Genomic DNA, 56,339 nt, shown 5'->3' with positions numbered 1-56,339 from the left:
CATCTCCGGCGACAGCACGGTGGCGCACAGCCTCGCCTTCGCCATGGCGGTCGAAGCGGCGCTCGGCCTCGTGGTGCCGCCGCGCGCGGTCTGGATGCGCGCGCTGATGGCGGAGCTGGAGCGCGTCGCCAACCACCTGGGCGACATCGGCGCGGTGTGCAACGACGCCGCCTTCGCCTTCATGCTGGCGGAGATGAGCCGGCTTCGCGAAAGCGTGCTGCGCGCCGCCGACGCCTGCTTCGGGCACCGGCTGATGATGGACCGCGTGGTGCCGGGCGGCGTGGCGGTGGATTTGCCGGAGCGCGGGGCGGCGCTGCTGCTGGACCTTACGGCCGAGCTGCGCCGGCGCTTCGGGCCGCTGGTCACCATCTACGACGGCAAGGCGTCGCTGCAGGACCGCACCGTTTCCACGGGCGTCGTGTCGACCGGGCTGGTCGGCCGTTTCGGGACGGGCGGCTATGTCGGCCGTGCCTCCGGCCGAGGGCTGGACGCGCGCCGCAATCCCGGCTACGCCCCCTACGGCGACCTGGAATTCGACGTGCCGGTCCTCACCGACGGCGACGTCAACGCCCGCGTCTGGATCCGCATCCGGGAGGTGGAGCAGTCGCTCGGCCTGATCGAGCAGATCGTGAAGCGCCTTCCCGGCGTGCCGCGCGGCCTGGACGGCCGCACGCCGCTGCCGTTGGTGCCCGTGGAAGCGGGGCAGGGCGAAGCCGGGGAGGGCATGGCGCTGGTCGAGTCCTTCCGCGGCGAGATCCTGACCTGGGTCCGGGTGAACGGCGACGGCACCATCGACCGCTGCCACCCGCGCGACCCGTCCTGGTTCCAGTGGCCTCTGCTGGAAGCGGCCATCGAGGGCAACATCGTGGCCGACTTCCCCCTGTGCAACAAGTCGTTCAACTGTTCCTACTCGGGCCACGACCTGTAGGGAGCCGCCCCCCCCTGGGAGTTTGTCGGTGTTCAAGCACATACTCAAATCGCTGACCGGCGGCCCCGTCACCGAACCGGCGCCTGCGCCTGCGCCCGCCGACTTGGCGCTGGCCGAACTCGCCGACAAGGTGGAAAAGGCCGCCAAGGCGCGGCTCGGCCGCAGCCTGTCGATCCGCGAGGTGGACGCCGGCTCCTGCAACGGCTGCGAGCTGGAAATCCATGCTCTGAACAACCCAATCTACGATCTTGAGCGCTTCGGTATCCGCTTCGTCGCTTCGCCGCGCCACGCCGACGTGCTGCTGGTCACCGGCCCGGTCACCAAGAACATGCGCGAGGCCTTGTTCCGCAGCTGGGACGCGACCCCGGACCCGAAATGGGTGGTGGCCTGCGGAGACTGCGCCATCAGTGGAGGCGTCTTCAAGGACAGCTACGCCTGCGTCGGACCGGTCGATGCGGTCGTGCCCGTGGACCTGCACATTCCCGGCTGCCCGCCGCGCCCGGCGGAACTGCTGGCCGGTCTGCTGGCGCTGTTGGAGACGAGCGCCGCCCGCTGATTAGCCGGGACGGCGAACGGGCTACCGCCGACGTCCCGCGGCGGAGTCCGCTTGCCGCCGGAACAGCGCAGGCTCCACCGCCGTATAGTTCCACGGTGCAAAGGCGACCGCCTGAACGCTTTCGGAGCTTCGGAGCATGGGCAAGAACGCGCTGAAGCACGCGCTGCTGATGATGGCGCTCCTGGTGCCATCGGCCTGCGCGGTGAAGACGGTGGATTGCTGGCAGCTCGACGACCCGGCGCTTGCCGAGGCGCAAAAGCACGGCCAGTGCGGAGACGCCTTTGCGCGCAATCGGCAGGAAATCGTCCCGGTCGGCAGCGTGGTCCCACCGCAACGGCGCAAGGCGCGCCCGCCCAGCGTCCTGTATGCCGACGATCCGGCGCCGGCCATCGTCACGGTGGACACGAAGCGGAAGCGCAAACCGGGAACCAGCCCTGCCCTGACGCAATCCGCACAGGATTTTCCATAATATGGATTATACGAACTTTCACCCCGTTTCCAGGCCCGGTCAGTTGATCGGTACGGCAATGGACGGGTCATAGCGGCCGGGGCTCGGCCCCTCCACCACGATTCCGACATGCTCCAGCCGGTTGCCTTTGCTGTCGTAGTCGTGCCAGCGGAACGGCATGACGTCGCGGCGGATGGCCCCGATGCCGAAGATCGCCGGATCCTCAAAGTAGAAGGCCATGTCGTCGTAACCGAGCGCGACGAGCCAGTGGCCGTTGTCTTTGCGCCGCGCCCAGTCGGTGATGGACCGCGAGTTGCCGCCCTCGACCCAGGCCTGCACCGCGACGATGACGGGCAGGCCCTTGTCGATCTGCTCGCGCAGCTGCTGTTCGGTCATCTTGTTCATGACCGTGGCCTTCAGCCCGTATTCGTTGGTCACGCGCAGGATCTGGCGGTAGTCGTTGGGCGTCCCGCCGCGCTCGGTCAGACGCTGGCGCAGCACGTCCTGCCGGGCGTCGAGCCCGTAATAGGCGAACACCGCCTGCAACACCGCGGCCCCGGCGCCGTCGTCGCCAGTCTGGCGCACGTCGGGCATGCGCAGGAACTTCTGTGCCGCGGCGTCCGCGGGTCCCGCGGTACCAATAAGGGCGAACGCCACGGTTATCGCCGGGAGGACGCTGCGCAAATGCGTGCGGATCGAGCCCATAACCCTACATCTGGTACGGTACGGCGCGAGCAATGCCATAGGCCTTGGGCTTTCGCAAGAGCGGCCTATTTATGGACTCTTGACCGGGGAACTCTCGACCGCAGACCTGCCGGTCGTGGCCGCCTTCCCTCCGCCGGTCCGCTCGGCTAAGGTCCCCTGCCCGCCTTTCCTTTTTCCCGCCACAGAAGACCGACCATGGCCCGCAACATCGACCGACTTCTCGACGTCATGGCCCGCCTGCGCGATCCCAACGGCGGCTGCCCCTGGGACATCGAACAGACCTACGCGAGCATCGCTCCCCACACGATCGAGGAGGCCTACGAGGTCGCCGACGCCATCGAAAAGGGCGACAAGGCGGCCCTGCGGGAGGAGTTGGGCGACCTGCTCTTCCAGGTCGTCTACTACAGCCAGATGGCTCGCGAGGAAGGGCTGTTCGACTTTGAGGAAGTCGCGGGCGTCATCGCCGACAAGATGATCCGCCGCCACCCGCACGTCTTTGGTGCCGACGAGGTGAACACCGCCGACCAGCAGACCTCCCGCTGGGAGGAGCACAAGGCCGCCGAGCGCGCCGCCAAGGCCGCGGAAGAGGGGCGCGCGCCCTCCGCCCTGGAGGGCGTCATCGCCGGCCTGCCCGCCCTGACCCGCGCGCTGAAGCTCCAGAACCGCGCCGCCCGCGTCGGCTTCGATTGGACCGACGCCCGTGACATCCTCGACAAGATTGAGGAGGAGGTCCAGGAACTCCGCGCCGAGATGGACGGCGGCGGCGCGCAGGAGCGTGTGGCAGACGAGTTGGGAGACCTGCTGTTCGCCCTGGTCAACCTCGCCCGCCGCTTGAAGGTGGAGCCGGAATCGGCGCTGCGCGGCACCAATGCCAAGTTCGAGCGCCGCTTCCACCGCATTGAAGCGCTGCTGGCCGAGCAGGGCCGCAAGCCCGAGGACGCGACCCTCGACGAGATGGAGGCCTTCTGGCAGCAGGCCAAGCGCGAGGAGCGAAGCTAGGCCGATAGCCGCACCGGATGAAATGCGGCAAGCGCTCGAAGTGCCTCGAAGTGCAGGGCGACTGACGACGCCGCACGTCCAACGACGGCACTCACTGATTTTAGGTTGCAGTCCGGTGGTCCTGGAAGGAGATAGGCAGGCCAGGATCGAGAAAAATTAACCTTACAATCTTTACAAGCGCTCGACCTTTACAAGCTTTACCGATGGCTGGATTGTTGCGTCGGAAGAGACAGTCCGGTGGTCCGGAAGTCTCGCTGAGCGGATGTCGTCGCGTCTGCACCGGCGATAGGAAAAACAGCACAGGCCGATCGGGATGTGACTGGGCAGGATTTTACGCAACTTAGAGGAAAATCTTCTCTCAATGAGAAAGGAATATATTCCAGGAGCGAGGTGGGGATATATTCACTTGGGTGGCGTCAGCTCCGCCGTCGTGATATAAAAAAAGGCGCCACGGAACGTGGCGCCTCGGAAGTGTTTCGGGCCTGCCGTCAAACCGACCCGAAACTCCTCTGGCAGGTTCGGCTGTTTAGGTGACGAGCCAAGATCAGCCGATACGGGCCGTTTCGGAGAGGAATTCGGCCACGCGACGCGTGAACGGGTTCCTCTTCGAACGACCTTTCGGTTGGCAGGAACGCTTTCCACGTTGAAATCCGACCAACCATGCGGACGCGGCCACCATGGCCACGGCTGCGATGGCGATCATCATCATCCAGGCAAGCGCCCTCTCTCCGCTGGGCAAAGGTGCGAACGGAATTTGCATCGGTTTCTCCCGTGCTGTTGCCTCCTACGGAACGGTAGGGGCTGTCGGATAGTGCCCGCAATTGCCGTAAGGCGTCAAGACTGCCTCGCTTGGAATCTTGAGCAATCGTTCAGACTCTCGTAAGCGCGCGAACAGAATAAATTAGGGGTACAGATCTCTCTTTCTGACCATGATCACTGATAAGATATGTTGGTTAAAGTGCCTTTTGCGTGTTTAATGACTTAAGAAGCCATGATGTTAGACATAGAAATGCTTGTCAGTGGATAGGGCTGCCAAGTAGTGACTTCGTTATTCGGTCGGCTCTCAGATGGATTGGTGTGCCCAAGGCCAAGCTTCAGCCGAGCGGTTCGCGTTTAGAATCAGTTTGGCGGGCTGGCCTTGCACTCGGCAAAAAGTGCCCACTTGACCAGCCACATTAGCGGCGGTCTGAATATCCCAATACGTTCTAGGGCGATGCAGCCTGGCCGAGCAGGCTGTCGGTTCGTAACTTGGCTGGATCAAAAGCCTTCTAAATGGGGAACGGGCTTCTTCAGTGCGATATTCGCCTCCCCAGTTTGAGGCTAATCGCAAAGGTGGATCCGCCCTGCCCTTCTTGCGTGTCGCCCGTCCATGCAGGTGGTGTGAGCGAGGGCTCCCCCTCCCCTACCCCATCAAATGCCGGTGCAGCGCCTGCCAGCTCTCGCGGTCGGACGCCAGCATCACGCCGCCGCCGAGCGCGGTCGGCCGGTACGGCGTGCCGTCGAACAGGGCGCTGTAGCCGCCGGCTTCCGCGTGCAGAAGCACGCCGGCCGCGTGGTCCCAGGGCATCAGGCGGTGGTAGAGCGAGTAATGCGCCCTGCCCTCCAGCAGGCGCAGATACTCCTGCGCGGCGCTCGACAGGCAGACGCGCGGGCCGAGCGTCTTGCCGCGTTCGTCCAGTTGGCGGCCGAGCGACTCGTCGCAGAAGCGCGTGGACAGGGCGCCGGTCATCTCGGGCAGCGGGACCGCTTTCGCGACCTGCGCCCGCCGGCCGTTCAGGAAGGCGCCCTGCCCCTTCACGGCCGTGGCCATGCGCCCGTCGCAGGGATCGTGGATCCAGCCGGCCAGCGTCTCGCCACGGCAGGCCAGGGCGACGATCACCGCGAACAGCGGCCGGCCATTGGCGAAGTTGATGGTGCCGTCCACCGGGTCGATGATCCACACCGGCGCGTCGCCGTGCAGGCGATCCAGGAGCGTCTTGTCGGCCGAGACGGCCTCCTCGCCCACCACCACGCTGCCGGGCAGCAGGTCCATCAGGCGCGGCGTCAGGGCGCGCTCGCCGGCCTCGTCGGCCAGGGTCACGAGGTCGGTGGGGCCGGTCTTCTGCCGAATCCCGGCGTTCGCGAGGTCGCGGAAATAGGGGAGGATTTCGCTCTCCACCACCTCGCGGATGATGGCGGAGACGCGATCGACATCGGGGATTGGAAAGTTCGTCACTTCTTCGGTGCCGTCTTGTTGGATTTCGGGTCGAGCTGCATGGTGGTGGTGCCGTCCTTGGGCGGCTCCGTCATCAACACCTTACCCTCCAATCCCGTTTCCTGCAGCGCCTTCACCAGCGAGTCGTAGGTGGCGCGGTCCGCCGCCGGGTTCGGCGGAGTCGGCGGGCCGGTCAGCGGGCCACCCTCGGCCGGCTTGCGCGGAAGCTTCGGGTCGAGCGGAAGCGGCGGCGTCTGCTTGGCCTGCTTCTTCTCTTCCTTGGGCGGCGGCGGGGGTGGGCGCCACAGGCGGAAGCAGTCGGTGAAGGATGTGTCCTTCTTGCATTCGGCCAGCAGGCTGCGCGCGTCCGGTGCGGTGAAGACGGGGGTGGTGGGGGCCGGCGGGAATTCCTCCGGCATCGGCGGCAGCTTGTCCTCCGGCGGGACCTCCGGTTCCTCGACATAGCCGGGGGGGAGCGCGTTGGGCTCGGCCACGGCGGCGGCGACGGTCGAAGCGTCGAGGGCCAGCAGCCCCAGGGGCAATAAGGCGATCAGAAGGCGCACGGGGGCCGGCAGTCGTGGCGGAAACGAACGGACGCGGCATTATGGCGCCCCGCCTCATCGACCGCCATGGACAAATCCGCCCAGGCCGGAGTTGTCCCGGCCTTTTTCCGAATGGTTACGAGTACGGACGCTCGGTGCCCCCCGACGGCGCGTGCAACGCCCAGGCCGCAACCTCGCTGCGCAGGGCCGCGATCTTGTTGCTTTCGGCCGGGTTGGTTTCCTTCCGCCAGGCGTCGCTGATGATTTCCAGCAAGCGGGCGCGGCCGGCCGGATCGCGCGAGAGTTCCTCGATGCGCAGCACCGCGGCCCCCGGTGACAGCTTCTCCTGCCGGGCGACCAGGGTCACCTGATCGGCCAGGAAGGCGGTAATCGAAAAGCGCGACGGATCGGTTTGCAAACGCATTGGCAGTCCTCCTCCCGGGAACGCCATCGCCCCCATCCGTAAGTCGGGAGCGATCCGGGAAAAGGCTACTCTACTTGCGCTCTATTACAGGTCTGCAATCAGGCGCGGCCTATCGTCACCCATTCGGATGATCCCAGACCGCGCCTTGCCATGCCCCAACGGTTGGTCGCCGTCAACCCTGGACGAACCGCTTTTCGAACCGGGCCAGATCCGCCGGATCGATGGCGACGTGCAGGTGGGCCTGCGCCTCGTCGTCGCGGCGGTCCAGCACCTCGCCCTTGGCGTAGAGCCAGGCGAGCGCCGCCCCGTCGCCGAGGTCGATCGACAAATCAACCACTTGCCGGTGCGCGTTCATGCGCTGGTCGAGCAGCTGGTCGAGTGCGTCGATGCCCTCCCCCGACAGGGCCGATACTGCCACGGCGCGCGGGTTGCGCCGGGTCTGGGCCAGGACGGCGTCGCGGGACTCCGCGTCCAGCGCGTCGATCTTGTTCAGCACCTCGACGACGCGGTCGTCCTCATCCGGGTCGATGCCCATGTCCCGCATCACCTCGTGCACGTCGGCCTTCTGGGCGTCGGTGTCGATGTGCGCGATGTCGCGGACGTGCAGGATGATGTCGGCGGCGTCCACCTCCTCCAGCGTGGCGCGGAAGGCGGCGACGAGGCCGTGCGGCAGGTCGGAGATGAATCCCACCGTGTCCGACAGGATCACCTTGCGGCCCGACGGCAGGGTCACCTGCCGCATGGTCGGATCCAGCGTCGCGAACAGCAGGTCCTTGGCGAACACGTCGGCGTTGGCCAGCCGGTTGAACAGCGTGGACTTGCCGGCGTTGGTGTAGCCGACCAGTGCCACGACCGGGTACGGCACCTTGGCGCGCGCCTTGCGGTGCAGGCCACGGGTGCGCCGGACCTCGTCCAACTCCTTCTTGATCTTGACGATGCGGTCGCCGATCAACCGGCGGTCGATCTCAAGCTGCGATTCGCCGGGACCGCCGAGGAAGCCGAAGCCGCCGCGCTGGCGTTCCAGGTGGGTCCAGGACCGGACCAGACGCGACTTCTGGTAGGTCAGCGCCGCCAGTTCGACCTGCAGCATGCCTTCCCGCGTGCGGGCGCGGGCGCCGAAGATCTCCAGGATCAGGCCGGTGCGGTCGATGACCTTCGCCTTCAGCGCCCTTTCCAGGTTGCGCTGCTGCACGGGGGACAGGGCGTGGTCGACGATGACGAGGGAGGCCTCCGTCTCCTCCACGACCGACGCGAAATGCTCCACCGTCCCCGACCCGAGCAGGATCGAGGGTTGCGGGCGGTTGACCCGCGCGCATTCGGCGTGCACGACGTCCAGGTCGATGGCAAGGGCAAGGCCCACCGCCTCGTCCAGGCAGGAATCGGGATTGCGCAAGGCCCCGTCCGTCTCGGTGCGGAGGACGGGGTGGACCACGATGGCCCGGCCGGAGGCGTTGGGCGCCCGGCCGTTGCCATTGGTCGGAAGATCAGACGCTTTCACCTTCCTTCGGCGGCTCGAAAAGTTGAATCGGATGCGCGGGCATCACGGTGGAAATGGCGTGCTTGTAGACCAGCTGCGAATGCGCATCGCGCCGCAGCAGGACCGAGAAGTTGTCGAACCAGGTGATGATCCCCTGAAGTTTAACGCCGTTCACGAGAAAGACGGTCACGGGAGTCTTGTTCTTGCGGACGTGATTGAGGAACACGTCCTGCACGTTTTGGCTTTTTTCAGACATTTATGTCGCCCCCTTCTTCAGTGTTTTTGGGGCTCCTTGTTAGAGAGCCCGCTCCCCGCAACGTTAAGGACTGGTGTGCGTTGCAACCGTCTCGACTACTGGTCAACCGATATGGTGTCACCACCGCGTCCCACCAAGCCGCACAGCGCATGACAAGTGTCATAGCGGTGGGTCGGCGGGAAGCGGCCGAATCCGCTGCCCTCACCGGTCCCTATTAGCACCGGAACGATGCCCGCGCCATGGGCGCATTCCATATCGATGTCCGCGTCGCCGATAAACCAGACGTCCGACCCCGGCTCGATGCCCGCCGGTTCCAGCGCCATGCGCACCGGCGCGCCGTGCGGCTTGTCGAATTCCGCGTCGTGGGCGCCGACCAGTCGGCCGAAGAAGCCGGTCCAGCCCAGCGCCTCGGCCTCCGCCCGCAGGAAGCGGCCGGTCTTGTTCGACACCACCGCCTGGTAGATCCCGCGCTCCGCGAAACCGCGCAGCAGCGATTCGGCGCCGGGCAGCGGGCGCAGATGCTCCAGGTGGTGCGCCTCGAAATAAGCGTAGAAGAGGTCGCGCGCGTCGGTCCAGCGCTCGCCGAAGATGCGGGGGAAGCTGTCGCGCATCGACTGCTTGATGCGCTCGCGCGCCTCCGCCTCGCTCCAGGCGGGAAGCCCGAAGGAGACGAGCGCGTGGTTCAGCGCGGCGCGGACCGTGCCCCAGTTGTCCACCAGCGTGTTGTCCCAGTCGTACAGGACCGCGCGCGGCAGGGTCGGCCGGGACGGCGTGGGCTGTATGGGCGCGATGTCGGCCAGATCGGTCACGCGGCTCTCCCCGCAACATGGTCGAGATAGGCTTGGCGCAGCGCCAGGGTGACGGGGCCGGGATTGCCGGTGCCGATCGGACGGCCGTCGATGCGCGTGACCGGCAGGGCGAAGCTGCCGGCCGAAGAGATGAACGCCTCGCGGGCGGCCAAGGCCTCCTCCACTGTGAAGGGGCGTTCCTCCACGGCGAGGCCGCGCGCGGCAGCCAGCCGCAGCAGCGACATCCGCGTCACGCCGTTCAGGATCCGCGCCGACGGCGGACGGGTCACCAGCACGCCCTCGCCCGTCACGATCCAGGCGTTGGAGGAACTGCCCTCCGTCACTGTGCCGTCCGGATCGACCAGCCACGCTTCGTAGGCGCCCGACTCGGCCGCCTGCTGCTTGGCGAGCACCGGGGCGAGCAGCCCCACCGTCTTGATGTCGCGGCGGCCCCAGCGGATGTCCGGTACGGTGATGATCGAAACGCCCTGTTCCAGCGCCTCCGGCTTGGCGAAGGTGGTCACGCGCCGGGTGGTCATCACCAGGGTGGGACGGGTGTTCGCCGGAAACTTGAAGTCGCGCGAGGCAACGCCGCGCGTGATCTGCATGTAGACGGAGCCGTTCACCAGCCCGTTCCGGCGCACCAGCTCCCGCGCGATCCGCTCCACCACGCGCGGGGCGGCCGGCCAGGCGATGCGCAGCTCGTCCAGGCTGCGCCCAAGCCGCTCCATGTGGCCGTCCAGATCGGCGAAGCGCCCGTCGAGGATGGTGACCACCTCGTAGACGCTGTCGGCGAACTGAAAGCCGCGGTCTTCCACATGCACCGTTGCCTGCCCGTGCGGCAGGTAGCGGCCGTTGACGTATGCCCATCGAGCCATGATTGGATATTTAGTTCGTAGTCAAAACGATACGGCAGGCAATCAATAAAAGGCAAGCCAGACGAAGGGAGGCCTTGGGGTTGGCCTCCCCCGGGCTCCATCGCATCACTCGATGAACATCTTGCCCTTTTCGTTGCCGTGCACGCCCAGCGACTTCAGCTTGCGGTGCAGGGCGGAGCGCTCCATGCCCACGAAGGACGCGGTGCGGGAGATGTTTCCGCCGAAGCGGGTGACCTGGGCCAGCAGGTATTCGCGCTCGAACACCTCGCGCGCCTCGCGCAGGGGTAGGCCCATGATCTCGCCGCCCTTGTCCCACTTCAGCACGGTCGGCGTGATGGCGCCGATCTCCGGGGGGAGCTGGTCGGCGCGGATCGGCTCCTTCGGGTCGCCCTGGGCCATGATCAGCAGCCAGTCCACCACGTTGCGGAGCTGGCGCACGTTGCCCGGCCAGTCGTAGGCCTGGAGCGCCGCCATCGCGTCCTCGCCGAACTCGCGCGGCGGCAGGCCGGCGGCTTCCGCCGAACGCTGCATGAAGTGGCGGGCCAGCAGCGGAATGTCCTCCCGCCGCTCGGCCAGCGAGGGCACGCGGATCGGCACGACGGCCAAGCGGTAGAACAGGTCCTGGCGGAAGCGGCCCTGTTCGATCTCCGCCTGAAGGTCGCGGTTGGAGGTGGCGATCACGCGCACGTCCACCTCGACCCGATGGCCGCCGCCGACGCGCTCGAACACCTGCTCCTGCAACGCGCGGACGATTTTGCCCTGCGTCTCCAGCGGCATGTCGGCCACCTCGTCCAGCAGCAGCGTGCCGGAATGGGCCTGCTCGAAGGTGCCGATCTTGCGCCCGGCGCCGTCCACGCCGGCTTCGGTGCCGAACAGCTCCATCTCCAGCCGGTCGGGGCGCATGGTGGCGCAGTTCAGCCCGACGAAGGGGCCGCCGTTGCGGCGGGAGCGCGCGTGGATCAGGCGCGCCACCACCTCCTTGCCGGATCCGGCGGGGCCGGTGATCAGCACGCGGCTGCCGGTCGGGGCCACCTTCTCGATGCTCTGCCGCACCTGATTGACGGCGGCGGAGCGGCCGATCAGTTCCACCTCGCCGCCGGCGCGCAGCTTCAGCTCCTCGTTCTCGCGCTTCAGCCGGGCGGCCTCGATGGCGCGGTCGACCATCAGCAGCAGCCGGTCGGCCTTGAAGGGCTTCTCGATGAAGTCGTAGGCGCCGATCTTGATCGCCGACACGGCGGTTTCGATGTTGCCGTGGCCGGAGATCATGATCACCGGAAGGTTCCGGTGATCGCGCATCAGCTGTTCCAGGATTTGCAGGCCGTCCAGCCGGCTGCCCTGAAGCCAGATGTCGAGGATCACGAGGCTCGGGCGCCGGGCGGCGACCTGGGCGAACGCCTGATCGGCGTCGGCAGCCTCACGGGTCTTCATGCCCTCGTCGTTCAGGATGCCGGCAATCAGCATCCGGATGTCCGATTCATCGTCGACGATCAGAATGTCATGCGCCATGGGCTGCGTGCCTCTTCTCTTCGCCGGTCTCCGCCGGCGTGTCGCTTCCGCCGGGAGCGGCGCCCTCGGCCGGGATCGGGTTCGGGATGATCAGGCCGACGCGCGCCCCGCCGCCGTCGCGGTCTTCCAGGGTCAGCACGCCGCCGTGGTCTTCCATGATCTTCTTGACGATGGCGAGTCCCAGGCCCGTGCCCTTCGCCCGCGTCGTCACATAGGGCTCGGTCAGCCGGTCCCGCTCCTCGGTCGGCAGGCCCTTGCCGTTGTCCTCGACCACCACCGCGACCTGCTCCTCGCCGGGAACCACGCGGATGGACACGGCGCCCGGCGGCGGCTCCGACCCGTCGGCGGGCGCCGGGCGCCCCTCGATGGCGTCGGCGGCGTTCTGCAGCAGGTTGGTCAGCGCCTGGCTGATCTGGCGGCTGTCGCAATGGACGGACAGAGGGCCGGAGGGCAGCTCCATGTCGAACTTGATCTTGCCCGCGTGCGCGCTCGATTGCAGGAACACCGCCTGCCGGACGAGGTCGTTGATGTTGCAGGGCTTCATCACCGGCTGCGGCATGCGCGCGAAGGCGGAGAACTCATCCACCATGCGCCGGATGTCGTCCACCTGCCGCACGATGGTGTCCGTGCACATGGTGAAGACGTCGGTGTCGGTGGTGATCTCCTTCAGGTACTTGCGGCGCAGCCGTTCGGCCGAGAGCTGGATGGGGGTCAGCGGGTTCTTGATCTCGTGCGCGATGCGCCGCGCCACGTCGGCCCAGGCGGCCTTGCGCTGGGCGGAGACCAGTTCGGTGATGTCGTCGAAGGTCACGACATAGCCGCGCACCTCCCCGCCCCCGCGCCCTTCCGTGGAGATTCGCACCAGAAGGGTCAGCGGCGTGGTGCCGGGGCGGCGGATCTGGATCTGGTCCTGCACGACGCGGCCGGGCCGCGTCGGGGCGCGGGTCAGCAGCTCGCCCATCTCCGGCGACAGTTCGGCCAGCTTGAGCCCGATCAGAGTCTCCGGATCGTCCACTCCCAGCAGGCGCGCGGCGGAGAAGTTCGGCAGGTTGATGCGGCCGTCGGCGTCCAGCCCGATCACGCCCGCCGACACGCCGCCCAGCACCGTCTCGGTGAAGCGCCTGCGCTCGTCCAGCAGGCGGTTGGTGGACAGCAGTTCGTGCCGCTGGCTTTCGATCTCGGTGGTCATGCGGTTGAAGGCGCGCGACAGCAGCCCGAGCTCATCCTCGCCCGGCGGTTCGGTGACGCGTACGGTCAGGTCGCCGGCGCGTACGCGCTCCGCGGCGCCGATCAGCGCGCTGATGGGCCGCGCCAGCCGGGTCGCGAAGATCAGGCCCGCCCACACCGCGGCCAGAAGCAGCAGCAGCGCCACCACCAGGAAGATCAGCGTGAAGGTGATCTGCAGGCTGCCGCGCTGGCTTTCCAGCGCCGCGTACTCCTTCACCGCCCCTTCGGCCGATGCCATGTGGGAGAGCACGCGCGGCTCCACCATGCGGCCGACATACAGATACGTGTCGCCGAAGCGGTCGAGCCGCACCAGCGCGCGCACGCGGTCGTCGTTCTCGCTGACGATCAGCGCCACCTCACCCCGGCGGGCCGTTTGCAGCTTGTCGTCGGGGATCGGATCGAACTCCAGCGCGAAGCTGTAGCCGGACCGCGCAACGATGGCCCCGGTCGTGCCGTTGAAGACGATGGCTTCCGACAGGGCGCGCAGCATCGCCTGGGTGGCGACCACCTGCTCGAACCGCTCCGGGTCGCTGGGCAGGCGCACCGCCTCCTGGTTCAGGTCGTTCGCCATGGCGAGCGCGTCGGCGCGGATGTTCTGCTGGTGCTCGTGCAGATAGGCGCTGGCGACGGCCAGGGACTCGTTCACCGCCGTGCGCACCCGGTCGCTGAACCAGGACTGGACGCCGACGTAGAAGAAGACAGTGGCGAAGGCGGCCATGATGATGGCCGGGGCCACGGCCAGCAGGCTGAACACCGCCACCAGCCGCACATGCAGCTGGGACCCGGCGAGGCCGCGCCGCCGCCCGATCCAGATCGTGACGATGCGCCGCGCGATCAGCACGCCGAGCAGCAGCAGCAGCGCGAGGTCGAGCGTCAGCAGGAGCGTGACCGTGCGCGGGTTCGTTTCCCCGAACGGCGCGCTTTCGGTCAGGGCCGTGTAGGTCGCGAAACCGGCGACCATGGCCGCCAGCGACAGCGCGACGGCCAGCCGCTTGGCAAGCCCGACGCGGGCCGCCCAACGGAGGAAGCGCTGCCACCGGGCCGTGGCGTTTTCGGAAGGTGTTGGCGACATGAATCCGGCAGTCGAAATGTTGCCGGAAAGATACACCATCTGTTGCCGCGCTGCCAAGCCGCTAGGCCCTGGCCTTTCGGATAGGCGGCCGGAAAGCCGCGCACACGCTGGCCGGCGCGACTCCGTGTCACAAAAAGGGCACGCTGTGGGTTACGGGCGCCGCATCAGCCGGGTCTTGCCGCCTCGAACGCCAGACGTACGCCGAGCGCGCCGATGACCGACGCGGCCAGCCGGTCGATCCAGGCCTTGGACCGCAGGTACGCGGCGCGCGGACGCCCCGCCGAGAACGCGATGGCGACGATGGTGTACCAGCCGGCCTCGATCAGGAACACGGCCGGCGGCAGGGTCAGCATGACCCAGACCGGGGGTGCGGCCGGCAGAAGGGCGGCGAAGATGCTGCCGTAGACGATGGCGGTCTTCGGGTTGCTGAGCTGAGTCGCGAGCGCGAAGAGGAAGGAACGGCCGACTCCGGCGGGCTGTTGTTCGCCGTCCGCCCCGCCGGGCACGGTGATCGGCTCCGCGGCACCCCGCCAGATCCGCACCGCCAGATGGAGCAGGTACAGCCCGCCGGCCAGCTTCAGGACGAGGTACAGCCAGCCCACCTGCGTCAGCAGCGTGTGCAGGCCAAGCAAAGCCAGGGTCGCGAACGCCACGCCGCCCACCCCCATGCCGAGCGCCGCCGCAAGGCCGGCACGCCGCGACACGGCGATGGAGGTGCGGGCGACCAGCACGAAGCTCGGCCCCGGGCTCATCGCCCCGACCGTCAGGGCGCCCAGAATGCTCAGCAGGGCGAGTGATGCGTCCACGGCGATGCTCCTCCATCGGTTGAGGAGCGAAGCCTATCGCACACGCCACTCCCCGGCCATAAGGAAAGCGCCACAAAGAAAGCCCCTCGCGCGGGGAGCGAGGGGCGAGGGCCCGGCGGCCCCGATAGGATGGATCGGACCGTCGGGGTGTTCCGTCCGGCGGGCGCTACTCAGCCGCCATCATCACGCCGGAAGCCTTGCGCGGCTTGGCGCGTTTGGTGGCGGGCGCCTCGGACGGAAGCAGACCCAGCGTGCGGCCGACCTCTTCGGGAGTCGGCTTGCGCTGATAGGTGGCCACATAGCGGTCGAGTGCGGCGAGGCATTCCGCCATGGTGCCGGAACCCACGGCCTTGCAGTCCTCGAACGCGTGCGGTTCGGGACGGAACCAGTGGGTGATGTAGCAGTCCTCGTGCCCGTTCAGGCTGAGGGTGAGGGCGAAGCGGCCCTCGCGCCCGATGCGGGCGTGGGCCTCGCGCAGCCGGGCCTGGACCTCCTCGATCGTCATCGGTCACATTCCTTCTGTCCGGCCTTTGGTCAGGCCTTCGGTCAGGCCGCTTCGCGAAGCAGCCGTTCTTCCAACCGGCGAGCCCACTCGGCGTCACGGGCCAGCGACTCGACCAGCTTGCGGGTCGGCCCCGCGGTCTCCGCGGGCGTGTCGGCGCGAAGCATCCCGGCCAGCCGCATGGCCAGCGTTTCCGCTTCCGCCTCCACCCAGCGGGCGTAGTGCCGCCGCCGCTCCGCCTCGTTCCAGTACCAGCGGGGAAGCTGGGCGTGGCTGCGCTCCATTTCCCCCTCCCAGGCGCTCATGCGGAACAGGCCGCTGGGGGAGCGTTCGGCGGTGTGCGTCGTCATCGGCAACTCCTCCTTCGCTCCCCTTGGATCAGGCGGCCTCCAGATCGTCGCCGCCGTCCTCGTCGCGCTTCAGGATCTCCGCCTTCTTCTGGGCGAAGAGGCTGGTGATGCGGTGTTGGGCCGCGCGGTCCACGCCGCCGATCTCGCGCAGGCGGGTACCGACGCCGGCGCGCCAGACCTCCTCCAGGTCATCCAAATCCAGGCAGGCGCCCAGCCGGTTCTTCACCTCCTCCTCGAAGGCGGCGATGGCGGCGGGCTGGAGGTCCGGGTTGGCCTTGGCGGCGTAAAAGGCCTCCGACTCCTCCCGGTACTTGCTGTCGTCGAACTGGCCCATGTGGACGTCGGCGGCGAGGCCGAGCTGCACGAGGCATTTGCCCACGGCGTCGGTCATCGACATCTTGAAGCACTCGTCGTCGGGCGCCTCGATGCCGTTGCGGCGGCGGACCATCTCGGTGCCGCCCCACTGCGGGCCGGTCCAGCACTTCTCGCCCGTTTCCGGGTCGATGTACCAGACGCGGGCGCAGATGAAGACCATGCGTTCGGCGATGGTCCAGTCCATCTGCTCATAGCCCCAGCCCTTGCCGACGGGACCGAAGACCTCGGTCATCATCATCAGGCGCCAGGTCGGGTCGATCTGCGTCCCGCGGAAGCCGCCGGACCGGGTGAAGGGCTTGGTCGCCTTCGGGTCCGTCCGCTTCAGCGTGTTCCAGAGATGCAGGTTGTCGCGCTTCGGGGCCTCTTTGCCGGGGGCGGGGCCGGACGCAGCCGCCATGTCCGCCGCTCCCATCTTGGTGGCCGTGATCTTCGGCTCGGCCTTGCTCTCGGCCTTTTCGGTTTCAGCGACGGTGTCGGTCTTGCTCATACGTCCCATGGTCGGGTCCTTCACTTAGAAGCGTTCGTCTCTCCCCTCACCCCAGCCGCCGCTGAGCACAGCGTCCAGGCTCGGGTCAGGGGACACACCATTGACGCCATCCGTGGGGGTCCACGGTTCGGCGCTGTCGAGCGCCCGCCGGGGCGGGGCGCCGTAACGGAGCGACAGCCGCCCCTCACGGTCGCGGGCGACGTACAGGCCGCGGCCCGGCTCTTCCCCCGCGAAGAAGGCGATGCGGGCGTCGGCTGGCATCAGGGCCTTCAGCGCCACCTCCGCCTCCTTCACCGCAAGCGCGGCGGAGCGCTGCTCCACCAGCACCGCGGCCAGCGACACGAACCGGTTGTGCCGGGCCATGTCGACCACGCGGCGCGTCTCGTAGGCCGGCCCGTCGAAGGGCAGCGGGTCGGTCGGCTCCACGTCGTTGGCGACGTGCCACCAGAAGGCGCTCAGCGTCTCCAGCAGGTGGTCGCAATCGGCCTCCACCCTGCGAACACGCACGATGGCGTGGCCATTCGGGCGCAGGATCGACAACAGCCCACGGTCCAATCCCAGCACGGTCAACTGGTGCTGAAGCTGCCAGTGGTAGCGCTGGGCCAGTTCCGCGTCGGACTGGAAGCTGCCGGTGAACTTGGCCTCCACGATGGTGTCCGGGGCGGTTTCGCGCTCCCCATCTTCCCAGGTCAGGAAGTCGGGATGCGCCAACATCCAGTCACGCTCGGGGTGGACCCAGGTCTCCTCCGCCGGCACGCAGCGCACGCCGGTGGCCTTCTCCACGAAGCGGGGATGCAGGTGTTCGGTCGCGATGCCGATCTGCACGGCGGCGACGAGGTCCAGGTTCGCGGGGTCCGCGCGCCCGGTCTTCTCGCGCCACAGCGCCAGCCAGTCGCCCGCCATGATGCGGGTGGCGTCAGAAGACCCGATCCGCCCTGCCCGCGCGGCGCGCTGCGCGTCCGAAATCGCCATTCCCCTGCCGGCCCCCAAGCCGATTGCCGTCCCTGCCCGCCTTCGGGTGGTGCCCGTGATGCGCGTTCGCAGCACCAGCGCCATTAACCATAAGCCGGACCCTGAATATGGGCTGCGAACACGCAGGATTCAAGAACAAAAAGAGAACCTGAGGCGTGGCCGTAAGGATCGAAAGATCGAATGTTTTCAGGAAGGTAAGTAGATCTTCGCACAGCCCCGGCAGCGCTGCGCGGCAAGCCCGCGGGAATGACACAAATGGACACGCCGACGCCCGGTTTAAGAGGCGTCCCGTAAATATTTCCGCGGGTCTATTTTCAACGAATACTGGCTAACTGCGCGTCAATTCCGCAGCGAACGCACGACGTGCACCGCCACGCCGGCGACGTTGGCGCGGTCGATCGGGGTCGGGTGGCATTCCGGATCGGTGCTGACGGGAAGCAGTTGCGGCGGAAAGAACCGGTAGCCGCAGACGGAGTCCTCGCCCACGGTGACTACCACGTCGCCGGCCTTCGGGGGCAGCACATCGGTCGGTTCCAGCACCACGCAGTCGTCCGGCAGCACGCCGGCCGCGTTCAGGCTTTTCGACGCGATGGTCAGCGCGAAGGCGCGGCGCGAGGCCGGGCGGTCCAGGGCGATGCTGCGGCTGCCGTCGCGCAGGGCGGCGGCGATGAAGGCCTCCCCCGCCCGCCCGCCGAGGCCGAGGAAGGCGCGCACCTGCTCCACCGTCAGCAGCGGCACGCGCGACACCGGCGGGTAGGCGCGCTCGTCCAGGAAACGTGGCTCCGATCCGGCCACGCGGGCGAGCCTTCCCAGCGTCTCGGCGCTCGGTACGCTGCCCATGACGGGATCGCGCAGGAAACGCGTCAGGTTGGTCGGCGTGACGCCGGCCAGCCGCGCCCAGGCACCGGCGCTCCAGCCGCGCGCCTCCATCACCCCGGTCATCCAGCGCAGGATCGCCCGTCGCGTGTCGTCCATTCCGGTCCCCGCCAACCTGTCTTTGGCCGATAAAGGGGAACGTTGACGGAACGCGCAAGGGTTCTTCGCTTCTGTCACAATTTCGTCGAGCAAGCGCTGCGAATTCGCACTATCGCCGAAAGCGAATTGACATTCGCTTTCGGCTCAAATGGCCTCATTCGCCGGCTCTCAGCGGATGCCTCTGGCATCCGCCTGCCGCCAGCGGGAACGAAGTTCCCGCGACAGGCCAGGCTTCGGTCGCACGTGCGACCGGGACCGCCGTCGCGGTTCAAAGCGGATGACATCCGCTTTAAGAACCGCCGGGGCTTGCTTGATCAGCTGGAACACGGGCCAATCGGACACAGTCGGCGAGGAAGGCCACCACCGCCGCAATCGCCGGGCTGTCGCGCAGATCGCGATGGAAGGCGATCCAGATGTCGCGCGTGTGCAGCCGGTCGGCCGGGTCGACCCGTTCCAACCCCGCCGCCTCCCCGACGAAGGTCGGCAGCGCCGCCACTCCCACGCCCGCCTGGGCTGCCGCGCACTGGATGCCCAGATCGTTGCTGCGCAGCACGAAAGGGCGCTCCCCCGCCATGGACCTCAGCCACACATGGTGCGGGGCGGTGTCCAGGCTTTCGTCGAAGGAGATGAACTCGAACTCCTCCGGCCTTCGGGAGGCGAGATAGCCTCTCGACGCGTAGAGCTTGTAGGTCATGGTGCCAACCCGGCGCGCCACCAGCGTCGTGTCGGTGGGTCGGGACATGCGCAGCACGATGTCGGCCTCCCCGCGCACCAGCGACACGGTCCGGCTCTCGCCCATCAGGCGCAGGCGAATCCTGGGGTGGGACTGCCGCAGCATGGGAAGCCGTGGCGCGATCAGCTGCGTGAGGGTGAGCGGCGGCCCGTTGACAGACAGCTCGATGTCGGCATCGTCCCGTCCGGCGCGCAGCACGCGCTCGATGTCCATGGCTTCCGCCTGCATGCGCCGCGCGTGGCCGGCGACACGTTCGCCGTCCGGGGTGAGGACGTAGCGCCCCCGGCGGCGGTCGACGAGTTTGACCCCCATAGCCTCCTCCAGCGCCGCGATCCGGCGGGCCACGGTCGCGTGCTCCACCTTCAAGCGCCGGGCGGCCGCCGACAGGGAGCCGTCGTCGGCCAAGGCCGTGAAGTGCCGCAGGTCATCCCAATCGAACATCCCCGATTCCTGCACACCCAGTGGGAAAACTTCGCGAATTTCGCACAGAGCGGGAAGCCTGTAAACAAAGCCATCCCTTGACGGCCACCCCACGATGGCCACCCTTTGATGGAGAAAGCGATGTCGACCCAGGAAATCGGAACCACGTACGTCCGCACGTCCGTCACCGCGTGGCGCCTGAAGAAGCTTCCCGCCCGCGCCCAGGCCTTCCTTTTCCCGCTGCTCCTCACACTGCTGATGTCCGGCGTCGTTTCGACGATCGCGACGCTGAAGGCCTTCGGGCTGACGGACGGGATCCTGCTCCGGATCCTCAACGCGTGGGTGCTGTCCTACGCCATCGCCTTCCCGACGGCGCTGCTCGTCATCCCGGTCGTGCGGCGGGTCATTGCGGCCGTCGTTGAGACCGGCCCACCCCGCGCGTGATGTCTGGAGTTCTTCGCCATACCGGTGGCGAGGTTGCGCCGCCCGGGCCGCGGCTCCATGTGAAGGGCGCCCAACCATCCGGAGGATGTCCCATGATCGTGACCAGCACCGACAGCGTCGAAGGCCGCCGCATCACCCAGTATCTGGGCATGGTCGCTGGGGAGGCGATCCTGGGCGTGAACATGTTCCGCGACCTGTTCTCCGGCATCCGCGACGTCGTCGGCGGACGGGCCGGCGGCTATCAGAACGCGCTCCGCGACGCGCGGGAGGCCGCCTTCGCCGACCTTCAGGAGGCGGCACGGGCGCTTGGCGCCGATGCTGTGGTCGGGGTGGACATCGACTATGAGGTGCTGGGCAAGGAGAACGGCATGCTGATGGTCTCCATCAACGGGACCGCCGTCCGGCTGGGCTGACCACCACCTTTCCTGGTCCGGTCGGCCCATTGCCCTACTGGACAGGGCCGGACGCCCCCATACACTCCCTTTCCGACAAAGCAAATCGGGCCAATGAAACAAATCGGGAGGGGAAAGACATGCGTTTAGTGGCAAAGCGCCTCGGCGGCCTTGCAATGGCCGCCGGGCTTTTGTGCGCCGCGCCGGCCTTCGCGCTCGACGCCGTCGTCGAGAAGAAGGTCTTTGAAATGCCGTCCTACACCACGGTGGGCGGCGGCACGATCAAGAACGTCCGCATCGGCTGGGAGAGCTACGGCAAGCTGAACGAGGCCAAGGACAACGTCATCCTCGTGACGCATTTCTTCAGCGGATCCAGCCACGCCGCCGGCAAATACAAGGCGGAGGACGCCGCTCCCGGCTATTGGGATTCAATCATCGGGCCGGGCAAGCCGCTCGACACCGACAAATACTTCATCATCAGCTCCGACACGCTGGTGAACCTGTCGGCCAAGGATCCGACCGTCGTCACCACCGGCCCGGCGAGCATCAACCCCGACACCGGCAAGCCCTATGGCATGAGCTTCCCGGTCGTGACCATCCGCGACTTTGTGAACGTTCAGAAGGCGCTGCTCGACAGCCTGGGCGTCAAGTCGATGCAGGCGGTGATGGGCGGCTCCATGGGCTCGCTCCAGGCGTTCGAGTGGGGCGCGTCCTATCCGGAGATGGTCAAGCGCGTCGTCGCCGCCATCGGCGGGGCGGAGGCCGACCCCTTCCTGATCGGCTGGCTGAACCTGTGGGCGGCGCCCATCAAGCTCGACCCCAACTGGCAGGGCGGCGACTATTACGGCAAGGCGGAGCCGAAGGCCGGCCTGACCGAAGCCTTGAAGCTGGTCACCCTGCACGCCCGCCATTGGAAGTGGGCCGACGCCACCTTCGGCCGCAAGTGGGCGGAGGACGGCAAGGACCCGCGCGCCGCCATGGGCAACCAGTACGCCATCGAAGCCTGGCTGGACAAGGCCGCCGCCGCGCGCGCCTCGGTCAGCGACGCCAACCACTTCCTCTATCTGGTCAAGGCCAACCAGACCTTCGTGACGGGCAACGGCGGCTCGGTGGAGGAAGGGCTGGCGAAGATCAAGGCCCCGGTGCTGCTGATCCCGTCCGCCGACGACATGGTCTTCCCGCCGGAGCGCGGCCTGAAGCCCGTGCGGGAACGGCTGGAGAAGCAGGGCGGCAAGGTCGAATACACCGAGGCGATCACCGGGACGCTCGGTCATCTGGACGGTGTCGCGAACATCGGCAAGGCCGGCGACACCATCGCGGCCTTCCTGGCGAAATAGGGCGTTGCGCGACGGGCGGACGGCTGACGTCCTACCCGTCGCGCATGTCACAATTTGTGGCGCAGAGGGGCGTTCCCGCCCGCGATTATCTTCTTAAAATAAGCGCATCCACGCACTTTCGCACGCATCTGGATGCAATCCCCATGAAGATGATCGTCAAAGCAGCCCTGTTCGGGGCTCTCCTCGGCACCGCCGCCCCGCCCGCCTCGGCTCAGAGCAACCCGACGCCGTCCACCTATCTGGCCGGCGTGACCGGGGAACTCGCCGGGCTGGTCGGGGCGACCACTTACGTGCACGAGAAGGACGCCGCCGGCGCCGTCATTGCGCCCTACAAGGACAACACGCTAAACGTGGCGGCCGACTGCTCCGGCTGGGTGTCGCACAACCTCCAGAAGCTGCCGGTCCAGTATCAGGCCGTGCACGCCTACCAGTCCCAGGTGAAGGGCGAGGAGGCGATGCCCTACCCCCGCGCCAACGTCTACCGCCAGTATTTCGCCAACCTGACCGCCGACGCGCCGTTCAAGCCGATCAAGCGGCTGGCCGACGTGCAGCCCGGCGACATCCTGTCCTGGTGCCTGCCCGGCCACTGCGGCATCCCCTACAGCGGCAAGCCGGCCGACGACACCGGCCACGTCATGGTGGTGGTCAGCAAGCCGGTCCGCAACGACGCCAACAGCGCCTTCCTGATGGTGCTCGATTCGTCCTCGGTGACGCACTACAGCTTCGGCACGCTGCCGGCCGCCGTGCAGCAGGCCAACCCGGATCTGGGCAAGCTGTACGCCCAGTATCCGAAGGTGCGCGAGACCAACAACAGCGACGGCACCGTGTCCACCAGCGGCGTCGGCCCCGGCCTCATCCTGTTCGGCACCAACCCGGACGGCAGCATCAAGAGCTTCCAGTTCGGCCCCAAGGACCATGTGAACAGCGACGGCATCCTGTTCGCCGTCGGCCGCGCGGTCACGCCGGCCAAGACGGTGGCGGCGAAGTGAGCATCGGCCCTCCCCCGGCCCGCCGCCGGGGGAGGGCTTCCCCGTCATTCAAGGCCCGACGTAATGCGGCTTCAGCTTCGCCTGATCGCCGACATAGACCGCGCACCGGCTGTCCTGGCCGTCGAAGAAATAGACCGTGCCCGGCTTGCGCTTGTTCTGCGGATCGACGAGGTTGGCTCCGCCGGAAAAGGCCACCCCATAGCGCTTGTCCGGCGTCCGCGCCCAGTAGAAGCCGTCGCTCTCCTGGATGAAGGCGCCGCGCTGGCACAGGTGGGACAGCCCGGCGTCGAACTTCGCTATCCCCTCCATCCCTTTGGGCAGCTTGTAGACGATCTGGCTCCGCTTGATCCGGGTCCTGGGCGGGATGACCTCCTTCGGGATGAAGGGACGGTTCAACGCGCGCAGATGGTCCGGCTCGGTGCGCTCCACCCGCATCGGATCGGCCGCCGCGGAGGGCAGCGCCGCGAGCAGGACCAGGGCGGTTGCGGCCAGAGCCCTCATGGCATCAGCGCACGGACGGGTTGTTGGCGACGAAGGCGATGTAGGGCAGCCGCCGCACCGCCCCGGCCACCAGCAGATAGGCGACCACGAAGGCCAGCAGCGACGACAGGAAATAGCCGTACCCGTACCACGCGTAGCCCATCTCGCTGAAGACCAGCGTGAAGCCCGCGTTGGCCACCAGATAGAAGATCTGGACGAACAGGTTGCGTCCGCGCAGGTCGAAATAGGCCAGGATCACCGTGCAGAACAGGAACATCACCTGGAAGAAGGCGCCCAGCGTGCCGAAGCGGAACATGCCGATCTGCTGGTAATGCAGGCCGAGCGCGCCGACGATGCTCGGCGCCATGAAGATCGTCACGGCGCAGACCGCCCCCTGAAGGATGATCAGGTTGCGCGCGCTTTCCAGCAGGGCGCTGATGATCAGCCTGTGGTTCCGGGCGATCTGGTCGTAGGTCGCGTGCTCCTGGATATCGCGATAGAAGCCCTGGTACCGCTCGAAGAAGCGCGTCTCGATGTTCACCGTGAACAGGGTCAGGGCCGGCACGATGGTCAGGTAGGCCACGAACATGGCGCTGTCGTAGGCCGAATAGATCACCATCGCGCCGGAGACGACCTCGCGCTCCGGCACGAACCACATGGTCCACTTGTCCGCCCAGACCGCCAGATTGGCGACGAGGCCGACCAGCGCGAGGTCCCAGTATTTGCGGAAGTAAGCGAGGAATGCGAACAGCCGGGCGACCCGGTACGGATACTCGGCGAAGACGCGCGCGATCAGCCCGAACTGGATGAGCGCCAACCCGGCGGAGAAGCCCCACACCATCCCCGCCGGCCCGGCCGCCGCGCCGAGCAGCACCGTCGCCACCATGCCCGTCAGCATGCCGAGGGCGAAGGCCGTGGTCACAGCCACATAATCCTTCAGCGCCGACAGGAAGATCGACACGACCCAGATGCCGCTGACCAGGAAGAAGTTGATCAGCGCCGCCGCCATGATCGGCCCCGGCAGCTCGCTGAGCAGCAGGTAGAACGGCCCCGCCGTCAGCGCCGCGATTCCGTAGGCCAATCCCAACGTCGCCAGCAGCATGCCGGGGGCGGCGTCCACCTGCTTGGCATAGATGGCATCGGCCAGATAGCGCGTGGCGACCAGCACCAGCGGCCCGGTCAGCACGACCGAGAAGCAAAAATTGTAGATCACCACCACGCGGAACAGCGTCAGCTCTTCCAGATCCACCAGATGCTGGCCGATCATGTTGATCCCGGCGAGCGCCAGGATGGTGAACATCCACGGGCCGGATGTGATGAAGGCCGAATGCGCGTAGCCCTGCAAAACGCCCAGCAGGTCGTCGCAGCGGGCCAGCTTGCGGAGCGCGAAACCGATGCCGGCCATGTCACGCCGCTCCCTGCGACGGCGCCGCGTCGAACAGCGTGGGACGCGTGGGCATCGCGATGTGCTCGTCGTAGATGGCGCGGTAGATGCGGTCGATCTCGATCTTGTCGTAATAGCGCTCGACCCGCCGCTTGATGGCGGTGCCGCAACGGTCCCGCCAGGGCTTGTCGAGCAGCAGGGCGCGCAGTTCCCGCGCCGTCTCCAGAGGACTCGCCAGCGGCGTGATGGAGCCGCCCGGCCCCAGCGGCGGGTCCTCGTCCGGACGGCCGAGGATCAGCTCCGCGCAGGAGCCCACGTCGGTCGCCACGGTCGGCACGCCGGACGCGCCGGCTTCCAGGATCACCAGCGGCTGTGCCTCGCTGACGCTGGTCAGGGCGATGGCGTCCACCTTGCCCAGCCAGTCGGTCAGCTTCACGCGCCCGGCGAAGATGACGGTGTTCTCCAGCCCCAGATGCTTCACGATGGTCTGGCATTCCTCGACATAGCCGGGATCCTCCTCCAGCGGCCCCAGGATCATCGCCTTCAGGTCGGGAATGTCCTCGCGCAGGATGCCAGCGGCGCGGACGTAGGTCTTCACGTCCTTGATGGGCACGACGCGGCCGATCAGGGCGATGGTCGGCGGACGCTCCGACGTATCGCGCTGAACCTTGGAATATCCAGCGTAATCAATGCCGTTCGGGACGATCTTCAAGCGGTCCGGGTCGGCGCCCTGGCGTTTCTGAAACTCCTGGTTGCCGCCGTAGAGCGTAATGATCTTGTCGCAGGCGTCGTAGCAGGCCTTCGAGTAACTTGCGAAGGTGTCCAGCCAAAGGTCTCTCAGATCGCGCTTTTGCTTGTCCACGACCAGCGAGGTGTCGGCGCCCTCGAACAGCCATTCGGCCATCAGGATCTCGATGCGGCGTTCGTTGGTGTAGATGCCGTGTTCGGTCAACAGCGCCGGTCGGCCGGTCTCCAGCTTCGCGCGGGATGCGAACAGACCGGCGTAACCCGTTGAAATGGCGTGATACACCTTGGCCGGCGGCATGGGCGCCAGCATGGTGGCGAACAGCCCGCTCATCAACGCGCGGGAGCCCCAGAAATACTCCAGGAAGGAGGCGTCGGGCAGCGTCTCCCGGCACAGCCCCACCACCATGCGGAACGCTTCCTCGGAGTTCAGCAGCACGCGCCGCCCGACCCGCCCGCGCCGGGGCGCCAGCAGGCGGACGACCTCCTCCACCTCGGCCAGCCCGCCACCCTGCTGAAGCCGCTTCAGCGGCGCCTCCAGCCGGCGCATCAGCTCCGCCTTACCCGGCACCCAGGGCCAGCCGGCGTCCGGGTCCTGCAAATAGACGTGCGTCAGGCCTGTCACGTTGGGCGGAAGATCGTAGGCCATCTTCCGCTGCCCGCGGTCGGCGACCAGGGACACGACGTGGAAGGTCAGATCGCTGTGGGACTTGATGAGGTCGTGCGTCCAGGTGGACACGCCGCCCAGAACGTAGGGGTAGGATCCCTCCATCAGCAGGCAGACGTCCGCCGGCTCCGCGCTGTCGGCCCCGTTTTTCATGCGGCTTGTCATGCGGCCACCGCTGCCGTCTCGGGGTCCGTCTCGGGGGCCGTCTCCCGCCACAGGGCCAGCACGCCCTTCAATGCATCGGGCAACTCCTCGCCCCCCAGGAGGTCGGCGCGGTGAACCGACAGGGCGCGCAGGTCGCCGTAGCGGCCCAGGCGGAACAGCGATTCCGCGTACCAGAACAGGATGCGCCGGTCGGCGGTCCGCTCGACCAGAGGCTCCAGCGTGCTCGCCGCCCCCTCCACCTGGCCGCAGCGCAGCAGCAGGCGGCCCAGGTCGTGGCGCACCTCGTCGTCGTCCGGCACCAGCTCCAGGCAGCGGCGGTAGCCGTCGCGCGCCTTGTCGCGGATTTCCTGCTCCCGGTTGGTGTCCAGCAGCCCGCAGAAGGCGTAGTCGTCGAGGTGCCGGGCGAGCGCCAGACAGGCGTTCACGTCCTGCGGGTCGGCCTGCGCGGCGTGGTCGAGCGCCAGCCAGCGTTCGTTGAACTCATGCTCCACGCGCGCGGTGGCGGTCGCCGCCTGCACGCGGACGGAGGGGTCGGAATCGGCCAGCCCGGCCTTCAGCGCCGGCGTGAAGGCCGGGCGGAAATGCCGGGCGACCAGCGCGATCACCGCCTGCTTCTGCTGGGGCGACCCGACCGACATCACGTCCGTGAAGGACTCCGCGGCGGCGAGATGCGAGCTTTCGCGGCCCGACACGATCAGCTCGTACAGCTCCTGCGCCGGCTCCATCTGGCTTTCGGGGAACAGCGACAGATACCATTCCTGGAAGCCGCTGGCGTAGCGATGGAAGACCGCGTGCAGAACGGTCGTCAGCAGCGTGCAGCCCGGCCCCAAAGCCCCCAAAAACGGCGTTGTGACGAGCAAAAGCCCCGCCAACCGCATGTCCAGCCCGCGCCGAACCCGCCCGCGCACCCACAGCGCAAGCGCCGCGACCACGGCAAGATGTCCGGCCAATGCCCAGACCGCGGCGTAGGGGACCGGCAGCCACCCGAGGGCGACCGCAACGGCGCCCATCTCCACCACGAAGGCCAAAAGCGCGGCCCCCAGAAGGTCGCCGGTTCCGTGCCGGGGGGCTTCCTCAAGGACGACGTCGGCAGGGGCGGCGTGCTCGCTCATTCGTCGCCCACCTTCTGCGCGGTGAGGTTTATCGGCAGGTCGGCGAGCGACGGCGGCAGCGCCTTGCGCACCGCGACCTCCAGCCGCTCCGCGACGATGCGGGTCCGCTCCATCGGCGTGCCGGGCAGGACGACGCCGAACACCAGCCCGTGCTGGCCGAAGTCGCAGGCCATGTCGGTGTCGCGCAGGCTTTTCTGCACCGCGCGGCCGATGGCCGAGGCAACCTCCGCCCGCTGCGCGGCGCTGAGGCGCGACAGCCCTTGCGGCCGGATGGTGATGGTGGTGGTCTCGAACCCCAGCCGGCGGCCGAGCTGCGCCAGGAACACCGCCTGCCGGTCTATGAAGCCGGACGAATAGAGCGAGCCGTCCCCGGTGAACAGCCGCTGCTCGTTCAGTTCGCGGAACTGGCGGGCCTTGGCGAGGGCGGTGCCGATCCATTCGCACAGGATCCGGAAGTTCTCCAGCGTGTTGACGCTGAGGTCCATGAAGCCCAGGCTTTCGATCTTCACCATGCCGACGACCTCGCCGGTGTCGTCGCTGACCAGCGGACCGGCCAGCACGCCCTCGCCTTGCAGGATGCGCTCATCCTCCGGCTTGGCGACGCACAGGATGCGCTGGCGGCCGACCACGGTTTCGAACAGCTGGGAGGAATGGTCGAACCAGCGGGCGTGGTTGTCCTCGTCGTCCCATCCCTCGTTCGTCACCGATTCCAGCACGTCGTTGTTCAGCAGGAACAGCGAGAACTTCTCCGGCCGCATGACCGTGCGGATCAGGTCGGCAACGCCCAGCATCACCTCGCCCTCGTCCAACTTGTCGATGGCGCGGGCGGCCTGATAGAGCGTGAAGACGGTGCGGAGCTGGCCGGCGACGCGGGTCTCCAGATTCTCCTTCACTGACTTCAGCTGCCGGTAGGAGCGCGTGATGGCATCCGATTCCCGGCGGGCGAGGTCCAGGCTGGCGCGCAGGTCGTCGCGTTCCCGGATCTGGCGCATGCGCAACTCGCCGAACAGCACGGCCGCGACCAGCCACAGGATCGGCTCCCGGCTCACCGCGTAGAGATACTGGTAGAAGTCCTGGGTGATCAGCTGTTCCGGCAGGTTGCCCAGCCGCAGCGCCAGCGAGGCGACGACGGCCGCCAGCACGCCCTCGTTGGTGCCGTACTGGATCGCCAGCAGCAGCACCGGAATCCAGAAGGGGTGCGGCTGCACGCCGTCGAACCGGATGCCCGCCCCGATCAGCCAGTCCAGCCCCACCGCCAGCACGAAGAACAGCGCCAGTTCCACCAGCGCCACGCGGCGCATGCCGAGGAAGCGCCGCGGCCCGGCGGGCGGGGCCGCCGGGGGGGACGCCGGGCTTTCCGGATCGAGGGTGGACGCGCTCATGCCGCCGGTCTCCGCGGTGGTTCGCCGTTCGCTCAGGTTCCGACCGCCATCGCCGCGCGCAGGCCGTCGAGCATGCGCACGACGACGCGCTGGGCGAGGTTGTTCACGCTGTCGCGGGCGAAATAGCCCCGTCCGACCTGCGACTGGCTGGAGGCCCACAGCACGGCGCCGTCCGCCGCCCGCACCAGACGGGCGTTGATGCCGACCACCGGCTCCTCGCGCAGACCGTGCTGGTAGCCGTATTCGGTGACGCTGCCGATCAGAACCGCATCGACACCCAGCGTCCGCCCGACCTCCTGGGCGTAGGTGCTTTCGGTCAGCTTCTCCACGTCCACCTTGGCGGCGATCAGCCGGTTGCGCACCCGGCTCGCCTCGACGACGCGGACCCGGTTGAGGCGGTAGAGTTCGGTCGACACCAGTTCCGACGCGATCATGCCGGCGTTCTGGTGGGTGGTCAGGTTCTCGAAGGGCAGGACGGCGACCGTGGCGCCGCTCGGCAGAACGCCGGCCTGGTCGCCCGGGAAGTTGCGGCTGGTGCCTTGGCCGATGCTGCACGCCGATACCGCGACCGCCAGGGCCGCCACCGCCAGCAACCGCAAGCCCGCCGCGAACCAAGTCCTCTTGTCCGTCACGTCACGTCTCCCCTGCCCGAATTCCATCAGTACCGAAAGGTCACATAGCCGCCCGCCGCCGTCGCTGCGGCACCGTTGCCGCGCGCGGTCGAGCGCGTGTAGCTGGCCCGGAGGCCGAGTTCCAGATTCTCCAGAGGCTCATAGGCAAGCGAGACGGCACCCTGCGGCCCGCCCTTGCTGCGCCGATCGTAGGCGTAACCGCCCTGGATGCTGTAGCGCCAATAATCGGTCAGCGCGTCGTCTACGCTGAGTTGCAGCGCGTGCACCTCGCGGGTCTGCACCGGCAGCGGGTGGTAGATCGCGCCGGCCTCGTTGAAGCGTTCCTCCCGCCGCGACACATATTCGGCGTCCAGCAGATAAGCGACGCTGGTGACCGGCCCTTCCCGGTTCAGCACATAGCGGATCGCCCCTTCCACCGTCGCCGAGCGCGCCAGATCCGAATCGCCGGCCAGCCCGTAGCGGTTCACCCCGGCGCCGAGTTCGAAACTCCAGCGCTCCGTCAGCTGCTCCTGATGCTGGAGATAGGCGCGGTCGCGCCGGCCCGCGCCAACGATGCCTTCGATGAAGGTGAAGTTGGGTTCGCTCCACAGCAGCCCGGCGCGCGTCTCCGACTCCTCGTCGCGCCAGGCATGGACGTAGCCGGCGCCGACGGTCCTGGGTGCGGCGAACAGGGCGAAGCGCGAGCGCTGAAGCTCCGGCCAGTCATGCTGGAGCGCCAGTTCGGCGCGCTGCCGGTTGCCGTGGAAGGGCTCCACCCGTCCGTCGGCGCGCACCGCCTGATCCACGTCCACCGCGCGGTGCTCCAGCGCGTAGAGGAAGCTGGTGTTGCCGCCCACCTCCAGGTTGCCGGTCAACCGGCCGATGCGCTGCACGTCGGCGTTCTGCACCTGGAACAGGTCCCAGTCGAAGCGCGCCTGCTCGCCATGCTCGCGCAGCAGGTTCGCCTTGCCAACGACGAGGGAGGGCTCGTCCGGCGTCAGCTCCAGCGCGCGGTCGTAAAGCCGCACCGCTTCCCGCCAGCGGCCGATACGCTCCTCCGCCTGGGCCAGCAGGGCGGTGGACTGGGCGTCGTTCGGGTTGGCGCGCAGCAGATCCACCAGCAGGCTGCGGGCCTCGCGCACGTCGCCCTGCTCCATCAGGGTTACGGCGCGGAAATAGTCGATGCGGCGCTGGGCGGCCTGCTCCGCCGCCATGTCCTCCGCGGTGCGCCGGGTGGTGCGCCGCTCCTGCGCGAGGTCGATTCGCAAGCCGGACGGTTCGTCCGTGATCTCGGCGGTCACCCCCGGCGCCAGCACCAGCAGCACGCTGTCGTAGCCGTAGAGGACGTTGTCCACCCAGCCCTGGAGCCGATCCGGGATACCCTCCAGCGGCGCCTCGCCCAGCGGGCGGGAGGCGCGCAGCGACAGTTCCCGGCCGTCCAGGCTGTGCTCCACCGTCACCGACCCCGGCCAGCGGAGCGAAAGCCGCGCCCCCTTCTCCCCACGCGTCGCCTCGACGCGGACGGCGTCGGCCGGTTGGGCGTGAATGGGGACAGCGACGGACAGGAACGCCAGCATCGCAAGCGCCCAAAATCCCCACTCCCATCGGGGATGGGCGAGGGGGAAAATGCCGTCACGGAAGGCTGAGCACACGGCGCGCCTCCGTCAGACGTCCACTCTCGATCAGCATGGACGCGTAATCAGCCTTCAACTGTCGGTCGGTGGGGCGCAGTTTGCGCAAAGTTTCGAAAAGCGCAACCGCGTCGTCCACCTTGCCCAGCCGGTGCAGGATGTTCGCCTCCGTCTGCACCACGCCGTCGCTGCGGACCTTCAGCGCCCGGATCTGCTCCAGCGCGCGGCGGTAGAAGGGCACCGCCTCGCTCGGGCGCTTCAGCGCGGTCAGGGCCTCGCCCAGGAAGTAGTTCGCCTCGTAGTCGCCCGGCCCCTTGGCGAGGAATCGGCGCAGCATGTGCTCGGCGTCGCCCAACCGGTTCTCGTCGTAGGCCAGCATGCCGAGTTGGTGCAGCGCGTCGCCGTCGTCCGGCCTCTGCGACAGAAGCGCCTTCCAGCTCTCGGCCGCGGCGCCGCGCTGGCGGGTCTGTTCGGCGAGGCGGGCGTAGCGGCGCAGCCGTTCCGGGTCGCGTTCCTGGGCGACGGCCGAGCGGACGGCCTCCGCCAGTTCCTTCCCCTTGCCCTGTGCGGCGAGCGCCTCGATGTAGGGCGATTTCAGGTCGCGGACGGCGGGCGTGCCGCCCTGCCCCAGCCGGTCGGACACGCGCCGCGCGCCGCCCAGCTCAGCCAGCCGGTCGTACCATGTGGCCTGCTCCGCCGGGGACTTCGCCCCCTTCGCCCGCCCCTCGATCCAGTCGAGCGCCGCGGCGGGCGGGCGCGGCCCCCACAGGAAGGTCAGCTGTTTGAAATCCGGGCTGTCCGGCCCCTGCCCGGCCGCTAGCCGCATCAGGGCCTGCTCGGCCGACGCCTTGTCGCCCTGGTCGAGCAACGCGAAGGCGATCTCCCGCCGGTCCTTGGCCGGCACGCGCTCGTCGCCGGCGCGGGCGACGAGGTACTGGCGCAGCTCGTCCTTTCGGCCGAGCTTTGTCAGGGCGTCGCGGTAAAGACCGTCCCACGGGCCGCTGCCGCTCGCGGCGAGCTGCTTCAGCACGGGCAGAGCCCGCGCCGGGCCGGCGGCCTCCAGCAGCAGAGTGGCCCGCTCCTCCCTAGTCTTCTGGTCGAGGTCGGGACGGGCGAGGTCCGCCTCCAACAGATCGGCCAGTTCACCGACGGCGCCGGCCTTGCGGGCCGCGTCGGCGTAAGCGAACAGCCACTCCCCGCCCAGCCGCGTCGCCCGGTCCCGCAGCAGCGGCAGCGCGGGGCGGTAGGCCTTCTGATCCACCAGGGCGTAGAGGAGGGCCGTTTCCTCCTCCTCCCGCAGGCCGCCCTTGGCGAGCTTCGCGGTCAGGAAGCGCGCCAGCTCGTCGCTGCGGCCCAGCGCGCCGAGGGCGGCGACATAGGCGCTGTCCACCTCCGGGCCACCCTCGGCCAGCAGGTCGGTCAGGTGCGGCAGAGCGTCCGCCGGACGCTTGGCGGCCAGCAGGGCGTTCGCCAGGACAAGGCGGCTGCGCGGCGCGGGGGCCATGGCGTAGGCCCGCTCCGCCGCCTTCAGCGCAAGCGCCGCCGCTCCCCGATCCGCGGCGATGGCCGCTACGTCCTGCAAGAGCCCGGCGTCAAGCTTCGGATGCGCATCGAGCCACGCCGCGACCTGCTCCGGGTCCCCGGCCTTCGCGGCCAGCCGCACCCAGCCGAGGTCGGCCGCCGGGGACGGCGACGCCGTGCGCCGCGCCTCGAACCACGCAAAGCCCGGCTTCACATGGTCCAGATCGAGGAACAGGCTGCCAAGCTCCTCCAGGACATCGTCGGGCACGGCGCCGGTCAGCGGCAGCCGGTCGAAGGCGGCCACGGCCCGCGCGTGCTCCCCGGCGCGTTCCAGCAGGCGCAGGGCGGCCAGATGCTCGGCCAGCGGCAGGGCCGCGTCGTCCAGCGCCTTCTGCGCCCAGCGGGCGGCCCCGGCCTTGTCGCCGCGTGCGATGGCGATGTTGGCGGCGAGCACGGGATGCTCGCCCAGCACCGTCCCGCCCTGTTCGCGAACCATGCGGTCGAGAAAGGCGTCGTCATGCTCCCGGAAGGCCGCCTCGGCGAGGCCGACCAGCGCCCAGTCCGGGACCAGCGTCAGGTCGCGCGCGCGCACCGTCTCCAGCGCCTTGCGGCCCATGCCGGCGTTCATCTGCAAGGCGACCAGCCGGCCGAGCGACAGGTCGTCCACCGGCCCAGGCAGCGCGTCCAGCCGCGCCCGCGCCTCGTCCAGCCGGCCCGACGCGCTCAGCAGGTCGATGAAGGTCAGTTCGATGGCGAGTGGATGGTCGGGCTTGGCCACCTCCGGCTCCAGCAGCTTCAGGCCCAGGTCCGGCCGTTCGGCGGCGGCGAGCTGGCTGACGAGCCCGATGGTGTCCGGAACGTTGGCGTCGCGCGCGATCCAGCGCCGGGCGCGTGCGTAGGCCTCGCCCGCCCGGTTCTGGTCGATCAGCAGGCTCATCAGCAGTTCGCGGCTGTTCGGCTCGATGGCGCCCTCGGCGCGGTCGTCGGCCTTGCCCAGCCAGTCCATGGCCTCCGCGAAGGAGCCGCGCGCGGCCAGCAACGTCGCCAGATCCTGCTCCGCATCCCGGTCGTCCGGGCGCAGCTCGCAATAGCGCGCCAGGGCCTCCGCCTGCCGGTCGATCTGGCCGTGGAAGCCGGCGAGATAGGCCAGCTCCCGGTAGGTTTCGTCAGAAGGCTTCAGGCGGGCGAGCACCTCCAGATTCTCGATGTAGTCGCCCATGCGCTGGGCGTCCTTGTACAGCCGGCCGAGCAGCTGGCGTCCTTCGACCTGCGCGGGCTCCAGCGCGACGAAGGCTTCCATCAGCGTGATGGCCCGCTCCACCGCGCCCTCGTCCAGATAGAGCCTCGTCAGGGGCATGACGGTGCCGGCGGACCGGTCGCCCGCCGCGAAGCGCTGCTCATAGGCCGCGCGCGCCGTCTCGTAGTCCTGGTCGCGGAACTTCTGCAGGGCGAGTTCGCCGCCGCGCGGAATCAGCAGCAGGCTGAGCCCGACCCCGATGGCCAGCACGAAGAGGACGAATAGGATGTTCGCGCGCATGCCGCCCCCTTACCGTGCCGCCGGCTGCACGCGCAGCGTCAGCGGCTGGATGGCGTCGGCGTCCACCGTGACCGACAGGCGCCGGTCGGCCCCGGCCTCCGCCGTGCCCTGCCACAGCACGGCGCCCCCGCGTTCGGCGGTGACGGCGTAGCGGCCGGGGGCCGGGGCGTGCCAGACCATCTCGCCCTTGCCGAAGCCCTGGGCGGCGACACGGAAGCCCTTGCCGTCCGTCGCCAGACCGCTGAAGACCCAGCGCCCCTGGACGAGGTGCGGCCGGTCGGCCGGCGGGTCGAGGTCGGCGCGCTCCACCTCCGCCAGGGCGACGACCGGCTCCGCCACCGCCGGATCCAGCGCCACGTAGAGGCTTCCCTGGTGGTGCCGCTGCCCCAGCACGCCCGTGGAGCGGGCGAGGTCCACCGCCGTGAAGCTGGCCTGATCGAAGCGCAGGGTGTTCAGCGCGCCGCGCGCCGTCACCCGCCACCGCCGCTCGCCCTCCGGGACGAAGCGCGCGCTGTAGAAGCCCTCCGCGATGGCGGCGTAGTCCGACGCCCGGATGGGGGCGATCTCCGCCCCGCGCGCGGCGGTCAGGTTGCGGCGCAGCGCCTTGACGCTCGCCGCCTTCTGGCCGGAATACATGTGGTAGTAGATGTTGAAGGGCTTCAGCCGCAGCGGGCTGTCGGTGTTGCGCACCGTGTTGATCAGGTTCTGAAAGCCGAAGAAGCGGTTGCTCCACAGGTCGGTGTAGGTGTTCTCGTTGCTGTTGCCCGAGTAGATCTGGCGCTCCGCCCCTACTGGCAGGCCGATGGGCGGCACGCCGGTGATGGAGGGGAACTCCGCGTCGAACCGCGAATCGCCGCCGTTCATGTTGTGGGCGCCGGCCTTGCGCACCGCCGCCACGGCGGACTCAAAAGGCGAGGTGTCGCCGGGCCACTGCACCAGCACCGCCGTCTTCCCCGCCGGTGCCATGCGCGTGAAGTAGTCGAGCGCGCCGCCGATCTCCTGGTTCAGGTCGAACGGCTCCTGAAGGTAGGCGCGCGGAATCGAATAGCGCCCGATGTCGGAGACCTCGCCCACATTCTCGTAGGTCGACTCCTTCCTCTCGCGGCGGAGCAGCCGGTCCATGACGCTGCGCTGTGGTCCACCCCCACCTTGCTCATTGAACACGGCTTCCTTCTGCGGGCTGTAGTCCTGGAAGAAGGACCAGCGGAAGGGGTGCGTCCAGGTGTGGCTGGCCGGCTCCACCTGCGGCAGGGCGAACAGCCGGTCGGCGGCCCCGCGCGTTTCCGGCGTTCCCTTCCAGGCGGCGTCCACGTCGCCGACGATGGGCGCCACGGTCACCGGCAGGTCAGGGAAAGCCTCGATGGCCTCGCGCCGTACCACGTCGGCGGCCAGGACCTTGTCCTTGGCGTAGGGCGGCAGCTCCGTCACGTTGCGCCAGCCGTCGCCGTCGATGTGGCTGAAGTAGATCCGCCGGCCGGAAACGGTGGTGACGTCCGGCTTCGGCAGGTCGTCGGTGGCGAAGACCGTGCGGAAGAAGGCGAAGGGGTCGATGATCCACTGGCTGCGGATGAACTCCGGATCGAAATAGCGCCCATAGCCGGAGTAGACGTAGCCGCCGTTGGGACCGGTGACCACCAGATGGCTGTCGGTCGCGGGATCTCCATTCCGGCGCATCACCAGATGCGAGGTGGTGCGCCCGTCGATCTTGCGCAGCAGCGCGTAGCCCGGCAGCACGCCGATCAGCGGCCGCTCATAGCCGATCATCGCGTCGCTGACCACCGGCTGCGACCGGTAGGTCAGGTCGAGATAGCCGTCGTCGTCGCGCAGCCCGAAGCGCGCGAAGAAGCGGTTGCTGACGGAGAGCGGCACCGATTGGCCGTTCGCTCGCCCCTGGACGCCCGGCTGGCCCAGCACGGCGAAGCGCACGCCCCGGTCCATGGCCGCCGTCGCCCAGGCGACGTAGGCCTGCGGGTCGGGAAAAGGGTTGTTCGTGAACCAGGTGATGACGCCGCGTAGGTCCGGGTAGCGCGCCAGATCCGGCAGCCCGTCCGCCACGTTCCAATAGGCGACGGTCAGGCCGAGGTGGTTCAGCGGCATCTCCGCCAGAGTGTGGATGCGCGTGCGGCGGACGATCTCCTCTTCCCGCAGGTCCACCAGCGCCAGGATGGTGCGCGGCACCACGCCCGCGCGCGCCGGTCCGGAGAGGAGCGCTGCGGCGAGGATCAGCAGGGCGACGGCGGAGCGCAGCAGCGTCCGGACGCTCACGGGGCCGTCTCCGCGATGCCGGGTTCCGGCACGATCCGGTCCAGTTCCACGACCGACACGTAGGGGGAGAAGCCGTTGGCGCGCTGGAGCGCGTAGATGCGCCGGATGCCCTCGGTGTCCGCCGGATCCCAATAGTCGAGCGAATGGAGCGAGAGCTTGGGGTTGATGCGCTTCGCCCCCGTCAGCACCTCGACCTGGAACCGGTAGTCCTCCTCGGTCTGGAGGTGCGGCTTTTTGGCCGCGAAGTCCCAGCCGGCGTAAACGCTTTCGCCCAGCGCGTAATCCAGCGCCCCGGCCACGTCGGGGAGGATCTCGTAGGCGCGGTTCTGCATGATGCGGATGCTCGGCCAGTTGGCGCGGATCGCGCGCACCAGCCGGGCCGCTCCCTCCGTCATGCCGGCCCAGCGCTTCGCGTCGGTGCGCTCCAGATGCGGCGGGTTGTCCAGCGTGTCGAGGAAGATCCCGTCGAAGCCCTGGCGGAGGATGGACGGCACCAGTTCCTCCACCACCAGCTTGACCCAGCGCTTATCGCGGACGTCCACGTAGAAGCTGCCGGGCCAGTTCGGGTTCTCGGCGGACAGCAGGCCCCAGCCCTTCACCCGGTCGAACCAGGGGCGGTGCTGCTCCACCTCGCCCAGGCTGATGTAGCCGAGCAGAGTCTTGCCCCGGTCCTTCAGCGCGCGCAGGGGCGGGTGGTGCTTGCTGTCGAGCACGAGCAGCCGGTAGGGCTCGAACGCCTTCACCGGCTCCTTGTCGGCGTAGTAGACGACCCACGAATCCGAAGATCGGGCGGGCGCGGCCGCCGGGGCGGCGCCGGACGCACGCGGCAGCGTCATCGCCGCCGCCCCGCCGATCAGCCCGCCCAGAAGGCCGCGCCGTCCGATCACGACGCCAGCCACGCCAGCGTGTCGCGAAGCCCATCCTCCAGCGAGGTCTCGCAGGCCATGCCGAAGGCGGCGACGAGGCGCGACGGATCGCCGATCGACACGCGGATGTCGCCGGGGCGCGCGGGGCCGTAGCCGCGGTTCAGCGGCTTGCCGGCCACGGCGGCCAGCACCTCCGCCAGCCGGTTCACCGAGGTCGGCGTGCCGGTGCAGACGTTGTAGACCGGGGCGCCCGCCTGCGGCTTGTCCATGGCGGCCGTGAGATAGCGCACGAGGTCCTTCACATAGACGAAGTCGCGCACCTGCTCCCCGTCGCCGTTGATGGTGATCGCCTCCCCCCTCGCGATGCGGCCCGCAAAGATGGAGATGACGCCGGAATAGGGCGACTTCGGGTCCTGGCGCGGCCCGAACACGTTGAAGAAGCGGAAACCGGTGGTCGGTACGCCGTGCACCCCGTCGGCCACGCGGGCGTGCAGCTCGCAGCCCAGCTTGTCGGCGCCGTAGGCGGACAGCGGCTTGGTCGCGGCACCCTCGGTCAGCGGCATGTTCGGGTTGTCGCCGTAGACGGCGGCGGAGGAGGCATAGACGACCGGAACCGGCCCGCCCGCCTTGGCGCGCCGGGCCGAATCGAACACGGCGATGGTGCCGGAGAGGTTGGCGTGATGCGTTTCCAGCCACGCCTCGCGCGAGCGGTCGACCGACGCCACGGCGGCGAGGTGGAAGCAGCCGTCCACACCGGCCATGGCCGCCTCCACCGCCGCCGGGTCGGCGACGTTGCCGACGGTCACCGGAACGCCGGCCGGCAAATTCTCGCGCTTGCCGGTGGACAGGTCGTCCAGCACCCGCAACTCGTGCCCGGCGGCCAGCAGCCGCTCCACCAAATGCGAGCCGATGAACCCGCAACCACCCGTGACGAGATAACGCGCCATAGCTTCCGTTCCGCTGTCCTGTTGAATGGGCGTCCGTAGCGTACGCCGTGTGTCCGCCCGTGCAACCCTGACGAGGGTCGGGGGTCAGGCCGTCTGCACTTCGGTCTTGGACTGGGTCTGGGCTTGGCCCTGGTTTTGGGCGGCGCCGGAAAGGTAGGCGGCCACCGTCACCAGGAAGTCCTTCGGCTTGATCGGCTTCGACACGTGCCCGTCGAAGCCGGCGTCGGCCAGGCGCCGCTTGTCGGCGGGGGTGGCGAGGTTCGTCACCGCGACGACCGGCGTCGCGGCAAGCTGCTGGTCGGCGCGGATCTGCTTGACCAGTTCCACGCCCGAGATGTTCGGCATCACCACGTCCATCAGGACAATGTCCGGCGTTATGTCCCGCATCAGGTCGAGGACGATGCGCGGATCCTCCGCCTCGACCACGGTGTAGCCCCCTTCTTCCAGGCAACGCACGAAAAGCTTGCGCATCAGAACGTTGTCTTCAACCACGAGGATGGTTTGCGCCTTGTCGACCGAGTCCATCGCCACGCCAATTTCTGGTTCGAGAAGGGGCCGCCGTTGCGAGCGGGGCTGGAGGTAGAAGCACGCCGTCCGGTGTAACCGGACCGGTCCGCCCTACCCGTTATGAAGAGTCTGAAATTTAGATGAACTCCAACGACCGCGCAACGTGGCCGTCATCCCGGCGATATTACCTTTTCAGGACCGGGGCACGATTGCGTCCGCAACAACGGATTGTCGCCGTTACGGATGATGTCCGCCCGAAACGCCTCCCAGGCAGTGCCGCACCATGTCGAAGAGCTGCGGCGGCCGGAAGGGGTGGCGCAGCGCCGCGATAGCGGCCAGACGCTCGGCCGTTTCGTCCTCGGCCCCGGCCTCGATGACGACGCACACGGGGATGGACGCCAGATCGGGGTCGCGCAGCAGGGAGGCGCGGAACTCCCACCCGCTCATGCCCGGCATCGCCAGATCCATGAGGATCAGGTCCGGCCGCAACCCGCCGTCGAGCCGGCGGAGCGCCTCCGGACCCTCCGCCGCCTCCTCGACGTCCAGCCCTTCCGCCCGCAGCGCTTCGGCCATGAAGGCCCGCAACGTCGCGTCGTGTTCGACCACCAGGACACAGGCCATCGCGCGCCCCTTACCGCTCAGCCCTACTCCCGTCAGCGGGGCGCCCCCTCGGCCACGGACGGCGCGTCGGTCAGCCACCAGGCGTCGAAGGCCAGCCCATAGGGCGGCAGGTTGGCCGGCCGTTTCAGCCGGTTCCAATAGGCGACGCGGTAGACGCCCGAATACCATTGCGGCACGACGTAATGCCCCCACAGCAGCACGCGGTCGAGCGCGGCGACGGCGGCCTTCAGATCCTCCTCTGTGCCCGCCCGCACGACCTGTGCGACCAGCGCGTCCACCGCCTCGCTGCGGATGCCGGCGAGGTTCTGGCTGCCCGGCCGGTCGGCGGCGGCGGAGCCCCAATAGCCGGCCTGCTCGTTCCCCGGCGACAGGGACTGGCCCCAGACATGGACCGTCATGTCGAAATCGAAGTCGCGGATGCGGTTCTCGTACTGGGTCGTGTCCACCGTCCGCAGGTTGGCCTGGATGCCCAGCCGCTTCAGATTCTCCACGAAGGGCAGTGTCACCCGCTCGAAGGTCGGGCTGTCCAGCAGGATCTCGAAGGCCAGCGGCTTGCCGGTGGCCGGGAACACGCGCTGGCCGTTGCGCACCTCCAGCCCGGCCTCGTCCAGCAGGCGCTTGGCCTCCAGCAGGTTGCGGCGCAGGCCGTTCTGCCCCTCGGTGCTGGGCGGGTGGTAGGCTTTGTCGAACACCTCGTCCGGGATCTTGCCGCGCCACGGCTCCAGCAGGGCCAGTTCGCGCCCCTGCGGCACGCCCCGCGATTGCAGGGGGGAGTTCTCGAAATAGCTCTCCGTCCGCTTGTAGGCGCCGTAGAACAGCGTCTGGTTCGTCCATTCGAAGTCGAAGGCATGCGCGATGGCCCAGCGCACGCGGCGGTCCTGGAACATCGGGCGGCGCGTGTTGAACACGTATCCCTGCATGCCCGCGGGCACCTGATTCTGGATTTCCTCCTTCGTCACCTTGCCGTCGCGCACCGCGTCGAAGTCGTAGCCGGTGGCCCAGGTCTTGGCGACGTTCTCCTGGCGGAAGTCGTAGAGCCCGCCGCGGAAGGCCTGCAACGCGACGCTGACGTCGCGGTAATACTCGTAGACCATCGTGCCGAAATTGTTCCGGCCGGCGTTCACCGGCAGGTCCTTGCCCCAATAGTCGGGCACCCGTTCGTAGCTGATGCTGCGCCCCGGATCGAAGGACGCGATGCGGTAGGGGCCGCTGCCCAGCGGCGGGTCGAGCGTCGTCGCCTGGAAGTCCTTGCCCTGCCAGTAATGCTTGGGCAGCACCGGCAGCTGGCCGACGATCAGCGGAAGCTCCCGGTTGTCGCCGGGCTTGAAGGTGAAGCGGACGCGGCGGTCGCCTTCGGCCTCCACCTTGTCCACGGCGGAATAGTAGCTGCGGTAGAAGGGGTGGCTCTCCGTCAGGGTGTGGAAGCTGAAGACCACGTCGTCGGCCGTCACCGGATTCCCGTCGTGCCAGCGGGCGTTGGGGCGCAGCGTGAAGGCCACCCAGGAGCGGTCCTCCGGCAGATCGATTGATTCCGCGAGCTGGCCGTATTCGGTGAAGGGCTCGTCCGCCGAATTCGCCATCAGCGTGTCGTAGATCATCGCCGCCCCGGCGGCCGGGACGCCCTTCAGCGTAAAGGGGTTCAAGGTGTCGAAGGAGCCGATGGCCTGGAGCGTCACCTTCCCGCCCTTCGGCGCGTTCGGGTTCACATAGTCGAAGTGCTTGAAGTCCGCGCCGTATTTCGGCTCGCCATAGAGCGCGATGCCGTGGCGCGGCTCCGCCCCAGCCCGGCCGGCTGTTCCGGCGGCCATCAGCGCGATCAGGACACACACGGCGATCCGGCGCATCTCGCTTCCCCTCGCTCACCCAGCCCCACAACGGACAACAGGTGGGGTCCGGGGGTCGGCACGGCGCCCTCTCCTTTCGGAACCTTCAACCCGGCGGGCGGTTGACCCGAACGCCTATCCCCGAAGGGATTCACCGCCATGGCCCAGCCCTATCACCCCCTCTATCACCCCATCGACACGCAGCATGTCCTGTTCCTCCTGCGGCAATGGCTGAAGGTGGTGTCGCCGCCCGCCGGGGTTGATTGGCTGGACAACGTGCGCGACGTGGTGAACGAAGGGGCCATGGACGGGGCCTTCCTGAACGCCTTCGCCGCCGTTCCCCGCCATGTCGGACAGGCACCCCTGCGGCTGACCCGCGAGGACCGGGAGGACGCGGCCAAGGCGCGCCCCGGCTGGCACCCGCACCGCTGGACCGCCGACGTGGCGGCGCGCGCCACGCTGCTGCTCAGCTACGACGACAGCACGTACGAGGCCTACGCGGACATGCTGACCGGGCTGCTGAAGCTGGGCCGCATCGAGACCTCGGCGACTCTCTACCGCTGCCTGCCGCTGCTGCCCTACCCGGAGCGCCACGTCTCCTGGGCGACCGCCGCCTCCCGCTCCGACCACCGGGCGCTGTTCGAGGCGCTGGCCGTGCGCAACCCCTACCCCACCGAGCGCTTCGACGAGGCCGCCTGGAATTCGCTCATCATGAAGGCGGTATTCCTGGGCGTCCCCCTGTTCGAGGTGGAAGGGCTGGAACGCCGGGCGAACCATGTGCTGGCGCACGAGCTGCGCGACTTCGCCCAGCAGCGCGCCGCCGCCGGCCACGCGCCGGGGCCGGCCGTCTGGCAGGCGGTCGGCGACCACGCCACCGGTCCCGTTCTCGACGACATGGCGCGCATGCTGAAGGCCGGCGACGCGGCGCAACGGCAGGCCGCGGCGCTGGTGCTGAGCCGCAGCCGCGACCCGCGGGCGCGGAGCATCCTCGCCGACCACCCGGACCTGCGCGACGCGGCGCTGGCGGGGCGGATCGACTGGGGGTCTTTGGGAAACCCGTCCTCGCGGGCGACGCTCTGACCGGCTTCAGCGGGCCGGCGGGATTCCACTGGCGTCGGGACGGGCTTGCCGTCATGGTTCGGCCGACCGCACACCCCAGCCAGGAGGGAGCCTCGCAGTGACCGCCGCCTACACCGTCTACGGCCATTGGAATTCCCAGCCAGCCGCCCGCGTCGTGCTGTTCCTGTCGATGGCCGGCGAGCCCTTCGTCTACCGTCATGTCGATGTGCGCACCGGCCAGCAGAAGACGCCCGAATACCTCGCCATCAACCGCTTCGGCCGGGTGCCGACGCTGGTGCACGGCGACCTCAGCATCTCCGAATCCGGCGTGATCCTCACCTATCTGGCTGAGAAGACAGGGAAGTTCGGCGGCCGGGACGAGCGGGAGAAGCTGAAGCTGGCCGAATGGCTGTCCTGGCTGGCCGACGTCCTGCTGCCGGTGCAGCGCGCCCGCGCGGTGCGCGCCTTCAACGGCGACACCAACGCCCTGCCCTGGCTGGACACGGGCGCGGCCAGCGGCCTGGCCCTGTTCGACGAACACCTCGCCGGCCGGGACTTCATCCAGAGCGAGCGGGTGACCATCGCCGACATCTTCGCCTTCCCCTGGATCGACCTTGTGGAGGAAGCGAACATCGACCTCGGCAAATACCCCAACGTCCAGGCGTGGCGCGCCCGCATGCTGGCCCAGCCCGGCGCCCGCCAACAGTACGAGCTGATGCCCCGGCAGAATGTGGGGTAAAGCAAAAGCCCCTCTCCCGCAGGGGAGAGGGGCCTTGATGAGCGCCGTTACTTCTTCGCGCCGACCGACGTGACGAAGCTGTCGTACGGCAGTTCGGCGACCCGGAACCAGAGCTGGGTTTCGTCCAGGAACGGCTTCCAGTTCTCGTAGATCGTCTTGAAGTTCGGGTTGGTCTTGGCGATCTCGTCGTAATGCTCGAAGGCGATCTTGTAGGCCTGCTCCATCAGGTCGCGCGGGAAGGCGCGCAGGATGGCGCCCTTGCCGACCAGACGCTTCAGGGCCTTCGCGTTCTCCGAATCGTAGCGCGCCGTCATGTAGGTGTTCGCCTCGGCGCAGGCGGCGGTCAGGATCGACTGGTAGGACTTGGGCAGCTTTTCCCATTCCTGCAAGTTGACGTAGAGCGAGACGTTCGGCCCGCCTTCCCACCAGCCCGGATAATAGTAATACTTGGCGACCTGGAAGAAGCCGAGCTTCTCGTCGTCGTACGGGCCGACGAACTCGGTGGCGTCGATGGTGCCCTTCTCCAGCGCCGGATAGACGTCGCTGCCCGCGATCTGGGTCGGGGTGGCGCCCATCTTGGCCATGATCTGGCCGGTGATGCCGGCGATGCGGATCTTCAGGCCCTGGAAGTCGGCGACCGACTTGATCTCCTTGCGGTACCAGCCGCCCATCTGGACGCCGGTGTTGCCCGCCGGGAACTGGATGACGTTGTGGTTCTTCATAAAGGCGCGCATCAGGTCCAGGCCGCCGGCCTGGAACCAGGCGTTCATCTGGCGCGCGTTCGGGCCGAAGGGGATCGCCGTGTCGAAGGCGAAGGTCGGGTCCTTGCCGACATAGTAGTAGCCGCAGGTGTGGCCGCACTGGACCGTGCCGTTCTGCACGGCGTCGAGCACTTGGAGGCCCGGCACGATCTCGCCGGCCGCGTGGACGCGGATTTGGAACTTGCCGTCGGTGCTCTCGGCCACGCGGCGGGCGATCACCTCCGACGCGCCGACCAGGATGTCGGTGCTCTTCGGGAAGCTCGACGCCAGGCGCCACTGGATTTCCGGCTGCGACTGCGCGATGGCCGGAGCGGCCACGCCGGCGACCGCGAGGCCAGCACCCGTCGCCGCCGCGCCGGCGCTGGCCGTCTTCAGAAAGTCACGCCTTTTCACGACTCTTCTCCCATGGTTTTTGCCTCCCCGTGCGTGGCAAACGGCGCCAGGACCACTTGTTGCAGAGGGTTATTCACGGGAGTAACAAAGCAGCCTTTTTGCTGTCCTTCACCGACAAAATCCGCATGACTGGTCTTCATCGCCTCATGCGGAGCCCATCCGCAGCCCCAGGAAGGCCGACAGAGGCGGCAGCACCAGCGTCCGGCCATCGGCGGTGACCTCCGGTGCGGGCACGCCGGGCGGGCGCGGCAGGTCCAGCGGGACGAGGCCCGGCTTGCGCTTCAAGGCGTATTCGGCCGGGGCGTCGGCGAAGTTGAAGACGGCCAGCAGACGCTCTCCATCCACCGTCCGCTCGAAGGCCAGGACGGATCCCTTATCCTCCACCGCGTCGACCCCGCCGTCGGTCAGCGCGGCGTGGTTGCGGCGCAGGCGCAGGGCCTGCCGCCAGATGTCGAGCGGGCTGCCCGGCTGGCGTTCCTGCCGGTCGACGGCGAGCGCGTGGTGCGCCTCCGCCACCGGCAGCCAGGGCTCCGCCGAGGTCGAGAAGCCGGCGTTGGCGGCGTCGGCCCGCCAGGGCATCGGCGTGCGGCTGCCGTCGCGGCCCTGGAACTCCGGCCAATAGGTGATGCCGAAAGGGTCGCGCAGTTCGTGGTGCTCCAGCGCCGCGTTGGGTAGGGCCAGTTCCTCCCCCTGGTAGAGGCAGACCGTGCCGGGCAGCGCTGCGAACAAGGCGGCCAGCAGGGCATTGAAGCGGTCCGGGTCGGCGCCGGGCGGCAGCCAGCGGCTTGCCGCGCGCTCCACGTCGTGGTTGGAAAAGCTCCAGCAGATCGCCTCCGGCCGGGGGGCGCTGGCCAGAGCGCTGGCGAAGCCCTTTGCGGTGAAGGGCTGCTTGGCGAGCGACAGGGTGTAGGCGGCGTGCAGCCCCTGCGGCCCGCAATAGGCGGCGATGCGCTGCCCGGCGCCGGGCTGGCTGGACAGCTCGCCCAGCAGGACGCGGCCCGGATAGCGGTCCACCTCCGCGCGCAGCCGCGCCAGCACGTCCCGCACCGACAGGTGCATCATGTCGTAAAGGTGCCGTTGCAGGGCGAAGGGCTTCAGCGGCGGTTCCGACGCCGGCCAGCCTACGGCGGGGTTGGAGCGCAACTGCGGGTCGTGCGCGAAGAAGTCCACGGCGTCGATGCGGAAGCCGTCCACCCCGCGTTCCAGCCAGAAAGCGGCGGTGTCGCACAGCGCCTGCATCACCGCATCGTTGTGCAGGTTCAGCGCTGGCTGGCTCGCCAGGAAATGATGCAGGTAGTACTGGCGCCGCCGCGGCTCCCACGTCCAGGCGGCCCCGCCGAACACCGACAGCCAGTTGTTGGGCGGCGTGCCGTCCGGGCGCGGGTCGGCCCAGACGTACCAGTCCGCGAACTCCCCCTCGCGGGAGCGGCGGCTCGCCTCGAACCAGCGGTGCTCGTCGGAGGTGTGGCCGCAGACCAGATCGACGATCACCTTCAGCCCGCGCAGGTGGGCCTTGTGAATGATGTGGTCGAAGGTCGCCAGCCGCCCCATGCGCGGATCGACGGCGCGGTGGTCGGTGATGTCGTAGCCGAAGTCCTTCAGCGGCGACGGGTAGAAGGGGCTGATCCACACCCCGTCCACCCCCAGCGACGCCACATGGTCGATCCCGTCCAGCACGCCGTCCAGATCGCCCCACCCGTCCCCATTCCGGTCGAGGAAGCTCAAGGGGTAGATCTGGTAGAGGGCCGCGCCGCGCAGCCAGTTCGAGGTTTGGGACATGGAATGCCTTCCGCACGGGACCTGCGCGAAAGGTCTGCCCCCAACCCTAACGATTTCTTACCGGCGTATTTTGGTCACCGCCCCATCACTTCTCACTGTGGGAAGTCGGCGACGGCAGCATCCGCAGCCAGGGCGCCCAGGCCTGCCGCACCATGCCGGCCCAGGCTTGCATCGGCGCGGCCCAGACGGCGGCGAACGGGTTCATGCTCTGGCCCAGCATAGGATTCAGAAGCATCGGGTTCAGCATCCCGCGCAGGGCGTCGAAGGACGGGGTCGCGGTGATCTGCAACGCGATCACTTCCGCGCCGCGCTCCGGGTCCTCGCGGTGAAGGATCTGGATGTCCAGGTTCGGCAGGGCGGCGGTCAGCTTGGTCTCTTCCATCGTCCAACTCCCTTGCTTTGGTTGACGGGCACGATACGGCCTTCGCATGTGCGAAGAAACCCTCCCGAACGGTCAGGCGGGTGCCGGTCTGCAACCAAAAAGCCGGGCTGGCGGTTGAAGGAACAGCAATCGACACGGGTTTCCGCCATGGATGGGCCTCTCTCGACCGACACCCAGACCGACCCGAAGGAGGCCGCCGCCTGCGCCGGCTTGGCCTACGTCTCCGACGAGGAGCCCGGCATCCGGCGTCGGCGCGCCGGCAAGGGCTTCAGCTACAAATGGCCCGACGGCCGGACGGTCACGGAAGAGGACACGCTGGAGCGCATCCGCAAGCTGGCGATCCCGCCCGCCTACCGCGACGTCTGGATCTGCCCCGATCCCGACGGCCACATCCAGGCCACCGGGCGCGACGACAAGGGGCGCAAGCAATACCGCTACCACGCCCGCTGGACCGAGATTCGCGAGGGCACGAAGTTCGGCCGCATGCTGGAGTTCTGCCGCGCCCTGCCCGCCATCCGCCAGCGGGTGGACGAGGACCTGTCGCGGCGTGGCCTGCCGCGCGAGAAGGTGCTGGCGACCGTCGTGCGCCTGCTGGAAACCACGCTGATCCGCGTCGGCAACGAGAGCTACGCCCGCGAGAACCAGAGTTACGGCCTGACCACCCTGCGCGACGGCCACGCGGACATCGAGGGTTCCGAGATCCGCTTCTCCTTCAAGGGCAAGTCCGGGAAGGAATGGAACGTCTCCATGAAGGACCGCCGCCTCGCCCGCGTGGTGCGCGCCTGCCAGGACGTGCCGGGGGAGGAACTGTTCCAGTATGTGGACGGGGACGGGCAGCGGCACGCCATCGCGTCCGGCGACGTGAACGACTACCTGCGCGCCATCACCGGCCAGGACTTCACCGCCAAGGACTTCCGCACATGGGCCGGGACGGTGCTGGCCGCCATGGCGCTGAAGGAGTTCGAGAGCTTCGACACCAGGACCAAGGCCAAGCGCAACGTCACCCGCGCCATCGAGCAGGTGGCCTCGCGCCTGGGCAACACGGCCAGCGTCTGCCGCAAGAGCTACGTCCACCCGGAAATCCTCGACGCCTATGTGGAGGGCAACCTTCTGGACTCGCTGAAGACCGAGGTGGAAGCCGAACTGCGCGACGATCTGTCCGGCCTGGATGCGGAGGAAGCGGCGGTGCTCGCCTTCCTGCGCGAGCGTCTGGAGCGCGAAACCCGGTCCCGCGCCCGTGAGAGCGAACAGCGGTCCAGCCGCCGGCGCAACGCCGCGTGAAGGCGGCTGTTCTGATCAGGGACTTCATCCCATAAGGGAGCACGACCATGGCAAAGACCACCACCGACCACGACGAGATTCGCCATTGGGCCGAAAGCCACGGCGGCAAGCCCGCGGTCGTCCGCAGCACCCACCATCAGGGCAAATCGCGCAAGACCGGCGTCGGCCTGCTGCGCCTGATGTTCCCGAAGGCCCGCCAGTCCGACCACGACGAGTTGGAGGAGATCGATTGGGACGAATTCTTCAAGCAGTTCGAGGATTCGAAGCTGGCGCTCCTCTACGAGGAAGGCTCCAACTTCAACAAGCTGATCGGCCGCGACACCGCCGAAAAGCGCGAGCACGGCGACCACAAGGCCGCAAGGCATTGACGAAAAACCCTCTCCCAGCCCCGCTGGGAGAGGGTTTTGACGGTTACCGCGCCGTCCGCGCGCCCCAGGGCAGCATGCGGGTCAGGATGCCGTCCTTCAGCACATACTGGTGGAAGATGGCGGCGGCGGCGTGGAGGCCGGCGACGATCAGGATGAGGTTGCCGAGAACCTCGTGCCCCTCTTCCAGCAGCTTGCCCAGATCCTTGCTCTCGCCGACCAGCGTGGGCAGGGTGAACAGGCCCCAAACCTCCACCGGACGCCCCTTGGCCTGCGACATCAGCACGCCGACGACCGGCACGGCGATCATCAGGCCATAAAGCGCCATATGGCCGGCTTTGGCGGCCAGCGCCATCAGCGGGGCGGTGCCCGCCGGCAGGCCCGGTTGCGGGCGGATGAAGCGCCAGATCAGCCGCAGCACGACCAGGAACATCACGGTGGCGCCGACCGACTTATGGATGCCCATCAGCGCAGAGCGCTCGGGTCCGCGCGGCATGCCCTCCAGGATCTGGATCAGCACGAAGGCGGCGATGATCAGCAGAGCGATGCCCCAGTGCAGCGCCTGCATGGGCAGGTCGTAACGCTCTTTCATGGGGTTCGACACGGTCATTCTCCGATTGGCAGAAGCATTCTTCGGTCAACCTTGAACGACCGCACCTGAACCTTGTCTGAACGGCCGCTTCCCCAGATGCAGATCAGGCCGGCGTCGCTTCCACCACCACCTCGGCCGCGGGCTGCAGGCGGCGGACGGCGAGGCACACGATGTCGCCCGGCAGACCTTCGCCCCCGACATGCGCCTCCACCGCGCGCAGGACGAGGTCCGTGCGGTCGCGCACCGACAGGCCGCGCCCCTGGGCCAGGGCGGCGGCCAGCCGCTCCTCCCCGAAGGGCTCGCGCTGGGCGCCGGTCGCCTTCAGAACCACATCGGTGCACAGGAACAGCGTCTCTTCCTGGTCGAGTCGAATGATCGCCTCGCCATAGGGCACGCCCTTGCGCACGCCGAGCGCCGGGCCGCCGGTGTCGGCCAGCGACTCCACCGTTCCGTCGGCCAGCACGCGGCAGGGCGCGCGGTTGCCGGCGCTGGAATGGCGCAGCATGCCGGTGCTGCGGTCGTAGATGGCGACAAAGGCCGTGGCGAAGCCGTCGAAGGGGCTTTGGCCACACAGCAGGTCGTTGGCACCGGCCAGGATGGCGGAGGGCGTGACGCCCGGCCGGCCGGCCAGTTCGCGGATCGCGCCCCGCACCAGCAGCATCAGGAAGGCCGCCGGAACGCCGCCGCCCGACACGCCGGCCACGACCAGCAGGGTCAGGCGCTCGTCCAGCTCGATCACGTCGTAGAAATCGCCGCTGACCGCCGGGCCGGCGACCAGCGCGCCGTGGAACTGGCTGTCGCGGCCGGTCGGAAGCTGTCGCGGCAGCAGGCTCGCCTGCACGTCGCGGGCAGCGCGCTGCTCCTCCTCGATCAGGGATTCGGCGGCGCTCAGCTTCTCGGTCTTGGTCTCCAGCTCCGCCGTGCGCAGCAGAAGCTGGGCGTCCAGCGTCTCCTCGCGGGCGCTGGCTTCCAGGGCCATGGTGCGGAAGACGCGGGCAAGGCGGCCCATCTCGTCGTTTCGCTCCATCGCCTCGTTCAGGGTGAAGGGGTTGAAGCGTCCGGCCTCCGCGGCGGCGACGGCTTCGCCCAGCCGCTCGATGGGGGCCATCTGGCGGCGCGCGAAGCGCACGGCGAAATACACGCCCAGGCCGAACACGATCACGCCCAGCAGAACGCCGATCTTGACCTGACGCGCGACCACGGCACCGATGTCCCCGGCCGGCAGGCGGACCGCCGCGACGCCGGTGGCCTGCCCCGCCGCCTTCACCGGCGCGAAGCTGGTCAGGAAGGCGCCCTCGCGCAGGCTGCGGACCTCCCCGCTGGCCGCCGTGGCCTTGGCGGCCTCGACGGCGGAATCGGAAAGCGGACCGCCGCTCGCATCGCCCTGCACCGCGCCGCGCGCCAGGATGCGCCCGTCGCGGTCGAGCAGCCACGCCGCGTCCACCGACTTGGTCGCCAGCAGCCCGTCGATCAGCCCTTCCACGCCGGCCTTCTTCGTGATCTCGCCCAGCTTGCGCACGTCGGCGCCGACCTGGACGATGCGCGGCTTGTCCACGCCCGCTACGCCGGCGAACTTCATCAGCTTGCCGCCTTCCGGGGCGGCGTCGGTCACCAACTTCTCCGGCGCGCGGCTCAGCAGCCCGTAATAGGGCGCGTGCTTCGGCTGCGCCTTGGGATCCTGCCCGAAAGTGAGGTCCGGACCCGGCTGGTTGTGCAGATAGGCGCGGCCCCGGTTGTCGGTGATCCAGATTTCGTCCGGTCCGCCGGACTCTGCGATGGCCTTCAGCTTATCGGTGATCGGCTTGATCGGCGCCTTGGCCCCTTCCATCAGGGCGACGAGGTGCGCGGTCAGCGTCGCCTCGGAGATCAGGCGCTCGCCCAGCAGGGCCTCGACGTCGCGCGGGATGTCGCGCGCCTGCACCGCCGACCGCGCGAGCAGGGTCGCCGTCATGCGGCCGTCCGCCTCGACGCGCGCCATCATCGACGCGGACGTCGTCCAGGCCAGCACCGCCGTGATCGCCGCAACCGCCAGAGTCACCAGCCCGGTGATCAGCAGGATCAAACGCCCTTGAAAGGTCATGGAGGAGACCTGCCTCTAAAGCCAAGCGAAAAAGCCAACCGGCCAGCGCGGGATTTGGGACAAATGCCCCTTCCGCGCCCATCGGTTCTACCGGGGCCGGGGGCGGGAGTCCAGGAGAGGACGGACCGAAAGCTGTAACCGTTCAGTACCAGTACCCGCCGAGACGGTAGCGCGGCCGGCGCACGGCGCGCGGGAACACCAGATGAACCGGCAGGCTCTCCAGCCCGGGCAGCACCGGCGGCGGGGTGCGCAGCTCCATCAGGCGCTTCACGCGCTCTTCCGTTTCCGGGTGGGTGCGCAGCAGCGACGGGATGTTCTGGGCCTGCCGGCGGCCTGGAAAGCGGATTCCCTCCCACGGCCCGTGCTGCAACGCCTCGATCCGGGCGAGTGCGGAGGCGACGCCCTCCGCATCCCCGGTGAGGTGGGCGGCGTCGAGGTCGGCGTCGAACTCCCGCGTGCGGGACAGGGCAAGTTGCAGCAGCGCCCCGGCCCAAGGTGCGGCAATCAGCAGCAGGATGAGCAGCCAGGGAACGCCCTCCCGGCTCATCAGAAGCAGGGGCAGGTTGAGAATCAGCAGCGCGATCCCGAACAGCGACATCATGCGGGTCAGGCTGGTCACCGTGTCGGCGATGCCCATGACCGTCAGGTCGCTGTTGCGGACGTGGCTGATCTCGTGCGCCAGCACCCCGGCCAGTTCGCGCAGGGACAGCGTGCGCAGCAGCCCGTCGGTCACGGCGATGGCCGCCTGCCGGCGGCTGCCGACCGCAAAGGCGTTCAGCGTCGGGCTTCCGATATACCACAGCTCCGGCGGGTTCGGCAGTTCGGCCCGGCGGGTGATCGCGCCCACCGCCTCGAACAGGCGGGGAGCGTCGGCGTAGGTCAGCCGCTGCGCGCCGAACATGCCGAGGATCATGCGCGGCGACAGGCGCGGGCTGAAGACCAGGCTGATCCCGCCGCCCACCATCGCCCACAACACCCCGTCCGGCCCGGCCAGGATCCAGCCGCACAGTGCCAGGATCAGCACCATGCCGCCGAGCAGCAGAACGGAATGGGTGAGATTGCCGACCTTGCGGCGCCACCGCAACGCGGCGACCGCCCGGTCGGTGGACAGGAAGGCCATGACGCGCGCTCCGCCGTGGGTAAAGCCGGTCAAGATCATGTTGGGAGCTGCGGTGGGGCCGTCACCCCCGCCGCAAGCACAGGCGCCCTGCGCGACCAGAACGACTGGCCACCTTGATTTGACCGGTGCCATTGAACACATACACGCCCGACGTGCTCAACAACCCCTGTCGCTGGCTCCTGTCCCTGGACAACGGTCACCGCCATGAGCAATCCCTACGAAATTCTGGGCGTCTCCCCCACCGCAACGGACGACGAGATCCGTAAGGCCTACCGCAAACTCGCCAAGAAGCACCATCCGGACCTGAACCCCGGACAGGCGGAGGCGGAACAGCGCTTCAAGGACATCAGCGCCGCCTATTCCCTGCTCTCCGATCCGGAAAAGCGCGCGCGCTTCGACCGCGGCGAGATCGACGCCTCCGGCCAGGAACGGCCTCAACGCCAGTATTACCGCGACTTCGCGGAAGGGCCGGGCGGTGCCCGCTACGCCCACGCGGAGGGATTCGCGTCGGACGATCTGGAGCACATCTTCTCCGACCTGTTCGGCGGGCGCGGATTCGGGCGGGGCGGCGCCGCCATGCCGATGAAGGGCGGCAATCTCAGCCTGTCGCTGACCGTGGACTTTGTGGACGCGGCCAAGGGCGGCAAGCGCCGGGTCACAATGCCGGACGGCCGCACGCTCGACATCGACCTGCCCGCCGGTCTGGAGGACGGCGGCACGCTGCGCCTGAAGGGCCAGGGCCTGCCGGGTCACAACGGCGGCCCGCCGGGCGACGCCCTGGTCACCGTGATGATCGCCCCCCACCCCTGGTTCCGGCGGGAGGGCGACGACGTCCACCTCGACCTGCCCGTGACGCTGGCGGAGGCGGTGCTGGGCGGCAAGGTCCGCGTGCCGACCATTGATGGCGCGGTGTTGCTGACGATCCCGAAGGGCGCCAACAACGGCACCCGCCTGCGGCTGAAGGGCAAGGGCATCCCCGACCCGCAGAAGGGCACGCGCGGCGACCAGTATGTGACGCTGCGCATCGCGCTGCCGGAGTCGCCGGACCCCGCGCTGGAGGAGTTCGTGCGCGGCTGGTCGGCGGACTACAACCCGCGCCGGGCCATGGAGGCCGCATGACATGGTGCAGCGAACGGACGAGGTGCTGGCGCAATGCCGGCGTGTCACCGCCGCCCAACTGACGATGTGGGTGGAACGCCACTGGATCCGGCCGCAGCATGAGGCCGGCGGGCTGCTGTTCAGCGATGCGGACGTGGCCCGGCTGGAGATGATCTGCGACCTGCGCGAGGATCTGGCGCTGGACGACGAGGCGATGCCGGTGGTGCTGTCTTTGCTGGATAGCGTCTATTCCCTGCGGCGGCGCCTGCGCGTCCTCGCCGAGGGGATCGGCCGGCTTCCGCCTGAGGCCCGCGAGCTGCTGCGGGACGAACTGCGGAAGCTGGAAGAAGGAGAGTAGATCAGCAGCGGACGCCGAAGGCCCGGCCGCTCGTGGCGATGTCCTGGTTGAAACCCTCGGCCACACGGTCGTTGCCGCCGGACAGAAGACAGAGCGTCACGTTGATGGCGCTGAGGATCGCGTGGTCGATCTGTTCCGGCTGGGCGTTGTGGCGTTTGATGGCTTTCAGAGCGCGGGTAACCGATTGGGCCATGACGCTGTTCCGTTCGCTGTCGTCGGTGGTCGGAAACGCGATGGCGGCATGATGCCGCTTCCCGTCGTTCCCCGCTGTGCGCCGGGCCACAACCCGGATCACGAAGCCCACCTTCGCGTGGTGCGTCGATTCCTACGACCGGAGTCTTAATCAGGTGTAAACGACCCGGCCAAACGGCCGGCATACCTCCTTATGCGCATGGTCGGTGTCCCGCCCGAAAGCCCTGACAAAAGAAAGGGCCGAGCTTAGGCTCGGCCCTTCGTCATAGCGGGGTGATAGGCCCCTGCGACTATTTGACCAGGGGCAGCCGCTCGAACTGGTGGTACGGCGGCGGGGAACTGAGCGTCCATTCCAGCGTGGTTGCACCGGGACCCCAGTAGTTCGCGCCGACTCGCGCCCCGTAGCGCAGCGTCCAGATCGCCGTCACGATGAAGATGATGTGCCCGGTGAAGGACACGTAGGACCCCAGCGAGGAGATCAGATTCCACCCCGCGAAGGCGTCGGGATAGTCCGGAATGCGGCGCGGCATGCCGGCGACGCCCAGGAAATGCTGCGGGAAGAAGGTCAGGTTGGTGCCGACGAAGGTCAGCCAGAAGTGGACCTTGCCCCAGAACTCCGGATACTGGCGACCCGACATCTTGCCGATCCAGTAATACCAGCCGGCGAAGATGGAGAAGACGGCTCCCAGCGACAGCACGTAATGGAAGTGCGCGACGACATAGTAGGTGTCGTGCAGCGACTTGTCCAAGCCGCCGTTGGCGAGAACCACTCCCGACACGCCACCGACCGTGAACAGGAAGATGAGGCCGAGCGCGAACAGCATCGGCGTCTTGAACTCGATGGATCCGCCCCACATCGTGGCGATCCAGGAGAAGATCTTCACGCCCGTCGGCACCGCGATGATCATGGTGGCGGCGGTGAAATAGGCACGCGTGTCCACGTCCAGGCCGACCGTGTACATGTGGTGCGCCCACACCACGAAGCCGACCACGCCGATGGCGACCATCGCGTAGGCCATGCCGAGATACCCGAACACCGGTTTCTTGGAGAAGGTGGACACCACCTGGCTGATGATGCCGAAGCCCGGCAGGATCATGATGTAGACTTCGGGGTGGCCGAAGAACCAGAACAGATGCTGGAACAGCACCGGATCGCCCCCGCCCTCCGGGTTGAAGAAGGTGGTGCCGAAGTTGCGGTCGGTCAGCAGCATGGTGATCGCGCCGCCCAGCACCGGAACGGCCAGCAGCAGCAGAAAGGCCGTCACCAGCATCGCCCAGACGAACAGCGGCATCTTGTGCAGCGTCATGCCCGGCGCGCGCATGTTGAAAATCGTCGTGATGAAGTTCACCGCGCCCAGGATCGACGACGCGCCCGCGAGGTGGAGCGAGAAGATCGCCATGTCCACCGACGGGCCGGGATGCGCCGTGGCGGCCGACAGCGGCGGGTAGATCGTCCAGCCCGTGCCGGCACCAAGCCCCACGAAGACCGACGAGAACAGCAGCAGCAGCGCCGGGACCAGCAGCCAGAAGCTGATGTTGTTCAGCCGTGGGAACGCCATGTCCGGCGCGCCGATCATGATCGGCACGAACCAGTTGCCGAAGCCGCCGATCAGCGCCGGCATGACCACGAAGAACACCATGATCAGGCCGTGCGCCGTAATGACGACGTTCCACATCTGCCCGTCGCCCACCACGCTCAGGCCAGGGCTTTGCAACTCCGCCCGGATGATGCCGGAAAAGGCCAGCCCGGCGAACCCGGCCACCACGGAGAAGGCCAGATAGAGCGTCCCGATGTCCTTGTGGTTGGTGGAGAACAGCCAGCGCTGCACGAATCCGGGCGTATGGTCGTGGTGCGCGTCGTGCCCGGCAACGGAATGCGGCTCAGCCATCGCGATCCTCGCTTGGTCTTGCGTTTATGGGGCGGTCATTGCGGAGCGGCGGCGACCTCCGTCGCCTGAACCTGAGTCGCGGGAGCCGGGTCGGCATTCGCGAACTTCTTCTTGGCCTGCTCCACCCACTGGGCGAAGCGCTCCTTCGACACCGCTTCGATGGCGATGGGCATGTAGCCGTGGTTGGTGCCGCAGATTTCCGAGCACTGGCCGTAATAGACGCCTTCCTTTTCGATCTTGACCCAGGATTCGTGCAGGCGGCCGGGCACCCCGTCCTCCTTCAGGCCGAAGGCGGGCAGGCCGAAGGAGTGGATCACGTCGCCGGCGGTGACCAGCAGTCGGATGGTCGTGTCCACGGGCAGCACCACGCGGTTGTCGACCTCCAGCAGGCGACGCTGGCCCGGCTTGATCTGGTCGTCCGGAATGAGGATGGAGGAGAAGGTGAAGTTGCCGTTGTCGGGATACTCGTAATCCCAGTACCACTGGCGGCCGGTGATCTTCAGCGTCATGTCCGCCTCGCGCACATGGTCGCCGAAATACAGCAGGCGGAAGGACGGAACGGCGATCACCACCAGGATGATCACCGGCACCACGGTCCAGATCACCTCGATCAGCGTGTTGTGCGAGGTGCGCGAGGGAACCGGGTTCTTCTTGTCGTTGAAGCGGACGACCACGGTCGCCAGCAGCACCAGCACCAGGACGCAGACGGCGACCATGATCCAGACCAGCAGGCGATGGAACCAGTCCATCATGTCCATCACCGGCGAGCTGGGCGTCTGGTGCCAGATCTGCCAGGGGTGCGGCTCGCCGATCACCGGCAGGGGCGTGTTGGGCGGGATCTGCCCCGGCGGCGTCGCGGCGCCGGGAGGCTGCTGCGCCCAGGCGCCGCCGCCCGTTCCCAGCAGCATGAATTCCATGAAGGCGACCGTCCCGGCCGCCCACAATCGTGTGAGGGTTTGCCGTGTGAGGGTTTGCCGTGCGACGGTTTGCCGTGCGACGGTTTGCTTCCCGATCGTCATTTGTCCCCCTCCGCCCCGGACCGGCGCGCAAGGCGCCTCTTTCCTGGGCAGAACAGGCGACGGCGGGGAAAGTTCACGCCTGTGCTAGGGCGTGTCGTCAGTTAGGGGATTCCCAGCGGGCGGAATGCGTGATTCATAGAGCGTCGGCTGACGGGAGGGCCGACCGATGCGACGCTATGCTTTGCGC

At 68.3% G+C, this 56,339-nt stretch carries 55 protein-coding genes (1 of these 55 running past the window's edge); 14 read left to right on the top strand and 41 right to left on the bottom strand.

Translation table 11 applies throughout. The features are described from left to right. The 3 genes from ACSVC7_RS12925 to ACSVC7_RS12915 form a co-directional block, all read left to right on the top strand. Positions 1-928, top strand: partial view of a hydrogenase large subunit gene (locus ACSVC7_RS12925; RefSeq protein WP_448204786.1) — the 3' portion only. 632 nt of this gene lie to the left of the window's left edge; the window shows 928 of its 1,560 coding nt (coding positions 633-1,560); its start codon lies beyond the left edge, outside the window; its stop codon occupies positions 926-928. A gap of 28 nt (positions 929-956) precedes the next feature. Continuing rightward, positions 957-1,484: an NADH-quinone oxidoreductase subunit B family protein gene (locus ACSVC7_RS12920; RefSeq protein WP_448204787.1), complete on the top strand. Its 528-nt coding sequence runs from the start codon at positions 957-959 to the stop codon at positions 1,482-1,484. A gap of 136 nt (positions 1,485-1,620) precedes the next feature. Beyond that, positions 1,621-1,953, top strand: a complete 333-nt coding sequence (locus ACSVC7_RS12915; protein ID WP_448204788.1) for a hypothetical protein — start codon at positions 1,621-1,623, stop codon at positions 1,951-1,953. Between the two features lie 39 nt (positions 1,954-1,992). Here the strand turns inward: ACSVC7_RS12915 and ACSVC7_RS12910 are convergent, their stop codons facing one another. Beyond that, entirely contained in the window at positions 1,993-2,526 is a 534-nt protein-coding gene (locus ACSVC7_RS12910) for a C39 family peptidase (RefSeq protein ID WP_448204789.1), read from the bottom strand. A gap of 306 nt (positions 2,527-2,832) precedes the next feature. Here ACSVC7_RS12910 and mazG point away from each other — a divergent pair, with 306 nt between their 5' ends. Then, positions 2,833-3,636, top strand: coding sequence for a nucleoside triphosphate pyrophosphohydrolase (gene mazG / locus ACSVC7_RS12905; RefSeq protein WP_448204790.1), 804 nt, complete (start codon positions 2,833-2,835; stop codon positions 3,634-3,636). Between the two features lie 544 nt (positions 3,637-4,180). On the opposite strand, the gene ACSVC7_RS12900 is transcribed toward mazG, so the two are convergent. The 17 genes from ACSVC7_RS12900 to ACSVC7_RS12820 all read right to left on the bottom strand — a co-directional run bounded on the left by ACSVC7_RS12900 (position 4,181) and on the right by ACSVC7_RS12820 (position 19,641). Beyond that, the gene (locus tag ACSVC7_RS12900; RefSeq protein WP_448204791.1) at positions 4,181-4,396 is read right to left on the bottom strand and encodes a hypothetical protein; all 216 of its coding nucleotides are present in this window, start codon (positions 4,394-4,396) and stop codon (positions 4,181-4,183) included. A gap of 642 nt (positions 4,397-5,038) precedes the next feature. Continuing rightward, complete coding sequence (locus ACSVC7_RS12895) at positions 5,039-5,851, bottom strand: inositol monophosphatase family protein (RefSeq protein WP_448204792.1); 813 nt, start codon at positions 5,849-5,851, stop codon at positions 5,039-5,041. Next, positions 5,848-6,393: a hypothetical protein gene (locus tag ACSVC7_RS12890; RefSeq protein WP_448204793.1), complete on the bottom strand. Its 546-nt coding sequence runs from the start codon at positions 6,391-6,393 to the stop codon at positions 5,848-5,850. The genes ACSVC7_RS12895 and ACSVC7_RS12890 overlap by 4 nt, the downstream gene beginning before the upstream one ends. A 115-nt stretch (positions 6,394-6,508) precedes the next feature. Further along, a complete protein-coding gene (locus ACSVC7_RS12885) occupies positions 6,509-6,796 on the bottom strand; it encodes a hypothetical protein (RefSeq protein WP_448204794.1) in 288 nt (95 codons plus the stop codon). 172 nt (positions 6,797-6,968) lie between these two features. Next, positions 6,969-8,228, bottom strand: a complete 1,260-nt coding sequence (gene hflX, locus ACSVC7_RS12880) for a GTPase HflX (RefSeq protein ID WP_448204839.1) — start codon at positions 8,226-8,228, stop codon at positions 6,969-6,971. A 52-nt stretch (positions 8,229-8,280) separates the two neighbouring features. After that, the gene (gene hfq / locus ACSVC7_RS12875; protein WP_012974114.1) at positions 8,281-8,529 is read right to left on the bottom strand and encodes an RNA chaperone Hfq; all 249 of its coding nucleotides are present in this window, start codon (positions 8,527-8,529) and stop codon (positions 8,281-8,283) included. A gap of 95 nt (positions 8,530-8,624) precedes the next feature. Continuing rightward, entirely contained in the window at positions 8,625-9,338 is a 714-nt protein-coding gene (locus ACSVC7_RS12870; RefSeq protein ID WP_448204795.1) for an HAD family hydrolase, read from the bottom strand. Next, positions 9,335-10,195, bottom strand: a complete 861-nt coding sequence (locus ACSVC7_RS12865; protein WP_448204796.1) for a D-amino-acid transaminase — start codon at positions 10,193-10,195, stop codon at positions 9,335-9,337. Before ACSVC7_RS12865 ends, ACSVC7_RS12870 begins: the two co-directional genes overlap by 4 nt. A 105-nt stretch (positions 10,196-10,300) precedes the next feature. Then, positions 10,301-11,701 carry a nitrogen assimilation response regulator NtrX gene (gene ntrX / locus ACSVC7_RS12860; protein WP_448204797.1) on the bottom strand — a complete coding sequence of 467 codons (1,401 nt, stop codon included), beginning with the start codon at positions 11,699-11,701 and terminating at the stop codon, positions 10,301-10,303. After that, the gene (locus ACSVC7_RS12855; RefSeq protein ID WP_448204798.1) at positions 11,691-14,000 is read right to left on the bottom strand and encodes a sensor histidine kinase NtrY-like; all 2,310 of its coding nucleotides are present in this window, start codon (positions 13,998-14,000) and stop codon (positions 11,691-11,693) included. The genes ntrX and ACSVC7_RS12855 overlap by 11 nt, the downstream gene beginning before the upstream one ends. Before the next feature lie 164 nt (positions 14,001-14,164). Next, the gene (locus ACSVC7_RS12850; protein WP_448204799.1) at positions 14,165-14,806 is read right to left on the bottom strand and encodes a LysE family translocator; all 642 of its coding nucleotides are present in this window, start codon (positions 14,804-14,806) and stop codon (positions 14,165-14,167) included. 166 nt (positions 14,807-14,972) lie between these two features. Further along, the gene (locus ACSVC7_RS12845; RefSeq protein ID WP_448204800.1) at positions 14,973-15,311 is read right to left on the bottom strand and encodes a hypothetical protein; all 339 of its coding nucleotides are present in this window, start codon (positions 15,309-15,311) and stop codon (positions 14,973-14,975) included. A 41-nt stretch (positions 15,312-15,352) separates the two neighbouring features. Next, positions 15,353-15,658: a hypothetical protein gene (locus tag ACSVC7_RS12840; protein WP_448204801.1), complete on the bottom strand. Its 306-nt coding sequence runs from the start codon at positions 15,656-15,658 to the stop codon at positions 15,353-15,355. 28 nt (positions 15,659-15,686) lie between these two features. Beyond that, entirely contained in the window at positions 15,687-16,529 is an 843-nt protein-coding gene (locus ACSVC7_RS12835; RefSeq protein WP_448204802.1) for a hypothetical protein, read from the bottom strand. A 15-nt stretch (positions 16,530-16,544) separates the two neighbouring features. Then, complete coding sequence (locus tag ACSVC7_RS12830; protein WP_448204803.1) at positions 16,545-17,492, bottom strand: YqaJ viral recombinase family protein; 948 nt, start codon at positions 17,490-17,492, stop codon at positions 16,545-16,547. A gap of 339 nt (positions 17,493-17,831) precedes the next feature. After that, on the bottom strand, positions 17,832-18,467 hold the full coding sequence (locus ACSVC7_RS12825) for a LexA family transcriptional regulator (RefSeq protein ID WP_448204804.1): 636 nt from the start codon (positions 18,465-18,467) through the stop codon (positions 17,832-17,834). 289 nt (positions 18,468-18,756) lie between these two features. Next, positions 18,757-19,641: a LysR family transcriptional regulator gene (locus tag ACSVC7_RS12820; protein ID WP_448204805.1), complete on the bottom strand. Its 885-nt coding sequence runs from the start codon at positions 19,639-19,641 to the stop codon at positions 18,757-18,759. Between the two features lie 120 nt (positions 19,642-19,761). Here ACSVC7_RS12820 and ACSVC7_RS12815 point away from each other — a divergent pair, with 120 nt between their 5' ends. The 4 genes from ACSVC7_RS12815 (at position 19,762) to ACSVC7_RS12800 (ending at position 22,782) form a co-directional block, all read left to right on the top strand. Next, positions 19,762-20,064 (top strand): DUF2798 domain-containing protein, encoded by a 303-nt coding sequence (locus ACSVC7_RS12815; RefSeq protein ID WP_448204806.1) that lies wholly within the window; start codon positions 19,762-19,764, stop codon positions 20,062-20,064. 92 nt (positions 20,065-20,156) lie between these two features. Then, complete coding sequence (locus ACSVC7_RS12810) at positions 20,157-20,477, top strand: heavy metal-binding domain-containing protein (RefSeq protein ID WP_448204807.1); 321 nt, start codon at positions 20,157-20,159, stop codon at positions 20,475-20,477. A 119-nt stretch (positions 20,478-20,596) separates the two neighbouring features. Continuing rightward, positions 20,597-21,793: an E22 family MetX-like putative esterase gene (locus ACSVC7_RS12805; RefSeq protein ID WP_448204808.1), complete on the top strand. Its 1,197-nt coding sequence runs from the start codon at positions 20,597-20,599 to the stop codon at positions 21,791-21,793. Positions 21,794-21,936: 143 nt separating this feature from the next. After that, on the top strand, positions 21,937-22,782 hold the full coding sequence (locus ACSVC7_RS12800; RefSeq protein WP_448204809.1) for a hypothetical protein: 846 nt from the start codon (positions 21,937-21,939) through the stop codon (positions 22,780-22,782). Between the two features lie 48 nt (positions 22,783-22,830). Here the strand turns inward: ACSVC7_RS12800 and ACSVC7_RS12795 are convergent, their stop codons facing one another. The 14 genes from ACSVC7_RS12795 to ACSVC7_RS12730 all read right to left on the bottom strand — a co-directional run bounded on the left by ACSVC7_RS12795 (position 22,831) and on the right by ACSVC7_RS12730 (position 41,066). After that, complete coding sequence (locus tag ACSVC7_RS12795) at positions 22,831-23,283, bottom strand: DUF8265 family protein (protein ID WP_448204810.1); 453 nt, start codon at positions 23,281-23,283, stop codon at positions 22,831-22,833. A 4-nt stretch (positions 23,284-23,287) separates the two neighbouring features. Beyond that, complete coding sequence (gene pelG / locus ACSVC7_RS12790; protein WP_448204811.1) at positions 23,288-24,667, bottom strand: exopolysaccharide Pel transporter PelG; 1,380 nt, start codon at positions 24,665-24,667, stop codon at positions 23,288-23,290. 1 nt (position 24,668) lies between these two features. Beyond that, positions 24,669-26,210, bottom strand: coding sequence for a GT4 family glycosyltransferase PelF (gene pelF / locus ACSVC7_RS12785; protein ID WP_448204812.1), 1,542 nt, complete (start codon positions 26,208-26,210; stop codon positions 24,669-24,671). A gap of 8 nt (positions 26,211-26,218) precedes the next feature. Next, complete coding sequence (locus tag ACSVC7_RS12780) at positions 26,219-27,334, bottom strand: tetratricopeptide repeat protein (protein ID WP_448204813.1); 1,116 nt, start codon at positions 27,332-27,334, stop codon at positions 26,219-26,221. Beyond that, the gene (locus tag ACSVC7_RS12775) at positions 27,331-28,716 is read right to left on the bottom strand and encodes a GAF domain-containing protein (RefSeq protein ID WP_448204814.1); all 1,386 of its coding nucleotides are present in this window, start codon (positions 28,714-28,716) and stop codon (positions 27,331-27,333) included. Before ACSVC7_RS12775 ends, ACSVC7_RS12780 begins: the two co-directional genes overlap by 4 nt. Before the next feature lie 32 nt (positions 28,717-28,748). Next, positions 28,749-29,348: a hypothetical protein gene (locus ACSVC7_RS12770; protein WP_448204815.1), complete on the bottom strand. Its 600-nt coding sequence runs from the start codon at positions 29,346-29,348 to the stop codon at positions 28,749-28,751. A gap of 26 nt (positions 29,349-29,374) precedes the next feature. After that, positions 29,375-30,904, bottom strand: a complete 1,530-nt coding sequence (locus ACSVC7_RS12765; RefSeq protein ID WP_448204816.1) for a tetratricopeptide repeat protein — start codon at positions 30,902-30,904, stop codon at positions 29,375-29,377. A 55-nt stretch (positions 30,905-30,959) separates the two neighbouring features. After that, a complete protein-coding gene (locus ACSVC7_RS12760) occupies positions 30,960-34,016 on the bottom strand; it encodes a tetratricopeptide repeat protein (RefSeq protein ID WP_448204817.1) in 3,057 nt (1,018 codons plus the stop codon). A gap of 9 nt (positions 34,017-34,025) precedes the next feature. Further along, a complete protein-coding gene (locus ACSVC7_RS12755) occupies positions 34,026-36,281 on the bottom strand; it encodes a polysaccharide deacetylase family protein (protein WP_448204818.1) in 2,256 nt (751 codons plus the stop codon). Continuing rightward, a complete protein-coding gene (locus ACSVC7_RS12750; RefSeq protein WP_448204819.1) occupies positions 36,278-37,180 on the bottom strand; it encodes a glycoside hydrolase family 191 protein in 903 nt (300 codons plus the stop codon). The genes ACSVC7_RS12755 and ACSVC7_RS12750 overlap by 4 nt, the downstream gene beginning before the upstream one ends. Then, entirely contained in the window at positions 37,165-38,094 is a 930-nt protein-coding gene (locus ACSVC7_RS12745; RefSeq protein WP_448204820.1) for an NAD-dependent epimerase/dehydratase family protein, read from the bottom strand. Before ACSVC7_RS12745 ends, ACSVC7_RS12750 begins: the two co-directional genes overlap by 16 nt. 84 nt (positions 38,095-38,178) lie before the next feature. Further along, complete coding sequence (locus ACSVC7_RS12740; RefSeq protein ID WP_448204840.1) at positions 38,179-38,619, bottom strand: response regulator; 441 nt, start codon at positions 38,617-38,619, stop codon at positions 38,179-38,181. Positions 38,620-38,838: 219 nt separating this feature from the next. Beyond that, positions 38,839-39,222: a response regulator gene (locus tag ACSVC7_RS12735; RefSeq protein ID WP_448204821.1), complete on the bottom strand. Its 384-nt coding sequence runs from the start codon at positions 39,220-39,222 to the stop codon at positions 38,839-38,841. Between the two features lie 32 nt (positions 39,223-39,254). Beyond that, positions 39,255-41,066: an extracellular solute-binding protein gene (locus ACSVC7_RS12730; protein ID WP_448204822.1), complete on the bottom strand. Its 1,812-nt coding sequence runs from the start codon at positions 41,064-41,066 to the stop codon at positions 39,255-39,257. 138 nt (positions 41,067-41,204) lie between these two features. On the opposite strand from ACSVC7_RS12730, the gene ACSVC7_RS12725 reads away from it, so the two are divergent. Then, on the top strand, positions 41,205-42,125 hold the full coding sequence (locus ACSVC7_RS12725) for an EboA domain-containing protein (protein WP_448204823.1): 921 nt from the start codon (positions 41,205-41,207) through the stop codon (positions 42,123-42,125). A 97-nt stretch (positions 42,126-42,222) separates the two neighbouring features. After that, entirely contained in the window at positions 42,223-42,843 is a 621-nt protein-coding gene (locus ACSVC7_RS12720) for a glutathione S-transferase family protein (protein ID WP_448204824.1), read from the top strand. A gap of 47 nt (positions 42,844-42,890) precedes the next feature. Here the strand turns inward: ACSVC7_RS12720 and ACSVC7_RS12715 are convergent, their stop codons facing one another. From ACSVC7_RS12715 to ACSVC7_RS12705, 3 genes are all read right to left on the bottom strand, one after another. After that, positions 42,891-43,997 (bottom strand): TRAP transporter substrate-binding protein, encoded by a 1,107-nt coding sequence (locus ACSVC7_RS12715; protein ID WP_448204825.1) that lies wholly within the window; start codon positions 43,995-43,997, stop codon positions 42,891-42,893. Positions 43,998-44,141: 144 nt separating this feature from the next. Then, positions 44,142-45,776 carry an alpha-amylase family glycosyl hydrolase gene (locus ACSVC7_RS12710; protein ID WP_448204826.1) on the bottom strand — a complete coding sequence of 545 codons (1,635 nt, stop codon included), beginning with the start codon at positions 45,774-45,776 and terminating at the stop codon, positions 44,142-44,144. Between the two features lie 85 nt (positions 45,777-45,861). Beyond that, positions 45,862-46,158 carry a hypothetical protein gene (locus ACSVC7_RS12705; protein WP_448204827.1) on the bottom strand — a complete coding sequence of 99 codons (297 nt, stop codon included), beginning with the start codon at positions 46,156-46,158 and terminating at the stop codon, positions 45,862-45,864. Between the two features lie 147 nt (positions 46,159-46,305). Between ACSVC7_RS12705 and ACSVC7_RS12700 the strand changes: the two genes are divergently transcribed. Then, a complete protein-coding gene (locus ACSVC7_RS12700; protein WP_448204828.1) occupies positions 46,306-47,439 on the top strand; it encodes a DNA topoisomerase IB in 1,134 nt (377 codons plus the stop codon). A 47-nt stretch (positions 47,440-47,486) separates the two neighbouring features. After that, positions 47,487-47,807 (top strand): hypothetical protein, encoded by a 321-nt coding sequence (locus tag ACSVC7_RS12695; RefSeq protein ID WP_448204829.1) that lies wholly within the window; start codon positions 47,487-47,489, stop codon positions 47,805-47,807. 43 nt (positions 47,808-47,850) lie between these two features. On the opposite strand, the gene ACSVC7_RS12690 is transcribed toward ACSVC7_RS12695, so the two are convergent. From ACSVC7_RS12690 to ACSVC7_RS12680, 3 genes are all read right to left on the bottom strand, one after another. After that, positions 47,851-48,414 carry a cytochrome b gene (locus ACSVC7_RS12690; protein WP_448204830.1) on the bottom strand — a complete coding sequence of 188 codons (564 nt, stop codon included), beginning with the start codon at positions 48,412-48,414 and terminating at the stop codon, positions 47,851-47,853. 85 nt (positions 48,415-48,499) lie between these two features. Beyond that, positions 48,500-50,476: a PP2C family protein-serine/threonine phosphatase gene (locus ACSVC7_RS12685; RefSeq protein ID WP_448204831.1), complete on the bottom strand. Its 1,977-nt coding sequence runs from the start codon at positions 50,474-50,476 to the stop codon at positions 48,500-48,502. A gap of 142 nt (positions 50,477-50,618) precedes the next feature. Then, a complete protein-coding gene (locus ACSVC7_RS12680) occupies positions 50,619-51,596 on the bottom strand; it encodes a zinc metalloprotease HtpX (protein ID WP_448204832.1) in 978 nt (325 codons plus the stop codon). A gap of 204 nt (positions 51,597-51,800) precedes the next feature. Between ACSVC7_RS12680 and ACSVC7_RS12675 the strand changes: the two genes are divergently transcribed. Together ACSVC7_RS12675 and ACSVC7_RS12670 are read left to right on the top strand one after the other, a co-directional pair. After that, positions 51,801-52,715, top strand: coding sequence for a DnaJ C-terminal domain-containing protein (locus ACSVC7_RS12675; RefSeq protein ID WP_448204833.1), 915 nt, complete (start codon positions 51,801-51,803; stop codon positions 52,713-52,715). 1 nt (position 52,716) lies between these two features. After that, complete coding sequence (locus tag ACSVC7_RS12670; RefSeq protein WP_448204834.1) at positions 52,717-53,052, top strand: chaperone modulator CbpM; 336 nt, start codon at positions 52,717-52,719, stop codon at positions 53,050-53,052. Position 53,053: 1 nt separating this feature from the next. Here ACSVC7_RS12670 and ACSVC7_RS12665 read toward each other — a convergent pair whose 3' ends face one another. The 3 genes from ACSVC7_RS12665 to coxB form a co-directional block, all read right to left on the bottom strand. Further along, entirely contained in the window at positions 53,054-53,347 is a 294-nt protein-coding gene (locus tag ACSVC7_RS12665) for a hypothetical protein (RefSeq protein WP_448204835.1), read from the bottom strand. 187 nt (positions 53,348-53,534) lie between these two features. Continuing rightward, positions 53,535-55,133: a cytochrome c oxidase subunit I gene (gene ctaD, locus ACSVC7_RS12660; protein ID WP_448204836.1), complete on the bottom strand. Its 1,599-nt coding sequence runs from the start codon at positions 55,131-55,133 to the stop codon at positions 53,535-53,537. A 35-nt stretch (positions 55,134-55,168) separates the two neighbouring features. Beyond that, positions 55,169-56,050 (bottom strand): cytochrome c oxidase subunit II, encoded by an 882-nt coding sequence (gene coxB / locus ACSVC7_RS12655; RefSeq protein ID WP_448204837.1) that lies wholly within the window; start codon positions 56,048-56,050, stop codon positions 55,169-55,171. Between the last annotated feature and the right edge of the window lie 289 nt (positions 56,051-56,339).

The sequence above is a fragment of the Azospirillum mesophilum genome (assembly GCF_053470405.2).
The sequence above is the reverse complement of the archived record's forward strand: the minus strand, read 5'-3'. Positions and strand labels throughout refer to the sequence as shown.

Coding starts and splice junctions, on each gene's coding strand:
- ACSVC7_RS12800 (WP_448204809.1), top strand. CDS start 21,937: ATGAAGATGATCGTCAAAGCAGCCCTGTTCGGGGCTCTCCTCGGCACC.
- coxB (WP_448204837.1), bottom strand. CDS start 56,050: ATGGAATTCATGCTGCTGGGAACGGGCGGCGGCGCCTGGGCGCAGCAG.
- ACSVC7_RS12900 (WP_448204791.1), bottom strand. CDS start 4,396: ATGCAAATTCCGTTCGCACCTTTGCCCAGCGGAGAGAGGGCGCTTGCC.
- ntrX (WP_448204797.1), bottom strand. CDS start 11,701: ATGGCGCATGACATTCTGATCGTCGACGATGAATCGGACATCCGGATG.
- ACSVC7_RS12765 (WP_448204816.1), bottom strand. CDS start 30,904: ATGCTGGCGTTCCTGTCCGTCGCTGTCCCCATTCACGCCCAACCGGCC.
- pelF (WP_448204812.1), bottom strand. CDS start 26,210: ATGAAAAACGGGGCCGACAGCGCGGAGCCGGCGGACGTCTGCCTGCTG.
- ACSVC7_RS12705 (WP_448204827.1), bottom strand. CDS start 46,158: ATGGAAGAGACCAAGCTGACCGCCGCCCTGCCGAACCTGGACATCCAG.
- ACSVC7_RS12830 (WP_448204803.1), bottom strand. CDS start 17,492: ATGGCGATTTCGGACGCGCAGCGCGCCGCGCGGGCAGGGCGGATCGGG.
- ACSVC7_RS12910 (WP_448204789.1), bottom strand. CDS start 2,526: ATGCCCGACGTGCGCCAGACTGGCGACGACGGCGCCGGGGCCGCGGTG.
- ACSVC7_RS12690 (WP_448204830.1), bottom strand. CDS start 48,414: ATGACCGTGTCGAACCCCATGAAAGAGCGTTACGACCTGCCCATGCAG.
- ACSVC7_RS12780 (WP_448204813.1), bottom strand. CDS start 27,334: ATGAGCGAGCACGCCGCCCCTGCCGACGTCGTCCTTGAGGAAGCCCCC.
- ACSVC7_RS12845 (WP_448204800.1), bottom strand. CDS start 15,311: ATGACGATCGAGGAGGTCCAGGCCCGGCTGCGCGAGGCCCACGCCCGC.
- ACSVC7_RS12775 (WP_448204814.1), bottom strand. CDS start 28,716: ATGAGCGCGTCCACCCTCGATCCGGAAAGCCCGGCGTCCCCCCCGGCG.
- ACSVC7_RS12810 (WP_448204807.1), top strand. CDS start 20,157: ATGATCGTGACCAGCACCGACAGCGTCGAAGGCCGCCGCATCACCCAG.
- ACSVC7_RS12865 (WP_448204796.1), bottom strand. CDS start 10,195: ATGGCTCGATGGGCATACGTCAACGGCCGCTACCTGCCGCACGGGCAG.
- ACSVC7_RS12855 (WP_448204798.1), bottom strand. CDS start 14,000: ATGTCGCCAACACCTTCCGAAAACGCCACGGCCCGGTGGCAGCGCTTC.
- ACSVC7_RS12700 (WP_448204828.1), top strand. CDS start 46,306: ATGGATGGGCCTCTCTCGACCGACACCCAGACCGACCCGAAGGAGGCC.
- ACSVC7_RS12820 (WP_448204805.1), bottom strand. CDS start 19,641: ATGTTCGATTGGGATGACCTGCGGCACTTCACGGCCTTGGCCGACGAC.
- ACSVC7_RS12685 (WP_448204831.1), bottom strand. CDS start 50,476: ATGACCTTTCAAGGGCGTTTGATCCTGCTGATCACCGGGCTGGTGACT.
- mazG (WP_448204790.1), top strand. CDS start 2,833: ATGGCCCGCAACATCGACCGACTTCTCGACGTCATGGCCCGCCTGCGC.
- ACSVC7_RS12795 (WP_448204810.1), bottom strand. CDS start 23,283: ATGAGGGCTCTGGCCGCAACCGCCCTGGTCCTGCTCGCGGCGCTGCCC.
- ACSVC7_RS12745 (WP_448204820.1), bottom strand. CDS start 38,094: ATGGCGCGTTATCTCGTCACGGGTGGTTGCGGGTTCATCGGCTCGCAT.
- hfq (WP_012974114.1), bottom strand. CDS start 8,529: ATGTCTGAAAAAAGCCAAAACGTGCAGGACGTGTTCCTCAATCACGTC.
- ACSVC7_RS12730 (WP_448204822.1), bottom strand. CDS start 41,066: ATGCGCCGGATCGCCGTGTGTGTCCTGATCGCGCTGATGGCCGCCGGA.
- ACSVC7_RS12840 (WP_448204801.1), bottom strand. CDS start 15,658: ATGACGACGCACACCGCCGAACGCTCCCCCAGCGGCCTGTTCCGCATG.
- ACSVC7_RS12805 (WP_448204808.1), top strand. CDS start 20,597: ATGCGTTTAGTGGCAAAGCGCCTCGGCGGCCTTGCAATGGCCGCCGGG.
- ACSVC7_RS12835 (WP_448204802.1), bottom strand. CDS start 16,529: ATGGGACGTATGAGCAAGACCGACACCGTCGCTGAAACCGAAAAGGCC.
- ACSVC7_RS12680 (WP_448204832.1), bottom strand. CDS start 51,596: ATGGCCTTCCTGTCCACCGACCGGGCGGTCGCCGCGTTGCGGTGGCGC.
- ACSVC7_RS12915 (WP_448204788.1), top strand. CDS start 1,621: ATGGGCAAGAACGCGCTGAAGCACGCGCTGCTGATGATGGCGCTCCTG.
- pelG (WP_448204811.1), bottom strand. CDS start 24,667: ATGGCCGGCATCGGTTTCGCGCTCCGCAAGCTGGCCCGCTGCGACGAC.
- ACSVC7_RS12885 (WP_448204794.1), bottom strand. CDS start 6,796: ATGCGTTTGCAAACCGATCCGTCGCGCTTTTCGATTACCGCCTTCCTG.
- ACSVC7_RS12695 (WP_448204829.1), top strand. CDS start 47,487: ATGGCAAAGACCACCACCGACCACGACGAGATTCGCCATTGGGCCGAA.
- ACSVC7_RS12670 (WP_448204834.1), top strand. CDS start 52,717: ATGGTGCAGCGAACGGACGAGGTGCTGGCGCAATGCCGGCGTGTCACC.
- ACSVC7_RS12815 (WP_448204806.1), top strand. CDS start 19,762: ATGTCGACCCAGGAAATCGGAACCACGTACGTCCGCACGTCCGTCACC.
- ACSVC7_RS12760 (WP_448204817.1), bottom strand. CDS start 34,016: ATGCGCGCGAACATCCTATTCGTCCTCTTCGTGCTGGCCATCGGGGTC.
- ACSVC7_RS12725 (WP_448204823.1), top strand. CDS start 41,205: ATGGCCCAGCCCTATCACCCCCTCTATCACCCCATCGACACGCAGCAT.
- ACSVC7_RS12675 (WP_448204833.1), top strand. CDS start 51,801: ATGAGCAATCCCTACGAAATTCTGGGCGTCTCCCCCACCGCAACGGAC.
- ACSVC7_RS12825 (WP_448204804.1), bottom strand. CDS start 18,467: ATGGACGACACGCGACGGGCGATCCTGCGCTGGATGACCGGGGTGATG.
- ACSVC7_RS12735 (WP_448204821.1), bottom strand. CDS start 39,222: ATGGCCTGTGTCCTGGTGGTCGAACACGACGCGACGTTGCGGGCCTTC.
- ACSVC7_RS12740 (WP_448204840.1), bottom strand. CDS start 38,619: ATGGACTCGGTCGACAAGGCGCAAACCATCCTCGTGGTTGAAGACAAC.
- ACSVC7_RS12710 (WP_448204826.1), bottom strand. CDS start 45,776: ATGTCCCAAACCTCGAACTGGCTGCGCGGCGCGGCCCTCTACCAGATC.
- ctaD (WP_448204836.1), bottom strand. CDS start 55,133: ATGGCTGAGCCGCATTCCGTTGCCGGGCACGACGCGCACCACGACCAT.